The organism is Thermalbibacter longus, from assembly GCF_023806485.1.
Classification (GTDB): domain Bacteria; phylum Chloroflexota; class Chloroflexia; order Thermomicrobiales; family Thermomicrobiaceae; genus Thermalbibacter; species Thermalbibacter longus.
Map to the genome: position 1 here is coordinate 1 of NZ_JAMSLR010000001.1, position 57,275 is coordinate 57,275.

Here is a 57,275-nt window from a genome sequence, read left to right on the forward strand (position 1 = left end):
GGCGTCGTCACCAAGATCCTGAAGTAGTCCCGGCGGACGGCACCCTCGCAGACAACCGGGTGGGTGTGGTATCATGGCAAAGAAGGGAAAGGCCGACCGGATCGTCATCACGCTCGAGTGCACGGAGTGCCGCGAGCGGAATTACACGACGGAGAAGAACCGGCGGAACGATCCGGGCCGGCTGGAACTGAAGAAGTACTGCCCACGCTGTCGGAGACACCGGCTGCACCGGGAGACCCGATAGCGGCAGGTGTCGGTCGGGGCGGTAGAGGGTCGTAGCTCAATTGGCAGAGCAGCGGTCTCCAAAACCGCAGGTTGGGGGTTCGAGTCCCTCCGGCCCTGCCGGAAACGAGTGAGAGGGTTCCGCCTCGACGGGCACTTTGCGGGATGGGGCAGAGCCGTTCGGCTCGCCCCATTTCAGTGTGGGGCCGGTGCTACACTTCGCGTGACGGGTGTCGCTAGGCCGGCTCAGGTAAGGACGGTCTCATGGCGACCAAGACACAACCCCAGGCTCGTGCCAAACCCCGGGCGACCGAGCGCGTGCGGGCACGGCGCTCGCGGCTTGCCGGGCTGCGGCAGTTCATCGCTGATGTGCGGGCTGAGGTGAAGAAGATTACCTGGCCTGACCGCGAGACGACCCGCAAGCTCACCATTCTGGTGATCGGGCTCTCCGCAGCGCTCGGCGTCTTGCTCGGCGCGATCGACGCCATCTTCGTCCGGCTCTGGGATCTGCTACAGGCGCTCTAAGGGGGAAGCATGGCTCGCACACTCCGCGAACGGCTCGCCCAGAAGCGGGCCAGCGAGATGGAGGCTGAAAAGCCGGGACAGTGGTACGTAATCCACACCTACTCCGGCTACGAGAACAAGGTGCGGCAGAACCTGCTACACCGCATCGAAACCATGGACGTGGCCGATAAGGTGTTCGAGGTGGTCGTGCCCACGCATGAAGAGGTCGAGATCCGCGGGGGGCAACGGCACACCGTGCAGCGGAAGGTGTTTCCCGGCTACGTGCTGGTCCGCATGATCCTCGACGACGAGTCCTGGCACGTCGTCCGCAACACGCCGGGGGTCACCGGCTTCGTAGGCGTCGGCACGCGCCCGGTCCCGCTGGACGAGAAGGAGGCCGAGGCCATCCTGAAGGGCGTGCAGGCGGAAGCGCCGAAGGTCAAGGTTTCCCTGGTGCCCGGCGATGTGGTGCGAATCATCGATGGCCCGTTCACCGATTTTCGCGGTGTCATCGACGAGGTCGACTACGAGAAGGGGAAGGTCAAGGTCCTCGTCTCGTTCTTCGGCCGGGAGACACCGGTCACGCTCGACTTCCTCCAGGTCGAGCGCGAGACGTAGTCTCGCCGGGTGTGCTCCAGAGGCCGACGCGCGTGATGGAACGGCACCGGGTGCAGCGAGAGGTGTGAGGGAGTGGCGAAGAAGGTTCGCGCGATCGTCAAGCTCCAACTGCCTGCCGGGAAGGCCACGCCGGCCCCGCCGGTCGGCCCCGCGCTCGGCCAGCACGGCGTGGCGATCATGAACTTCTGCAAGGAATACAACGAGAAGACCGCTCACCTGGCCGGTCAGATCATCCCGGTCGTCATCACGGTCTTCGAGGACCGGTCGTTTACCTTCGTGTTGAAGACGCCGCCGGCCGCAGACCTCCTGCGACGCGCGGCGGGGATCGAGAAGGGCGCCGCCGACCCGAAGCGGCAGAAGGTGGGCCGGGTCACCCGAGACCAGATCCGGGAGATCGCGCAGGTGAAGATGCCCGATCTCAATGCGTCCGATCTGGAGGCGGCGATGCGCCAGATCGAGGGAACGGCCCGCAGCATGGGGATCGAGGTCGTCGGCTAGGTCGCAGCCGGAAGACCGTGCGATCGATGTGGGAGGAGCCTGGGCTCCGCATGAACCACGGGAGGAGACGATGCCGAAGCATGGCAAGCGCTATCTCGAGGCGCTGAAGCTCGTCGATCTGACAAAGCGGTACTCGCCGAGAGAGGCGATCGAGCTCGTCAAGAAGACCGCCTACGCGAATTTCGACGAGAGCATCGAGGTCCACATCAACCTGGGAATCGATCCACGCCAGGCCGACCAGAACGTCCGCAGTTCAGTCGCGCTGCCTCACGGAACCGGGAAGACGCCGCGCGTGCTCGTCTTCGCCGTCGGCGAGGCTGCCCGCATTGCCCAGGAGGCTGGCGCCGACTACGTCGGCAGCGACGATCTGGTCCGGCAGATCGAGTCTGGCTGGCTGGAGTTCGATGCGGCCATCGCGATGGCGGATCAGATGGGGAAAGTCGGCCCGCTCGGCCGGATCCTCGGACGGCGCGGCCTGATGCCCAACCCGCGCAGCGGGACTGTCATCCGCTCACCCGAGGATCTGCCCCAGGTCATCAAGGAAGTCAAGGGAGGGCGCGTCGAGTTCCGGAACGACCGCACCGGCAATATTCACGTCGCCATTGGCCGCAAGAGCTTCGATACGCAGAAGCTGCTGGAAAACCTGTACGTCCTGGTCGACGCGGTGAACCGCGCGCGACCCAGCGCGGTCAAAGGCACCTTCATCCGCTCGATTACGGTCACCAGCACGATGGGCCCGCCGATCGCGCTCGATGTGGCGCAGACGCTCGAGGAGGCGCAGGCGTTCGTTCAGTAGTGGAGGCTGGAGGCTCGAGCGCGGGGCGAGCGCAGCCGAATCACGCTCGGTGGATCGAGCCGGCAAGGAGTGAATTGCGACTAGAGGTCGTGTAGAATTCGTGGGTACGTCACCGCGCCGGTGACCGCTGGGGCGTCGTGTGAGGCGCTTAATCATCCAGCCGAGGCGCACTGGGACAGCGACGCTGGAGAACTCCAGAGAGCTTCGCGTGCTGCCCCTGCGCTGGGTACCGGCGCAGGGGTTCGTTGCGTCAGAAGGGAGGGAGCGTGTGCCGACGCCGGAGAAGGCGCAGCAGATCGAAGAGATCAGCGAGCTGCTCCGTAACTCCACCTTGACGATCCTGACCGACTACCGGGGCCTGACGGTAACCGATCTGCAAGGCTTCCGCACGCAGCTCCGCGAGAAGGAGGCGCGTCTCAAGGTGGTCAAAAATACCTTGACGCGCATCGCGGCGGAACGGGTCGGGCTCGAGGCGGTTACACCGCTCCTGGAAGGGCCGACGGCGATCGTCTGCACGGCGGCGGATCCCGTGGCCGCGGCGAAAGTCGTCACCGACTTCGCGCGCACCTCGCGGGTCCTGGTGGTCAAGGGGGCGCTGCTCGAAGGGAAGCTGCTTCCGCCCGCCGAGGTGGAGCGGCTGGCGACGCTGCCGCCGCGCGAGGAGTTGCTCGCGAAGGTGGTCGGCGGGTTGCAGGCCCCGCTGTACGGTCTCGTCTCGGTGCTCTCCGGGCCCATTCGCTCGCTCGCCTACGTGCTGCAGGCGCGGGCGCAGCAGCTCGAGGGCGGCGAGCAGAGTCAGGCTGCGGCGTAGGTCGCGTACGAGCTGAGCGTTCGGTATCGAGTATGGAGGGAGCGTGAGTCATGGCTGTTGGACAGGAGAAGCTCGAGGAAGTCATCAGCGTCATCGAGCAGATGACCGTGCTGGAGCTGTCGCAGCTCGTCAAAGCGCTGGAGGAGCGCTTCGGCGTGACCGCCGCGGCGCCGGTCGCGGTCGCCGCTGCGCCCGCTGCCGCGCCGGGAGCAGCGCCTGCGGCGGCGCCGGAGGAGGAGAAGACCGAGTTCGATGTGGTGCTCTCCGAGGTCGGCCCGAACAAGATCCAGGTGATCAAGGTCGTCCGCGAGCTGACGCAGCTCGGTCTGAAGGAAGCGAAGGATCTGGTCGAGGCCGCGCCCAAGCCGGTGAAGGAGGGCGTGAGCAAAGAGGAGGCCGAAGCGGCCAAGGCGAAGCTCGAGGCAGCCGGCGCGAAGGTGGAGATCAAGTAGACGATGGGCCGGAGCGGGTAGTGACCGTGATGAGCGTCACTACCCGCTCTCCCCAGTACTATGCTATACTGACGGTCGATCTCGGGGCGTGGCGCAGCCCGGTAGCGCACCGGTATGGGGTACCGGAGGTCGGAGGTTCAAATCCTCTCGCCCCGACCGTTTTGCACCCTCGTATCTGCAAGGGCGGCGAATAGCCCGTAATCCGAAGGCGGGTAGCTCGCGTGGCGGGGCGTTCACCGCAGACCGTTCGAATCGTCATCGCTGATGACGAGCCGATCATTCGGCTCGACCTCCGCGAGCTGCTCACCTCGCTGGGGTACGATGTGGTGGGCGAAGCGGCCGACGGCCGCACGGCGATCGAGCTGGCCCGCAAGCTGAAGCCGGATCTGATTATCCTCGACATCAAGATGCCCGAGATGGACGGCATCGACGCGGCTGAGGAGCTGAGCCGCGACGGGCTGGCCCCGGTTGTGTTGCTGACCGCCTACAGCGAGCGCGAGCTGGTCGATCGTGCCAAGGCGGCCGGCGTTGCCGGCTATCTGGTGAAGCCCTTCCGCGAGAGCGAGCTGATGCCAGTGATCGAGCTGGCGCTCGCGCGCTTTCGTGACCTCCAGCGACTGGAGCGCCAGGTGGTGGAGCTGCAAGAGGCCTTGGAGGCGCGCAAGTTGATCGAGCGCGCCAAGGGCATCCTCATGCAGGTGCACGGCCTGAGCGAGTCGGAAGCGTTCCAGCGCATGCGCCGGATCAGCATGGACAACCGCAAGTCGATGCGCGAGGTGGCCGAGGCGATCCTGCTGGCCCACCAGCTCGAGAGCCGCTCGTCGTAGCGGCACTGCACGGGTCACCAGGCATCTGGCGGGGGGCGGATCGATCCGCCCCCCGCGTCGCGTGTGGTTCAGGCTCGAGCTCAGGCGCTCATGGCCGGAGCGATGTTCTGGTTGAACCGGAACATGTTGTGCGGGTCATAGGTGCGCTTGACCTCCGCCAGCCGGGCCAGAGTCGGCAACGGGTAGGCCTGGCGTATCCGCTCGTGTCCCTCTTCCTCCAGGAAGTTGACGTATACTCCCGTACCCGTTGCCCGGATCGCTGGCCAGACCGCCTCTATCCAGGCGCGATGTGGCGTCGCATCCTCGTTCTCATCCATCCAGAGTGCCAGAAGCGTGACCATGTAGCGCGCGTCGCGATGAGCGAAGGCCGTCGCCTCGCGACCCACACGTGCCATGGCGCCGCCAAGCCCCCGAAACTGTACCAGGCTGAACGGCGAGTTCGCGCGCTCCACCGCCTCGAGTGCGGCATCGACAACTTCATCGCTCACCTCATGGGTAAGCACGGAACGGATGGCATGACAAATGGGCACTGCCTGGTGAGCGGTGAAGTTGAATATCGCAGGGTAGGGCATCCAGGCAATCGTGTCCGCGACCGGCTCGGCGAGCGCCCGCAGCGGCGCAACCGCTCGCTGGCCTTCTGACTCGTCGCCTACCCAGGTCACGAGAATCGAGAGCACGACTTCGCCGACGCGTGCTTCCGGGATATAGGGTGCCGGCGGCGCGTGCATGAGGTGGGCGATGGTGGTGAGTCCCTCGGGAGCATCTGCCACATAGTCCAGATAGCCGCGGATCACCTCTCGGCTGGCCGGCAGCACCAAGTCGCCCCCGAGGATCTGCCGGACCTCGGCCAGACGGACGATGAACTCGGTGATGATGCCGAAATTGCCACCGCCGCCGCGTATGGCCCAGAAGAGATCGGGATGCTCCTGCTCGCTGGCCGTCACCAGCTTGCCAGAGGCGGTGACGACCTGGGCTGCGATTAGGTTGTCGATGGTGAGGCCGTATTTGCGCACCATGAAGCCGATACCGCCACCGGTCGCCAGGCCGCCGAAGCCGACGGACGAGGTATCGCCGGTGGAGATCGCCAGCCCGTGCGGCTGGGCGAAGGCAGCGAGCTCGCCCGAGGTCACGCCTGCCTCGACGCGAGCGAGGCGAGCGTCAGGGTCGATGGTGACGCGCTTCATGCCCGAGAGGTCGACAACCAGAGCGTCGTCGACCATCCCGTAGCCGGCCGGGCTGTGACCGCCGCTACGCACTCCCAGCGGCAGGCCACGGTCGCGCGCGAAGCGAACCACCTCGACGACGTCCTGCGAGTCGGCTACCTGTGCGATCGCTGCCGGCCGGCGCGTCACCGCGCGGTTCATAAGCTGTCGCGCGGAGTCGTAGGTAGCCATGCCAGGCCGCAGGAGCGTTCCGCGCAGCCGCTGCTCGAGCGGGCGCAGGTCCAGTCCGGTCAGGCTGGAGAGCGTAGCATCGTGCGTCATCGTTGCTTGCATCCTCTCTCGCACGTTGTCGCATCGCGGGTCGAACAGTTTGCCCGCGGCGGGTATCCGGTCAGTCGCTGTCCGGGCAATGCACGTTCGGGTTCCACATGGAGAAGATCCCGTCCGTATTCGCCTTCCACAGCCAGACGTGAAGGTCGTAGTGCCAGGGCATCCCTGGCTCGTGACCCGCCATCGGCCCGTCGAACCGCTGGCCGAAGAGTGATGGCGCCGGCGCGAACGTCGAGCCAGCCGGAGGTGGGTCCTCGTCGAACCATAGTGTCCAGCCGTCCGATCCCGGTAGCTGTACGAGCGCGAACTGGAGGTACTCCACCCCAACGAGTCGAGGGCCGCTCGGTGTTGGCTCGTAGAGGAGCACGTCCGGGCGCCGCGGGTCGAGCGCGCCGACGCGATCAGGGTTCACGTAGTGCATGCCCATACCGCCATCAGGGGAGGCAACGCAGACATCGGTGGGCAGGTAGCCGTCGGCGAGCGCCGCGGCGGGATCGTGATACTTCGCTGTTGCGGCACGCACCGCAGCGAGCTGGCGGTTGACCGTCGGGTCCGTCGAGCCAGGGGCAGCGAGCGCTGGCACCGATGCCAGGCTGAAGCCGAGTATCGCCAGGATGAGCGCCATCCGTTTCCGCACGTTATCACCATCCTCTCTGTGCTTACTCCGTGTGGTCCTGTGTTCCTCCGGAACTCCACTGGGGCGCTACGGCATCGGGTCACCTCCAGCTCTCATCTCGCCGCCAGCGACCGGCTTTCGCCGGTTAGTCCCAGCGTAAGACGGTGAGCTGGACAGAACATCCGGAGGGATACCCAATTCTGGCTCCTCCTCTTCCCACGCCGCGTGAGGGCCATGGGGAGAATCCCCTACAGCTAGTGCAGTCGTGCCATGGCTGGTACCTAGGAGGGCACGGCGCCGTGAGGATGACTCGCTAGGGGGCAGGAGGCGGGTAAGCGCCGTTCATTCGTGGTCCATTGCCACTGCGGCTGAGCAGAGGTTCCGGCCTGTAAGGTATCCAGAGTAGGACGACGGGGAAAGCGGGCGGTTACTCTTGAGCGATGAGTCCGCAAGGGGTGGCGTCAGGCCTCCGGCTCCGGGCCGAGACCGTTCTGTACTGCCCAGACCGCGATCTGGGCTCGGGAACGGAGGTTGAGCTTGGTCATGATGTGGTCGATGTGGTTCGCTGCCGTCTTCTCGGTAATAAAGAGCTGGGTTGCGATCTGCCGGTTGGACAACCCGCGCGCGACTAATCCGGCCACCTCTCGCTCCCGGGGGGTCAGTGGCCCATGACGAGCGCCCGGGCGGTGCGACCGCTCAATCTGCTCGGCGGGCAGGTCCGGCCCGGGCGCCGGTATCGCTAGGGCCTCCTCGATCGCCAGGTCCAGCGGCAGCGAGTGCCCTTCCTGCGACGCCTCGGACCATGCGCTGGCGAGCAGGCGGGAGGAGACCTGTGCGATGAGCCGGTCCCGGTCGACTCGATCCGCTGGTTCAAGCTTGGCGCCGAGGCGCTCGAGGAGAGCGTCGGCGGCGCCGAACAGCCGTGCCGCTCGGAGCGCGTCCCCGCACATTCCGGCGAGGCCAGCCAGGCCGCAGAGGCACGCCGCCAGCGAGGGCGTAGCACCCAGTTCTCGCTCCAGCAGCAGGCTCTCGCGCAGGAAGTCGCGTGCCTGCAGATGATCTCCCTTGCTCAACGCGACATAGCCGAGGCCGCGCAGTGGCCAGGCAAGGTTGTGCGTGCGGCCGAGAGCACGGTAAATGGTCAATCCCTCCAGGAAGTACGTCTCGGCGAGCGAGTAATTCCCTTCACACCGGGCCACCTCACCCAGGCCGCACAGCGAGATCGCGAGCCACCACGTGTTGTCGACAGCACGACGCAGTGCCAATCCCTCCTCGAAGAGCGCGCGCGCTTCCTCGTAGCGGCCAGCGTCCAGAGCCTGTCGGCCGAGGCTGGTCAACGGCAGGGCGAGCCCCCAGGAGGCCCCGACGGAGCGGAAGAGTTCCTCGCTCTCCCGGTAGAGCGCGCTTGCGGCCTGTGGGTCTTCCGGCCAGGTTGCCTCCGCCAACGCGAAGATCGCCGTCGCCAGGTACCAGGGCTGGCCGATCGATCGCGCGACCGCGACGCTCTCCCGGAGGAGCGTACGTGCATCCTCGTACCGGCTGCGGTAGAGCGCCGAGAGCCCGTGGTAGTGCAACGCGAGGCAGAGTGTGTGCCTATCGCCGTGCTCACCGGCCAGCCGGGCGCTCTCGGCTAGTCTTGCTTCGGCGGTGTCGTAGTCGCCTTGCTCATAGTCCAGCATGCCGAGATCCAGCAGCGCGACAGCGTGGGAGTGACTGTCGAGGACTCCCAGCAACTGGACCTGGCTGAGCGCCTCCGTGAGGCGAGCGCGTCCTTCTTCCCAGTGCCCGCGGTAGATCCAGAACCACCAGAGCGCGAGAGAGAGCCGAAACGCGAAGAGTGCTGCTTCGACCGGATTCTCCGTAGCCGCGGCGCGGAGCCAGACGAACACGGCACGGTAGTTGTCGTGTTCGCGCTCGAGTGCCTCGAGCCCCGCCCGATCCTCGACCTGGTGCAGGGCGTACGCGCCCTGCTCGGCCAGCTCGAGGAAGTACGTCGCGTGCTGGCGGCGGACGAGCGACTCCTCGCCGCTATCGATGAGCTGCTCGACGGCGAACTCCCGAATCGTCTCCAGGAGCCGGAAGCGCGGCCTCTGCTCTGTTCCCGGAACGCGATGCACCAGGTTGAGGTCGAGCAAGCTCGTGAGCGCGTCCAGTACCTCAGGGCCGAGCGAGTCGTCGAAGTCGCATACCGCCTCGATCGTCTCGATGGTAAACCCGCCGGCGAAGGGGGCCAGCCGGCGGAAGAGGATTCGCTCGCGATCGTCGAGCAGGTCATGGCTCCAGGCGATCGTCTGGCGGAGCGTGCGTTGCCGGTCTGGGAGATCGCGAGCCCCGCCGGTGAGGACGTCGAGACTCCGCTCCAGGCGACTCAGGAGCGCCGGGAGCGGGAGAAGCCTCGTGCGCGCCGCGGCCAGCTCGAGCGCCAGCGGCAGCCCATCGAGCCGAGCGCAAATTCTCGCCGCGATCGGCGCGATGTCGGGGATGAGCGCTACCGCCGGGTCGCTGGCGCGGGCACGCTCGAGGAAGAGCTGAACGGCCGGTGACGCCATGACTTCCTCGGCTGGAGCGTCGAGGTCGGTGGGGAAGGGCAGGGGCGAGACATGACAGACGCGCTCACCGCCGATGCGCAGCGGCAACCGGCTGGTTACCAGAATCTGGAGTCTAGGGCAGGCCAGCAAGAGATCCCCGATGTCCGTTGCAGCCGAGACCAGGTGCTCAACATTGTCGAGCAGGAGCAGGAGGTGTCGATTCCGCAGCGACAGGACTAACCGCTCTCCCAGGGGGATGGACCCCAGATCTTGCAGGCCCATCGCCTCAGCGATGGCAGTCAGGACGAGCGTAGGGTCACGGAGGGATGCCAGTCCGACGAAGACGACCCCATGCTCCAGCGAGCAACGCAGCCGCTCGGCGACCGCAACGGCGAGGCGCGTCTTGCCGACGCCGCCTGGCCCGGTCAAGGTGAGCAGCCTCGTATCTGGGTGCTGCAGCAGATCGACGACCTCAGCGATCTCTTGCTGGCGCCCGACGAGCGTGGTCAAGTAGCCTGGCAGCGACACTTCGTTGTCCTATGCGAGCCCTGCACGGTAGAGGCATTATACCGCTCCTGGAGAAGCTCTCACGGGGAGCTTCACGGTCAGCGAAGCAGTTCGCACAAGGCGATCGACCCATAGCTAGGGCGGTTGAGCATTCATGGCACGGTGGCCAGGCGGACAGCTAGGATCGCTGCGCTTGCTGGTGCCAGCAGGATTTCGGTCGCCGCGAGGCGCGGGTCATTCAGCCAGAACGACCGAACCGGGTCGGGGTTCCAGCGTTGCCGCTGTTCCGGCGTCCAGTGGCTTTCCGGCGTCAGGTCGTCGAGGATCAGCAGACCACCTGGTTCCAGAGCGTCCAGTAGCACCTCCGGCTCGCGCTCCTTGGCCTTTCCGCCGTCGGCGAAGAGCATGGTGAAGGGAGCGTAGTCGAGGATCTCGTGCCAGTCCCCGTGGAGCACCAGCACGTTGGGGTAACCGCTGAAGAGCGACCTCGCAGCGGCCGCCCGCGCTTCATCGATCTCGACGGTGACGAGCGAAACCGGTGGCCGCAAACCGCTGGCGATCCAGGCAGCGCCGACACCGTAGCCAGTGCCGATCTCCGCGACCGTTCCACGGTCGCAGCGCGCGGCTAGGGTGTAGAGGAGGCGGCCCACTTCCGGCGTACAGGAATCAGTGAAGGCCGCGGTTTGAGCGAGCTGCAGGGCGCGCTCCACGAGCGGCGGGAGCCAGGACACGGCGCGGTACGCGGTCATCGGTCTCTCTCAGCGGCCTTTCTCTCTACGCCTGTGCCACCTGGCAACGAGGCGATCCGCGGTGTGGCAGAGCAACGTCTGATCCGGGGCGCGACGCACAGCGCACCGCGTGATGTCAGGGACCAGGCGCGGGGGTAGGTGTCGGATTTGTCGCCTGGACCGAGACTTGAACCACCTCCGGCGCCACGCTCTGGTACTGCACGCCGGGTGGCAGGCTCACCCTGAGCGGGAGCTGGTAGATTCCCGCTTCCGCATATCCGACATCGACGTAGACCGAGATGTCGGCGGCCGTCAACGCGGTCACCAGTGCCTGCGGGCCCTCGACTCGCACGTCGGCGACCGTCGGGTTGACCTGCACCTGGGTGCCTGGGAGGACGTTGATGGTCTGGATGGGCACGCCCTGGAGAGTGCGCCCCTCCGTCGAGCGCCGTATCTGCACCGAAATGTGGACGGTCTGCCGATCGACCGTCACGCCCGCGGGGAGCCGGCTGAGATCGAGCGGGACATCCCAGAAGATGCGCGACTCGGTTAGCCCAGAGACGTCGATCGGCACGGTCGAGATGAACGGGATCTGGCTAATGGCATCTGGGGGTCCCTCGACGACGACCTCGTCGGTTGGGATCACCGTTGGCGGGCCGGCTAGTTCGTAGCCCGGCGGGAGCTGATCCGTCCCGACGACGTTGGGAACGACCCGGCGCACCTGGCCGCGGACCTCGAGCTCGACGATGACTGTGACCGTCGGTGGCTCGATTCGAATTCCGGGTACCTGGGCACCGTTCTCGTTGAGCACCACCGGCGTGACGGTCTCCTGGAAGCTGCCGGCTCTTCCCTCTACCCGGACCGGTGCCTGGACACGCGCGACCTGCGCGAGCGTTTCCTGTGGCCCGGTCAATGTGACCGTATTCGGCTGTACGGTAACCGATTTGATGACGAGATTCGGGGGGACGTCCGTCGGCTCGGCTGGCTCCACGGGGACATTCTCCCGCACTGCCAGGCGGTCGATCTGGACGGTAATTTCGGGAGGCGTCACCTCGCGCACGCGCACGTAGCGCGGTGTGCGCACCTCGACCGGCCTCGTATAGATGCCAGGTTCCTGGATCGCCGAGAGATCTACCGTGGCCTGGAGAGATCCGCTCTCCAGCGTCTCGATGCGGCTGCGAGGCCCCTGCACACGAACCTGGACCGGTGGGAGCTGGTTGATGACGACCAGTGACGGGTCCAGCCCGGAGGGAATAACCTGGACCGGTGAGAACGTGCGAGCGGTCTCGGGGTCGTTGCGCGCGGTGACCCAGGCCCACAGCGCAAAGGCGAGGACGAGCGCGATGACCATGCGGGCCAGGTTATCCGCGCCGAAATAGCGTGGAAGATTACCCAACCTGCGTCGGAGTTCTGGCGCTATCCTCTGCCACCTGTTCACCCTGACCGCCCTCGGCTAGCCGTGGCCGCTGCCTGGCTCGCTCGCGCAGCCGCATCCCGGTTGCCTGCCGTTCCAGGCGCAGGAGCGAGCGGAGAATCCGGCGCAGGCGCTCGGGGTCGAGGTTGCGGTAGAGTCGACCGTTCGCGGCAACCGAGATCTGGCCTGTCTCCTCGGAGACGATGACCGCGACAGCGTCCGATTCCTCGGTGATCCCGATCCCCGCACGATGCCGTGTGCCGAGCTGGCTCTCGATGGCGACGTTGTCGCTCAGCGGCAGCACGCATCCAGCCGCGATGATGCGGTTGCCGCGAACGATAACCGCGCCATCGTGCAGCGGCGAATTGGGAAAGAATACGTTGATCAAGAGCTGGCGCGTGAGCGTGGCATCGAGCGGGATGCCCCGGTCGGCGTAGTCCTGCAACCCCGTCTCTCGCTCGATGACGATGAGCGCGCCGTAGCGGAGCCGCGCGAGCTGGGCGGAGGCGCGGGTGATCTCCTCGATCGCGTGCGACAGCTCGGCCTCCTGGTTCGAGGTCGACAGCGGCGAGCGGAGCCAGGCGCCAGTGTGGCCCAGCCGCTCCAGCGCCCGGCGCAGTTCCGGCTGGAAGACGATCGGGATCGCGACGATGAGCGCCGGGAGGGTGACGCTGAGGAGCCAGTTCAACGCCACGAGTTGAAACAGGTTGGCCGCGCCGATGACCGCGCCCAGGAGGATGACCAGACCACGGATAAGCTGAGCTGCCCGGGTACCCTGCGCCACCCAGAGCAACCAGTAGAAGATAAGGGCAACTGAAAGGATATCGACGAGAGCCCGGAGATCCAGGCGAGTGAAGATCCACGGCAGTTCGGGCATGGCCTCGTTCCAGGCTGTGGCACGACTGGCATGCTCTAGAAATTCTAGCACGTAGATGGGCTGTCGGCGGGCGGGATCCGCGCCCCGCCTACTGCGGGTTCCCGTCCTCGGGCTTCAGGAGAGCCGCCAGGGCAGCCTGCTTTGCCCTGGCGACCTGGTCATCCGGGTAGAGCGCGAGCAGCCGCCGATAGACTCGCTCGGCCTGCTCGAGTTCCCCCAGGGACACGAGGAGTTCGGCCAGCCGGTGATAGGCATCGGGGTTGCGCGGATCCAGCGCGACGACTTGATGCAGCGCTGCTAGCGCCTCCTCCGGCTCGCCCCGCGCTAGCGCTACCCGAACGATCTCACGCAACTGCTCGATTGCCTGCCGGAGCTGGCCCGTCTGGATGTAGGCCGTGACCGCAGCGTGCCGGTGATCCAGGTTGTCCGGATCGAGGCCGATCAACTGCTCATAGATGCGCGGGATGGCTCCCCATTGCTGCCCCAGCATGGCCAGCTCGGCAGCCCGCCGCAGCAACTCGACGGCGGCGTCGCGACGCCGCGGCGCGGCAGCAGCAGCCAGTTGCTCGAGCAAGGCGATCGCCTGCTCCATCATCCCGATGCGGGTATAGCCGGTGATCAGCTCTTCCAGCGCCGTCGGGCCCTCAGGCGTGAGCTGCACCAGATGTCGCAACGTCTCGAGCCGGCCGCGGAAGTCACGCTTTGCCTGCTGCTCCTGAGCGAACGCCTGGAGCATCTCGCGTGCTTCCTCGATTCTCCCGGCCTGCGCCATGAGCTCGGCGAGTTGGTAGCGCAGATCAGCCCGGGTGGGGTTGAGATCGACCAGGCGCCGAAGGGTCTCGATGGCCTCGTCGACTTGCCCGCGCTGTTGAAGCAGGGCCGCCAAATGCTTGCCGACGGTTTGGACGTTCACCAGTGGTGAGAGGAGTTCGGCGAGCTCGTCAGTCAGGTTCGGGGTCTCGGCGAGGAGCTGGAATGCCGCTTGCAGGTGCGGCAACGCCTGTTCCGGACGAGGACTGGCCAACCCGGCCCAAGCGGCTACGGCATGGCCGAGCAGGCGCGTCGAGGCCGACTCGCTGCCCTCGAGAGGTAGTGCCAGGTCGATGGCGCGCTGCGGTTCACCGGCCGCCAGCCAGATCAAAGCCCGGTACAGTTCGACCGGCCTCGACCAGGCCCCGGCTCCGGACAGCCTTTCGAGCTCGCGATCGAGGTCGAGTGCTGCCAGCCGCCCACTGCGTACCTCGTTCAGTGCCTGGCGCAGCACGCTGAGCTCGTGTTGATCGCCGACGAGCGAGCTCAATCCGAGCAGGATAGCCCACTGGTGTGCATCGACCGGGGCACGGGGAAGGGCGGTCAGCAGTTCCTGTGCCGGGGATGTTTCCCCGGCTTCCAGGACCTGGCGTGCATAGGTCCACCAGGCGGTGACGCTCGCGCCGCTGGTCGTATGCCAGGATCGGGCTAACTCCAGCGCCTCGCCGATCCGCCCGCTCTGCTGGAGGATTCTGATGATCGGTGGGAGGTAGGCTGTCCACAGATCGCTCCGCCCGGTGGCCAGAATCTCCTTGCCGAATGCCAGCAGCTCGTCGACTGTACTCCCCAGATGCAGTCGCAGCCTCCGCAAGTCGAGCGCGTCGAGCAGCCCTGGATTGAGACTTGCCAGGCGCTCAAGGCGGCCGAGCAGCGCTTCGGCGAGATCGTGCTTGCCGAGGGCCAGCGCGAGCTCGGCGTGGGTGACATACGTCTCGATCCGGTCAGGATTCAGCGCTTCCGTGAGCAGCAGCGTGTCCAGCGCGAGGGCAGTTGCCCCTCGAATCAGAGCTTGCCTGGTCTGCGTGACCAGGAGGTCGGTCTGGCCGGTCGCCCGCGCGCTGGTTTGGCACCAGAGGGCATGGAGGACATCGACGGGATCCAGGGCGATAGACTGCCCGTGGGAGGAGTGCCCGCTGGTTGTTCCTGATACCGGGCTCGAACTCGGCTGTCTTCCCGCGTGTGGCGCCGGTGTCGCGTCCATGATCGCCTCTCATCGCCTACGCTGTCTGGATTCCATGTACCCCAGCTTCCAGTCCCGCGCTATCCTGCTTAGGTCCTGGATCGCGACATCGCCCGGGGTCGGCGCGCTTGCCTCAGGGGACGAGCCGCGAGCGCCTCAAGCGGTAGTCGCCGGCCTTGATAAAGATTGGCCGGCAGATCCAGCGGTCGCAGAGGCGCGAGCGGATGCGCTCGTCGAGCTGGTCGAGGTCGCGGTTCGACGTGACGATGGTCGGTTTGCGCTGGTTATACCGGTAGTTGATGATCTGGAAGAGTTTCTCGGTTGCCCAGGAGGTGGCGTGCTCGGTGCCCAGGTCGTCGAGCACGAGCAGGCCGGCGTTGCGCACCTGCTCGAAGCGGGCGTCGTAGCTAGCGCCGCGCTCGGGCGCGAAGGCGGCGCGCAGGTGATCGAGCAGATCCGGCACGACGGTGAAGAGCGGGAACATGCGCTGGTGCTGCAGGACGTAGTTCGCGACCGCCGCGGCCAGATGCGTCTTGCCGCAGCCATAGCCACCGAGCAGGAACAGCCAGCCGTCGGGGTTGCGCGCGTACTCTAAGCAGGCGGCATACGCCTCGGCCACGCCGGGCACGTGAGGGTCGAAGGTCTCGAACGTCCAATTCTCGAGCTGATCGAGGCCGCTCATCTCCAGGTACTGGCGCAGGAGCCGCGACTCCCGCTCGCGCACCTTGCACTCGCAGGGAATGAGTCGCCCGAAGTTCGGATGGCCGACCGGCACGTCGAGCCGGACGAAGCCGGCTCCCTTGCAGATCGGGCACTCATCCCCGCTGGCGGAAGAGCGGGGCATATTTACCGCGGATGTACTTATCGGGGTCGAGCGGCCGGGCAGGGCCGTGACGTCCCTGATCGGTTTCATGCTGGCGCCCCTCCAGTGCCCAGCGTTCCAGGATGCGCTGAATGTATCGCCAATTGCGTCGTCCGTAGCTTACCGCTTCTGCGATGGCGTCTTCAATCCACTCCTGTGGATACAGCTCCAGCGCCTCGATCAGCCGCTCGGCGAGCAGCGGGGTCAACATCCCGATGTTCTGCTCATAGAGCCGGAAGACGTTGGGGCGCTCGATCTCGATGACAGCGGCGCCGCCGAGGCTCGGCTCCAGCCGGCCTGCTGGCTGCTGCCTGGCTGCCCGCACGAACGCCTGGGCCTCCGGGGTCGCCAGCAGAAGCCAGCGGGTGCCAGCGTCATGCTGGTTCTGCCCGGCCCGGACGCGCAGCAGCAGGCCGCGGGCCACCGCGAGCTCGATACCGCGACCGATCTCCTCCAACGGAGCGCGGTCGGTTCCGGCTGGCCGAAGTCCCCGCAGCAGCTCAGGATCCTGAAAGAGTGCCAGCTCCGGTACCGCCGGCAGGCGCGAGCCCTGGTGCGCGTGGAGGCGTGCCACTGCCAGCACGACCTTGAGCTCTGCCGGGTCACGCACCTCGGCGAGCAACCGCCTGAGCAGCGCCTCGGGCAAGGTGATCTGCTCCGGTCCGGGCGCGGCTGGCTCCGGCATCGGCTGGCCTCCCTACCGAACCCGATCTCGTCTACTGACCGGGTTCTCGATACAGCTCCAGATCGGCGAACCGTGCAGTTCGCTCGAAGAAGCGCAGGTGAATCGTGTCGGTCGGCCCGTTTCGGTGCTTGGCCACGATGATCTCGGCGATGCCGCGACGATCGGTGTCGGGGTTATAGATCTCGTCGCGGTAGATGAAGATTACGAGGTCAGCGTCCTGCTCCAGGCTACCCGACTCGCGGAGATCGGAGAGCAGCGGCCGGTGATCGGTTCGCGTCTCGACCGCGCGCGAGAGCTGCGAGAGGGCCAGGACGGGCACGTTCAACTCGCGGGCGAGCCCCTTGAGCCCGCGGGAGATCTCCGAGATCTCCTGCACGCGGTTCTCCGAGCGTCTGGCCTGCATAAGCTGGAGATAGTCAACGATGACCAGGTCGAGGCCCTGCTCCGCCATCAAGCGACGCGCCTTGCTGCGAAGCTCCATCACGCTGATGCTCGGCGTGTCGTCGATGAAGATCTTCGCTTCCGAGAGCCGCCCGAAGGCCCGCGAGATCCGATCCCACTCGCTGTCGTCGATGAAGCCGAGACGCAGGCGATGGGTATCCACGCCGGTCTCCATCGAGAGCAGGCGCTGCACGAGCTGCTCGGCGGACATCTCCAGGCTGAAGATCGCGACGGTCTTGCCAGCCCGGACAGCGGCGTGGTGGGCGATACCGAGCTGAAACGAAGTCTTGCCGACCGAGGGCCGCGCGGCGAGGATAATGAGATCCGAGCGCTGCAAGCCGCCGGTCAGCTTGTCCAGGTCGGCGAAGCCGGTCGGAACGCCGATGACGTCGCCACGGTGCTGCTGGATATAGTCGAGCTTGTCGAAGTACTGCTCGAGCACCTGGCTGATCGCGACGAAGTCGCGCACGGTGCGGCGCTGGGACACCTCGAAGATGACCCGCTCGGCCTGCTCCAGCGCCTCTTCGGCGTCCGCATGGTCCTCGTAGCCGATACGGACGATCTCGGTGCCGGCGTCGATGAGACGGCGTAGCGTGGCGGTGCGCTCGACGATGCGGCCGTAGTACTCGACATGGACGGCGCTGGGCACCGCGCTCAGCAGCTCGGTGAGGTAGCTCACGCCGCCGATGTCGTCGAGGCGGCCATTGCGCTCGAGCTCGTCGACGACGGTAACGAAGTCGGCGGGCACCCGGCGGTTGTACAGGTCGAGGATCGCCTGGTAGATCAGCGCATGGCTGCCCCTGTAGAAGTCGTCTGGCTTGAGGAACGAGGCGACACGAATGATGGCGTCGCGGTCGATCAGCAGACTTCCGAGGACGGCCTGCTCCGCTTCGATGTTGTGCGGTGGCAATCGCTCGACGGTCTCGACCGCGGTGCCGGTCATGCCGTTACTCCTCGGCTCCGGGCTCGCTGCTCTGGCTCTCAGTCTCGCCGGTCGCGTCAGATTCCGAAGCTGCCGGAGCTGCCTGAGCCCCGGCAGTGGCCTCTTCTGGCGAGGTCACGATGACGGTGATTACCGGCCGCAACTGCCCAACCAGGTGCACTGGAACCTGGTGCTCCCCGATGGTGCGGATCGGCTCGTCCAGCTCGATCTTCCGGCGGTCGATCTCCTCGCCGATCGTCTCTCGGAGCTTCTCAGCGATGTCCTGGGCCGTGATCGACCCGTACAGCCGGCCGCTTTCGCCCACATGGGCCGCGATGACCAGCCGGAGGCCGTCGAGCCGCTCGGCAAGCGAGCGCATAGCCTCTTCTTCGCGGGCGATGCGGCGGCGCTCGGCCGCGAGGCGCTGCTCAGCCACCTTCAGCCGGCTGGGAGTGGCCGGCTCGGCCAGGCCCTTGGGAATGAGGTAATTGCGAGCGTAGCCGTCGGACACCGTTGCAATCGACCCGGCGGTGCCGAGCTTGGGAACATCCTGGAGGAGGATCACCTTCATGCTGTGTTGCCTTCCCTCTCCCTGCTTCGCGGCACAGCCTCACCGGACGAGCCGGTGGGCGAGCTCCGTCTAGGATCGCTTCCTGCTGCCGCTTCTCATCCTGAACGACGCCACGAACAACCGCACTGGGTGTACGGACACCCAGTATGCCATGGATCAACTATACAGACCAGCGTGCTCGCCTGCAATTTTGACTCCACGGCACCAGCCGCACCAACAGATCGGGGACTTGCCTACCGTTCGGCGTCGCTGGTCTCCCGGCGGAACAGCTCGTAGAGGGCAATAGAGCCGGCGACGGCCGCGTTCAGCGATGTGACGCGCCCGCGCATCGGCAACGCGACCTGAAGATCGGCCCGCTTGAGCAGGACAGGGGACATCCCGCGTCCTTCGGAGCCGACGACCAGGAGCACCGGTGTGGGGATGTCGGCCTCGAACAGGCTCTGCGCGCCCGGTCCAGGCTCCAGCGCGAGCACCCAGTAGCCGCAGTCGCGCGCCTCATCGAGCGCCCGCGCCAGGTTAACTACCTGCGCGATCCGGAGGTGCTCCACCGCGCCCGCCGAGGCGTTGACGACGGCTGGCGTCACGCCAGCAGCCCGGCGCTCCGGCAAGAGCACGCCCGCTACCCCGACCGCTTCGGCTGTGCGCAGCAGCGTGGCCAGGTTCTGCGGATCTTGGAGGTGATCGAGCGCCAGGATCGGTCTACCGCCTGCCTGGCTCAGGATCTGGTCGAGGCGGGCGTAGGGGTACGAGCTGGTCTCCAGCGCGATCCCCTGGTGGTTGACCGGGCCGAGCAGCCGATCCAGCTCACGACGCGGCACCAGGCGCACCTCGACGCGCCGGGCCTGGGCCTGCGCGATCAGCTCCTGGACGCGCCCGTGCCGCTCCGTACCCTCAGCCACCAGCAGAAGCCGATGGCGCCGGCGACCGTGCAACGCCTCGTGGACGGCGTTTCGCCCGTAGAGGTATTCGGACCCGCTCACACCCAGCGCCAGTTCGTGCCGCTCGGCGTATCCTCGAGCGCAACGCCGAGCTCTGCCAGCCGCTCGCGGATCCGGTCGGCCAGCGCCCACTCCCGCTGCTGGCGGAGCTCTGATCTGACCTCGATCAAGAGCTGGATGAAGGGCTCGACGGCCCGGCCGATGGGGACCTCGGGCTCGTCCAGCCGCAGGCCAAGCACGCCGCTCAGCTCGGCGAGCACCGCCTGCCCGTAACGGATCGCCGCGCGGTCAGCCCCGGCTGCCTGGGCCCGGTTGATCGAGCGCGCCAGCTCGAAGAGGTGGGCCAGCGCGACGGGCGTGTTGAAGTCGTCGTCCATCGCCTGCCGGAAACCGGCACGTGTCGCGTCGGCCAGGTCGGCCAGCTCGGATGCTGGGCGCTCCGGTGGCGCGGCCTCGGGTTCGTACCCCCGTACCGCGGCGCGCAGGCGCGCCAGGCCTCGTCGCGCCGCCTCGAAGGCCTCGTCGGTAAAGGTGAGCGGGCTGCGGTAATGGGAGCTGAGCACCAGCAAGCGGAACGGGCCCCCACCTCCCTGTTCCAGTAGCTCGCGGATCGTGATCAGGTTGCCGATCGACTTGCTCATCTTCTCGCCGCCGAGCTGGAGCAGCCCGTTGTGAACCCAGTAGCGGACGAACGGCTTCTTGCCGGTAAAGGCTTCCGACTGCGCGATCTCGTTCTCGTGGTGCGGGAAGATGAGATCGGCGCCGCCGCCGTGGATGTCGATCTGCTCGCCGAGATGCCGATAGATCATGGCGCTGCACTCGATGTGCCAGCCAGGTCGTCCGGGCCCCCAGGGGCTGTCCCAGGCCGGCTCGCCGGGCTTGGCTCCCTTCCACAGCGCGAAGTCCATCGGGTGTTCCTTGCGCGGGTCGACCTCGACGCGGGCGCCGGCCAGCATCTCGTCGAGCGAGCGGCGCGAGAGCTTGCCGTAGTCGGGGAAGGAGGTCACCCGGAAGAACACGTCGCCCCCGTCGACCGGGTAGGCGTATCCCCTCGCGATCAGGCCGGTGACCATCTCGATGATCGTCGGGATCTCCTCGGTCGCGCGGGGATACAGCGTCGCGGGCTTGATATTGAGCGCAGCCGTCTCGTCCAACCACGCATCGATAAGCTGCTCGGCCAGCGCGCCGGGCTCCAGCCCGAGCGTCGCGGCGCGCTGGATGATCTTGTCGTCGACGTCGGTGAAGTTCATGGCGAAGGTGACCTGGTAGCCTGAATACTCCAGGTAACGACGGATCATGTCGAACACGATCGCCGACATGGCGTGCCCGATGTGGGCATCGGCGTAAACCGTCGGGCCGCAGACGTACATCCGTACCCGGCCGGGTTCGAGTGGCTGAAACGGTTCTTTCTCTCTCGTCATCGTGTTGGTGATCTGTAGCGCCATAATCGCCGTCTCGCTTCCTCACTGATCCGGCCGCCGAATCGCGGCCGTGCTGAGATCTGAGATCCAACGAGGTTCGAAGCCTCGACTGGAGAGAGGGTCGCCGCCGTGCGGCAGGCACTGCTCGCATCGGGACCACGACCCCGTCGAGTCGGGCGGTACGGGCTCGCCTGCGCGAGCGCGGAGCGCGTCGCTGGTTCAGTTTATCCGGTCAGCGTGAGGATCGCATAGCACAAGCGGGGTACCGGCACCGGCCGGTACCCCGCCGGACAGAGGCATGTGAAGGAGGAGAGGCCGAATCTCGCGGAATAAGAATGTCCGCTCTCAGTCCTCGTCGAGCGAGCTTCCTGCTTTGCTCGTCGCGCTCGTCTTAGCACCCTCGTGACCGTTCGTCGACTCGGAAGACGGCTTGCGATTGTCGGTAATGTAGAAGCCAGAACCCTTGAAGATGATGCCCGCCGGGAAGAGCAGTCGCCGTACAGCTCCACCGCACTCCGGGCAGCTCGTGATCGGCTCGTCGCTGAACCGCTGCCGCACTTCGAAGTTGTGATGACAGGAGGTGCACACATATTCGTAGATCGGCATCCGTTCACCCCTCCTCGACCCGAACGATCGAGAGCTCTCACCTCGTGAAATTCTACGCAATCAGCTCCAGTTGAGCAAGAGTCAGCGAGCAAGCTTGACCTGGATCGGCTCAAGGTCGTTCCAGTTCTGCCCAACCTTGGCATCGACGACCAGCGGTACGTCCAACTCGACCACCCCCTCCATCAGCGATACGGCGAGGGCAGCCAGCTCCTGTACTTCGGACTCCGGGGCCTCGAACAGGAGCTCGTCGTGTACCTGGAGCAGCATGCGGCTGCGCAGGCCACGCTCGGCGATGGCTCGGTGAACCTGGATCATGGCCAGCTTCATGATATCCGCCGCTGTGCCCTGGAGCGGCATGTTCACGGCCATGCGCTCGGCGGCCAGCCGGCGGTTGGGGTTACTGGAGGTAATATCGGGCACGTAGCGCCGCCGTCCGAACAGGCTCTCGACGTACCCTTGCTCGGCGGCGCGACGCCTCGTCTCTTCGAGGTAGCGCGAGACGCCCGGGAAACGGGAGAAGTAGGCTTCGATGAAACGCTGGGCGTCCTGCCTGCTCATGCCGGTGTCTCTCGCCAGGCCGAAGGCCTGCATGCCGTACATGATCCCGAAGTTGACGACCTTCGCGATGCGCCGCATCTCGGGGGTCACGGCGTCGAGCGAGACGCCGAAGACCTCGGCAGCGGTGGCGGCGTGGATGTCTTTCCCCTCCCAGAAGGCACGGGTGAGAGCCTCATCGCCGCTGAAGTGCGCCATCAGACGGAGCTCGATCTGAGAGTAATCCGCTGAGAGGAAAACGACTGGCTCATCGAAGGGCCGGTATCCGGGGCGGTTATCGGCGATGAAAGCGCGGCGCACTTGCTGCCCCAGTTCGCTGCGGGCCGGGATGTTCTGCAGGTTGGGATCGGAGGAGCTGAGCCGGCCGGTTGCGGCCACCGTCTGGTGGAAGATCGTATGCACCCGCCCGGTCTGCGGATGCACCTGGCGGGGTAGCGCGTCGACGTAGGTCGACTTGAGCTTGAGGAGCTGACGATACTCGAGGATCGCGTTGACGATCGGGTGCGCGTCGCGCAGCGACTCGAGAACTTCCTGGCTGACGGAGTAGCCGGTCTTCGTGCGCGGGCCACGCGGCAAGTGAAGCTCGTCGAAGAGCACTCTGGCGAGCTGCTGCGTCGAGTTGATGTTGAAGGGATGCCCGGACAGGCGATAGATCTCGCGCTCGAGCTGGCGGATCTGTCCATCGAGCTGGGTCGAGAGCTCGGAGAGGAAATCGGTGTCGATCGCGATCCCGACCTCTTCCATGTCGATCAGCACATCGATGAGTGGCAGCTCGATCTCGTGGAACAGTCGCTCCTGCCGCTGCTCGGCGAGCGCTGGGCGCAGCACGTCGACGAGGCGATAGGTTGCCTCCACGTCGGCGCAGGCATAGTCCATCGCCTGGGCAATCTGGGTCTGGTCCATCGTGATCTGCTTGCGCCCCCGCCCGATCAGCTCCTCGATCTGCTGCATCTCCAGCCCGAGCTTGGTGAAGGCGAGCTCTTTGAGCCCGATCGAGGTCTCGCCGAGCAGGTAGGCCGCGATCATGGTGTCGAAGGCGATGCGCGGGCGGGGAAAGCCGGCCCGCTCCAGTACCAGGGCATCGTACTTGCCATGGTGGGCAAAGACGGCGAGGTCGGCCCGGCGCAGATGAGGGGCAAGGGCTTCACGCACGCGATCGGCTGGGAGCTGGTCGTCTCCGGTCGTGTGTGCCAGCGGGATGTAGTAGCTTCTGTCCGGCGCGGTGGCCAGCGCGATGCCGACGAGGTCGGCGTACATCGGGTGCAAGGCCGTCGTCTCGACGTCGAGGGCGATCGCCTTGGCCTGGGCAAGGTCATCGAGGAGGCGGGCCAGATCAGCAGGGGTCAGGACAGCCATTCGCTGGGAGCTTGGCTGCAGGCGTGGCGTTGCGGGGGCGCTCCGTTGGATCGGCTCCGGCAACTTCGGCACGAGACTGCGGAACTCCAGCTCGCGAAAGAGCGCCAGGGCCCGGTCACGGTCATAGGAGCCGACGCGGCAGGCTTCCGGATCGAAATCGAGATCGAGATCCGCGACGATGGTCGCGAGCTCGCGGCTCTGGAACGCTTGCTCGGCGTTGGCTCGCAGGGCCTCGCGGATACGCGGCGGCGTGATCTCCTCCAGGCGTTCGACCATGGCCTCGAGGGAGGGATAGGCCTGGATCAGTTTGGTCGCGGTCTTCTCTCCGATCCCCGGAACGCCCGGGATGTTGTCGGAAGTGTCGCCGACCAGCGCCTTGAACTCCGGAATCCGCTCCGGAGCGAACCCGTAGCGCTCGATCACTGCCTGGCGGTCGAAGACGCGAAACTCGCCGAAGCGCTGGCGGCCAGGGAGCACGACCCGAACACCACCGTCGACGAGCTGCAGGAGGTCGCTGTCTCCCGTCACGATCACGACCTCGAGCCCGCGCCGGCGCGCGATGGCTGCGAGCGAGCCGATCAGGTCGTCTGCCTCGTAGCCTTCCTTGACCATGATCGGGACGTTCAGCACCTCGAGGATCTGCCGGATCCGCTCCATCTGGTGGCGAAGGTCGTCAGCCATCTCCGGCCGGTGTGCCTTGTACTCGGCGTACACGTCGTGGCGGAAGGTGCGGCCGGAGTCGAAGCAGACGATGGCGTAGTCCGGCTTGAGCGCGCGCAGCACCTCGAGGAGCATCGAGGTAAAGCCGAACACGGCGTTGGTCGGCTCGCCGGAACTCGTGGCCAGCGTATCAGGCAAGGCGTGAAACGCGCGATATGCTAGCCCATGCCCATCGACGAGCATGAGCGTGCGCGGCTGTTCTCCTGGCCGATCTGCTTCTCCCATGGGTTGCCTCCTCCGCCAGGGCGATTATACGGGAGTGGCCCTTCTGAGCGCAGCCGGAGGCTCCGCAACCGGATGAGCCGGTCGTACGTTGACATAGGTGCACTGGCTCTGCAGACTCCGTGCTCCTCCTCACGCGGCTAGCGGCGGGCCTCTCTTCACCTACTCGAGGCCCGCCGCTAGTGACGACGGGCGAGTTCCGATTCTACGGTGCGCTGATCCTTCGACCGGTCGGACGGCGGTGACCTGGCACCGCCTCGACCGGATCGATGTAGCCGTTACCACTCCTGGTGATCTGACCGGACGCAGTGGTGACTTCCAGCGCCCGAGGCAAGCTGGCCCTGATGCGGAACGACGATCTCCCCTGCGGCTTTCTTATCGAATTCTTACCGTATTCTAAACAATCGCTCAGCCTCCACTGCTCCTGGCCTGCTATCCTCTCTTGCTGTGGAGTGATGCGAGGGCGGCTGCAAGTGGGCCCTTATCTCTCGAGTACTACTCACTGTTGAGATGGCTCTTGGGATACGGTACTCCCGGGTAATCCAGATGAGGACATCCAGCGCTCTGCCCAATCCGAACCCCCTGGGAGAGCCGTACCATGGTCGAGTATGCCGCTGGGGTGGGAGATGGGCGTTCGTTCATTCTTCGCGAGCCAGCTCTTCGCTCGATCAGTGAATTGCCGCTGAGGCACAGTCTGCAATGTGCTTCGCTCAGCAGAATCTTCGAAGTGGCTTAAGATTGACCGATTGCTATAATTCGCGGTGTCTCGGGTGGGGGAAGCACAGGCGAGGCGTTGGGAAGGGCTGGGTTCGAGATACCGGCGCGAGGCATGCGCGACGGGAGCGACGCAGGCTCCTTCGCAGGCGGACGACTTTCCGATGTGCGTATTGCCTGAAACGATTGCGGTAACCGCAGAAGAGGACAGGCTATGAGCGTTGACGTGCGGGCACTCGCCGAGGTGATCAGTGAGAACGTCGAGCGAGTGATCGTCGGAAAATCGCGAGAGGTGCGACTGGTACTGGTGGCCCTGCTCTGCCGGGGCCATGTGTTGATCGAGGATGTGCCAGGGGTCGGCAAGACGGTGCTCGCCAAGGCGATCGCGCGGAGCATCGGGTCCAGCTTCAAGCGTATCCAGTTCACCCCAGATCTCCTGCCTTCAGATGTCACTGGCGTGAGCATCTTCAACCAGCAGACAGGGAGATTCGAGTATCGACCCGGCCCGGTGGTTGCCCAGATCGTGCTGGCCGACGAGATCAACCGCGCGACGCCCAAGACGCAGTCGGCGCTCCTCGAAGCCATGGAGGAGCGGCAGGTTACCGTCGACGGCGTGACCTACGAGCTGCCGGTGCCCTTTATCGTGCTGGCGACCGAGAACCCGATCGAGTACGAGGGCACGTTTCCGCTCCCGGAAGCCCAGCTCGATCGCTTCCTGATCCGGATCTCTCTTGGCTACCCGAACCATCGGAGCGAGATCGAAATCCTGAACCGCCAGCACTTCCAGCACCCGCTGGAGCGCCTGGGCCAGGTCGTCTCCGTCGACGAGCTGGTGGCAGCGCAGGAGGCCGTACGGCACGTGCACGTCGACGACCTGCTCAAGGAGTACATCGTCTCGGTCGTCGAGGCGACGCGGCAACACGAGGAGGTCTACCTCGGAGCGGGGCCGCGCGGCTCGCTGGCGCTCTACAACACCTCTCGCGCCTGGGCCGCGATGCAGGGCCGCGATTACGTGATCCCCGATGACATCAAGGAACTGGCGGAGGCCACGCTGGCGCACCGGATCATCGTGAGCCCGGCCGCCCGGATGCGCAGCGTGGATAGTCGTGCCGTGGTACGCGATGTGCTGGCGCGCATCCCGGTGCCCGGCGCCCGTCCCACCGTCACGCGACCGGCCGAGGCGCCGCGGCGTCGCCTGCCGTTTGGTGCGGAGTGATGAACTGGCTCAAGCTGGGCGCGCTCGCGCTGCTGATCCTCGTCCTCTCCCAGCTCAACCGCTGGCAGGTCTTCGATAAACTCTTCTTCATCCTGCTCGGCCTGCTGCTGCTCTCCTACGTGTGGAGTCGCCTCAGCCTCCGTGGCCTTACGGTCACGCGCCGGACCGCGACCGACCGGGCGCAGGTGGGTGACCTCCTGATCGAGCGAATTCGGGTCGAGAATTCCAGCCGGTTCGCGAAGTTGTGGGTCGAACTGATCGATCACTCCGACCTGCCGGGGCACCGGCTCAGCCGGGTGATCCACCTCGGGCCGCGGGATGCCGCGAACTGGAAGGCACAGACCTGGTGCGCGCGCCGCGGTCGCTTCCGGCTCGGCCCGATGACGCTGTCGTCCGGGGATCCCTTCGGCCTCTTCCCTACCCGCCAGATCGTGCCGTACGTGCAGGAGTTAGTTGTCTACCCGGCAACCGTTGACCTAAGCGGATTCCGTCTCCCCCACGGCGAACTAGCCGGCGGGAGCTCCCTCCAGCGACGCACTCCGTTCGTGACGCCCAATGCTGCCGGGGTACGACAATATCTACCGGGCGATAGCTTCAACCGGATTGCCTGGTCAGCCACCGCCAGGACCGGGCAGCTCATGGTGAAAGAGTTCGAGCTGGATCCCTCGACCGACGTCTGGTTGATCCTCGACATGGAGGCCCGCCATCACGTGCGCGCCACGTTCTGGGGCGGTGGACAACGTCCCAGCCCCGGTGAGCCGCTCCCGCTCAGCTTCTGGTTGGACTCGACCGAGGAGTATGCCGTCACGATCGCGGCGTCGCTGGCTCGCCACTTCCTGGATCTGAACCGTACTGTCGGGTTGATCGCCAATGCCCGGCAGCCGGTCATGATCCCTGCCGATCGTGGCGCGCGGCAGATGGTCAAGATCCTCGAGCTGCTGGCGATCCTCACTGCCGATGGTGAGCGGCCGTTGGCCGAGGTTCTGATCTCGGAGGCCGGCTATCTGACCCGGCACAGCACGGCGATCGTGATTTCTCCCTCGACGGACGAGAGCTGGGTGCGCGGGCTGGTCGAGCTCGCGGCGCGTCATGTGCGTAGCATGGCGGTCATCGTCGAGCCGAGCACGTTCGGCAGCGCCGAGAGTAGCCTGCTGGTCGTGAGCGACCTGGCAGCCATCGGCGTGCCGACCTATCTCGTCAAGTACGGAGACGACATCGCGCGGGCGCTAGCCGGGCAGGGACGCGCAGCGGGCGTATCGGTGATGACCAGCGCGTGAGTTGAACCCGAGCGCGCTGGGATGGCGGAGCGATCGAGATGATGAAGGCCTGGTGGAAGCGACTGGGCCCAGAGGCCGGCTGGTCCAGCTTCTGGCTGGTGGTGATCGTCGTCATGGCGGCAACCTGGTCCACCCTCCGGGCGGACTGGGCTGATGGGCTCGACATCTTACCAGGGATTGCCGCTACCGGACTCTTTGTCGGGCTCGTGCTGTCGGAATGGCGGCGCTTGCCCATCTGGCTATCGCACTTTGCGATGGTGCTCGCTGGGATCGTGGTTATCCTGTGGCGGATGAGCCGGCAACTCAGCGACGACCTGGGTGGCTGGAGCGATAAGCTGTTGTTCCTCTGGACTCGCTGGGTGCAGTGGTTCTCGGCGATCCGCCAGGGGGAGCGCGCTGAGGACCTCTACCTCTTCATCCTATTGATGGCCGCGATTCACTACCTGATCGCCTACTGCGCGACGTGGCTGGTGCTGCGGCGACGGCATCCGTGGTTGAGCGTGTTGCTGCCTGGGATCGTCCTGCTGACGAACCTGGGCTACTCCCGCAAGGTATCGATCGCCTACCTGCTCCTCTACCTGTTCGCCGCCATGGTGCTGGTGGGCAGGGTGAACCTGGCGGCGCGCGAGTGGTCATGGCGGCGCCTGGGGGTGCCCTACTCCGGAGCGATTGCCTGGCAGGCGATGTGGGTGCTCACCTACCTGGCGATCGCGGTGATGATCGGCGGATGGTTGGTGCCGTTGACCCTCCACAGCGAGCGCGTCGCCGCGGCCTGGCGGCAGGTAGATCAGCCGTGGGAGCGCGCGCGCGACACACTCGCCCAGTGGTTCCCATCGGTGCGAGGGCCGGGCGGACGCGCGGTGGGCGGCTTCGCCAGCTTCGGCAGCTCCTTCCAGCTCGGTGGCCCGCTCAGGCTCAGTGACGAGCCGGTCCTGCTAGTGACCGGAGAGAGCGCGCCCTACCTCGTCGCCCACCGGTACAACATCTTCACGGGGCAGGGTTGGCAGACGGACCTGGACCCTGCCAACCAGAGCAATCCCTCATCGCCCGCCCAGAGCCCAGGCCTCGTGGATGGACCACTGGTGGAGCTGCGCGCCGACGAGCCACTGCCGGCCGTGGCCTGGGCATCGGAATCGCGAGTGGAGCAGCGGTTCGCCGTGGAAGTTATCCAGCCGCGCAGCGCTGTGATCTTCACCACCGGCCAGCCGGTGTCGGTAAGCCGGCCGGTGCGGGTTCAGATGAGCTGGTTCGATAGTAACGGCACGATGATCGATGTCCAGCGGGTCGAACTCGATGCCGCTCCCCCTGAGCTGCGGCCGCTGATCGAGCTGCTGAAGAAGGCGGATTTCACCCCGCCGCAACCGACACCGACGCCGGTGCCGGAATCGACCGGGCCAACGCCGGAACCCACCCCGCAAGACTCCCAGCAGGCGACGCCCTCTCCGGGGGCGGAGCCCTCCCCAGCTTCCGCGGAAGAGCAGCCGGAGTACGGGTCTCCTCCCGAGTTGCCGCAGATTCAGGCGCTGCTCCGCCAGCTCCGGCAGCGGGGTATCGAGGCGTCCTACTACATCGACAAACAAGGTGGCTACCGGGTCACCTACCTGTGGTACAGCGGACCGCTGCCAGTCTATGACGATATCGAGGCGCTCTTCGCCCAGGATGCCGTGCGCCAGGGCTTCCGATACGAGGTGACCTCCAGCGTCAGCGTGGCGACGCCGGACCAGCTCCGCCAAGCCGCTGAGCGGGCGATGCAGCTCGTACCGGCAGACGGCGACCCGTTCATGGCCTGGCAAGAGGTGACGGCAACCGACTACGGGTTCTATCCGGAACCGATCTACGCGCGTTACACGCAGCTTCCTCCCGTCGTCTCTGCCCGCACGGTCGAGCTCGCTCACTCGCTCGCTTCCGGCAAGACCAACGCGTACGACGTGGCGGAGGCGATCGAGAGCTACCTGCGCACGCACATCACCTACAACGAGAACGTCGCGCAACCGCGCGTTCCCGACGTGGTCGACTACATCCTCTTCGAGCGCCCTGAAGGCTATTGCACGTACTATGCGACCACGATGGTGGTCCTGCTACGGATTCTCGGGATCCCGAGCCGGATGGTGGTGGGCTACTACCCGGCGGATTACGATCAGCAGGCCGGCGGCTACCTCTACCGTGATCGCAACGCGCACGCCTGGGTCGAGGTCTACTTTCCCGGTTACGGCTGGATTCCCTTCGAGCCGACCGCGGCGCGTTCGCCGATCCAGCGCGGGATCGTGCCGGGCGTTGAGGGGCTCAGCGGCTCCACCGAGCCCGGCAGCCTGCAGCCACCCTTCCCGACCGATGGTCGCCAGTTTGGCTTCCCTGAGGACTTCATGCCGCCCGAAGGGAGCGGCGGAGTAGGCGCGTTAGGAGCGACCCCGGAGCAGGCTACGCCACGCTGGATGATTGCCCTGCGTGGCCTCGTCCTCGTGCTCGCGCTGGCGGTCACGGCTGCGCTGGTCGCCTGGTTCTGGGGCACGAGAGGGTTGTCACCAGTCGGCCAGCTTATGCTCAAAGTGCAGCGGGCGTCTCGCCTCGCTGGGCTCCCGCACGAGCCGACGATGACGCCGTACGAACTCGCGTCCGTCGTCGGCCGGGCGTTTCCGGGTACGCGCCATTACGCATGGCTGCTCGCTGACCTGTACACGCGCGAGCGGTACGGCGGGCGCGCACCGACACCCGAGGAGGTGGAACAAGCCCGGCGGGCCTGGCGGCAGCTTCGTGGGCGCTTCGTGCGCCAGTTCCTCCGCGCGCGCTTGCGGGTCGGGCCGCCGGAGGTCGCATCGGCACAGTGAGGGCCGCGCATCCGATGGGTAGCGTCTACGTCGTCGGCAGCGTGAATACCGACCTGGTCGTGAGGACGCCCCGGTTCCCGGTGGCAGGCGAGACCGTGGTGGGCGAGGCGTTCGCGACGTATGGCGGAGGCAAAGGAGCGAACCAGGCGATCGCCGCTGCGCGGATGGGCGCGCGCGTCGGGCTGGTCGGGGCCGTCGGAGACGACCCGTATAGCGAGCAGCGCCTGGCCGATCTCGTGGGTGACCAGGTGGACATAGCGACCGTCGCTCGTCGTCCCAGGGTCGCAGGTGGTGTCGCGCTGATCCTCGTCACGCAGTCAGGGGAGAATGCGATCACGATCGTCCCTGGAGCGAACGGAACCGTGACGTCCGATGAGGTAGAGGCGGCTCTGCGCGGTCGTCTCGGGCCGGGAGACGTTGTCTGCGCTCAGCTCGAGGTACCGACGCCCGCCGTCCATGCCGCGATGCAAATCGGCCGGGAGGCGAAGGCGACGACAGTCCTCAACGCGGCGCCGTACAGGCCCGATGCGCGGGAGATGCTCGATCTGGTGGACGTCCTGGTGGTCAACGATCTGGAAGCTCGCCAGCTCGTCGGGGTAGAGAGCGAAGACATATCGGCGATGCAGGTTGTGGAGCGCCTGCAGCGGCTGGGCACGCGCAACGTGATCGTGACTCGCGGCTCGCATGGCGCGCTGTTCGCTCTGCGCGAGGCGCGCTTCGGGGTGCCGGCGCCAGAAGTGCAGGTCGTCGATACGACCGCCGCCGGTGATGCCTTCATCGGCGCGCTGGTGGCGTTGCTAGCCGAAGGACGAGACTGGGAAGTTCTCGCTCCCAGGGCCGTGTGGGCCGGTGCGCTGGCGGTCCAGCGCGCTGGCGCCCAGCCTTCGCTGCCGCGCCGGGTCGAGGTCGAGGAGGCCGTGCGCAAGGTGCCCTTGACGGTTCTACCGGCCGCAGCGTTCTAACGAGCCCCTCGCGTAGCCGGAGTACAGATGATGCCCGCCCCCGGTAGAGCCAGGGGCGGGCAGTCGATCTGGGTCGACCCGGCTATCGGGCGGCAGGGTGCTACCAGTTGAGCGCGGCGACCAGCAGCAGCGCGACGATGTTCACCACTTTGATCATCGGGTTGATAGCGGGGCCGGCCGTATCCTTGTACGGGTCGCCGACCGTATCGCCGGTCACCGCGGCCTGGTGCGCGAAGCTGCCCTTGCCGCCGTGTGCCCCGGCCTCGATCGCCTTCTTCGCATTGTCCCATGCCGCACCACCGGTGGTCATCGAGATAGCGACGAACAAGCCGGTCGTGATGGAGCCGATCAGCAGGCCACCGACCGCTTCCTTCCCGAGCGTCACGCCGACGACGATCGGTCCCAGCACCGGGAGCAGCGCCGGGATCATCATCTCGCGGAGGGCACGGCGGGTGACGATGTCCACCGCGCGGCCGTACTCTGGACGGGCGCGGCCCTCGAGCAAACCGGGGATCTCGCGGAACTGGCGGCGCACCTCCTGCACCACCGCGCCGCCGGCCTTGCCGACCGCGTCCATCAGCATGCTGGCGAACAGGTACGGGAGGGCAGCGCCGACGAGCAGGCCGATCACCACGCGGGGATTGGAGAGCTCGAACTCGACTGCGCCGCTGATCTCCAGGAAGTAGGAGGCGAACAGCACGAGCGCGGCCAGGCCGGCCGAACCGATCGCGTAGGCCTTGGTCACCGCCTTGGTCGTGTTGCCCACGGCGTCCAGCGGGTCGGTCACCGCGCGCACGCTATCAGGCAGCTCCGCCATCTCGGCGATCCCGCCGGCGTTATCGGTAATCGGCCCGAAGGAGTCGATGGCAACGATCATGCCAGTCATCGAGAGCATGGCCATCGCGGCGACAGCCAGGCCGTAGAGGCCGGCGAACGGCGCGTCGGGGGAAACCGTGAGGTTGTACGCCGCATAGATAGCCAGGGCGATCAGGACGATCGGGAGCGCCGTAGCGCGCATCGACACAGCGAGTCCGGAGATGATGTTGGTCGCATGGCCCGTCTCCGAGGCCATCGCGATCTGCTTGACCGGCCCGTACTTCTCCGAGGTGTAGTATTCGGTGAAAATGACGATGCCGATGGTCACGATCAAGCCGATGAGCGCGCAGATCCAGAGCTTGGCCGTCGCCGAGAGCGCGAGCGTGATGCCGAACAGCGTGACCGGGGAGTCGGTGATGACCGGGTTGTCGCCCATCAGCCAGGCTGTCAGGGGCAGGAACAGGATCGCGGCCAGTACCATGCTGGCGACCAGACCCTTGTACAACGCGCGCATGATCGAGCGGCTGCGGTCGAGCCGGACGAAGAAGGTGCCGACGATCGAGGTGAGGATCGAGGCTGCGCCCAAAACGAGCGGGTAGACGATCGCCGTCTCGTCGCCCTGGAAGACCAGGCTGCCGAGGAGCATCGCGGCGATAGCGGTCACCGCGTAGGTCTCGAAGAGGTCGGCGGCCATGCCGGCGCAGTCGCCCACGTTGTCGCCGACGTTGTCGGCGATGACCGCGGGGTTGCGCGGGTCGTCCTCGGGGATACCGGCCTCGACCTTCCCGACCAGGTCAGCGCCGACGTCCGCCGCCTTGGTGTAGATGCCACCCCCGATCCGAGCGAAGACGGAGATCAGGCTGCCGCCGAAGCCCAGGCCGACCAGCGCCCCGACGTCGCGCGTCACCGCGTAGAAGCCACTGACGGCCAGCAGGCCGAGGCCGGCGACGAGGAGCCCGGTCACGGAGCCGCCCCGGAAGGCGACGTTGAGCGCCGACTCCAGGTCACGCTTGCCCGCCTCGGCCGTACGAACATTCGCCCGGACGGCCACGCTCATCCCGATGAAGCCGGCCAGGGCCGAAGCGATCGCTCCGATGAGAAACCCGACCGCAGTCGTCAGGTCGAGAAAGAGCCAGAGCAGCAGCGCGATGACGACCGCGACGATGGCGACGAGCGAGTACTGCCGTCGCATATACGCCTCTGCGCCCTCCTGGATCGCCGAGGCGATTTCCCGCATGCGGTCGTCCCCTGCTGGCAGGGCGAGTACCCAGCGAACCAGCGCGGCGCCGTAGAGGACGGCTGCCACAGCAGCGACGATCGCGATTGTGAGAGCAGTGCCGATCATCCCCCGATGTCCTCCTCCAAATCCCTCTCGGTTCAACCGACTCTCGAGTGTTCGAAGACAGCGGTACCGCCTAGTGAGAACCGGTGGATTGCAGTTCCCAGCGCTGCCCACGGTCGTCTGGAAGACCAGCTCGCGTGGTGGGCCGGGCGGCGGACGATCCGCCGCGAGCAACCACTGGGCAAGGAAACGCCGGCCTCGCAGAGCGTGCATGCCGAAGGCCGGGCGCCCGGTCTAGAAGTATGCCTTGGAGCGAGCTCTCTGTCGTGTGTCCTCTCCCAAGGTCACCGCGATGCGCGAGCGACACTCAAAGCTTGTACAGCGCCAGCATCGCGAGCGTAATGCCGATCGCAACCGTCATGCCCCATGCGAACATGCCGCGCAGGAGCGGTGCATCGAACTTGAGGTGCATATAGAACCCGACGACGAGCACGAACTTGGCTGCCGAGAGCACGAGCAGGATCGGCACGAGCGCGGCGCCGAAGAACGACTCGAGATAGTACGTGGCGACTTCGATGATCGTCACGATGGCGAGAATGACCGCAATCTTGACGTAGGTTACCGGTCCTGGATGAGCCCGTTCCACGACTGGCTGTCCCTGCTGCACAGTTCAACTCCTCTCGCTCGCGGCCCGCACGTGCGCCTGTCGGTTCAGTACGGGATCAGGTAGACGAGCGTGAAGATGACGATCCACACGATGTCGACGAAGTGCCAGTAGAGCCCGGCGATCTCGACGCGCTCGGCGTCGGCTGGACTCAACCGGCCGAACAGCGACATCAGGATGAGCGTCACCAGCCAGATGATGCCGATACCGACGTGCGTGCCGTGGAAACCGGTCAGCACGAAGAAAGTCGTCCCGAACAGGTTCTGCTCCAGAGACAGCCCGTGGTGATAGAACTCGGTGAACTCGAAATACTGGCCTCCGAGGAAGAGGGCGCCCAGCGCCGCGGTGGCGCCGAGCCACACGCGGAACCGGCGCATGTTGCCGTGCTGGATCCCGTGCAGCGCGAGCACCATCGCGAGACTGCTCAGCAACAGAACGGCCGCGCTGACCGAGGTATAGGGAATGTTCAGGATCTCCTGAGGATACGGCCCCTCGAGGCTCCGGCCCCGGTAGACCATGTAGACCCAGATCAGCGAGCCGAAGAACATGCAGTCCGAGGCCAGGAAGGCCCACATCAGCATCTTGTTGTGCGAGATGCCGGTAGTGGTGTGATGCGCTTGCGGTGCGTGGCCGACTGCCGTGCCGTCGCTCAACGTTCCTGCTCCTCCCTACCTACGACTTCGGGGTCCCCAGGCTGCTAGCCAGCGAAACGTTCCTCGGATTCCTATGCGTGTGACTCCTCATGGATCGGCTCGAACGTCCAGCCCAGCAGGCTCACGACCACCATCGCGATGCCGAGCCCAACGATGGGGAAGCCGAGAGATGCGAGCGACTCAGTTGCGTGCACCACCATGCCCGCGCCCATGAGCGTGAGCCCGGCCGCTGTCGTGAGCGGGAACCACGAGGGCGGTGGGAGGTGGATGTGCGCGGACTGACCGTGACCAGCGCTCGAGCCGTGCCCTGCTTCGTCGCCAGAGCCAGCGTTGTGCGGATTGTGCGGGTTGTGCCCTGACTCCGCGCCGTGCCGTTCCGGAGCTGGCCCGACGACTTCTTCGGCGCCGTACTTCTCGATCCAGAACGCATCGCGCCCGCGTACCACCGGCACCACATCGAAGTTATGGGCCGGCGGTGGCGAGGGGATCGCCCATTCGAGAGTGCGGCCGTCCCAGGGGTCGGCTGGCGCGTCAGCCGGCTTCCGCAGCGTCGTCAGCATGTTCACGAAGAGCAAGAGCGTGGAAGCCCCGAGCAGGTAGGCGCCGATCGATGCGACGAGGTTCCACAGATCCCAGCCCATATCCGCGCTGTAGGTGAAGACCCGGCGCGGCATGCCGTCGACCCCGAGGAAGTGCATCGGGAAGAAGGTGAGGTTGAAGCCGATGAGCGTGAGCCAGAAGTGCAGCTTGCCCAGCCGCTCGTCCAGCATTCGTCCGAACATCTTGGGGAACCAGTAGTAGATGGCGGCCATGATCGCCAGCAGCGACCCGCCGAACAGCACGTAGTGGAAGTGCGCCACCACGAAGTAGGAGTCCGTCTGCCAGTAGTCTACGGGCACGCTGGCGTGCATGACACCCGAGATGCCGCCGATCGTGAACATGGCGATGAAGGAGGCGGCGAAGAGGAGCGCCGTCTTCATCTCGATAGCGCCGCCCCAGAGCGTGCCGAGCCAGTTGAAGATCTTCACCCCGGTGGGGATCGCAATCAGCATGGTCGTGGTTGCGAAGACGGCATTCGGCACTGGCCCTAGACCGACGGCAAACATATGGTGCGCCCACACGCCGAAGGAGAGGAAGGCGATGACGATGCCGGCGAACACGACGAAGGTATAGCCGAAGAGTGGCTTGCGCGAGAAGGTCGGGAGGATCTCGGAGATCATACCCATCGGGGGTAGGATCAGGATGTAGACCTCCGGGTGACCGAAGATCCAGAACAGGTGCTGCCAGATCACAGGGTCACCACCGGCAGCCGGGTTGAAGAAGTTCGTCCCGAAGTAGCGGTCGAACATGATCATGACCAAGCCGACGGTCAGCGAGGGGAAGGCGAGCAGGATAAGAACGGCGGTGACGAGCGTCATCCAGACGAACACGGGCATGCGCATCAGGCTCATACCTGGCGCCCGCATGTTGACGATGGTCACGAAGAAGTTGAGCGCCGAGGCCAGGGTAGCGACGCCGAGCACCTGGAGGCCCATGACCCAGAAGTCGATGTTCAGCCCGGGCGAATAGAGGCGGCTACTGGTCAAGTTCGCGTAGCCGAACCAGCCACCGTCTGGCGCCGCGCCGAACAGGAAGCTGCTGAGCAGCAGCAGGCTACCGAACAGGAAGGCCCAGTAGCTGAACGCGTTCAGCCGCGGGAAGGCCACGTCGCGGGCGCCGATCATGAGCGGGACGAAGAAGTTGAAGAAGGCAGCGTTGAGTGGCATCACGACCAGGAAGATCATGATCGTGCCGTGCATCGTGAAGACTTCGTTGTAAGTCTGTGGCCCCAGGAAGGTGTTGTCCGGCACGATCAACTGCGTGCGGATGAGTAGTGCCAGCAAGCCGCCGATCAACAGGAAGGCGAGCGACGACCAGAAGTAGAGGATGCCGATCTTCTTGTGGTCGACGGTCGTCAGCCACTCGACGAGCGCCGAGCGCTCGTAGCGTGCTCGTTCCAGCTTGAGTGCGGACTCGACCATCTGCTCGAACTCCTCTAGCTCAGTATCGGCGTGCGGGCTACTGCAAGCTCATCAGGTACGCGACAAGCGCTTCGATCTCTTCATCGGTGAGCTGTCGCGGAAGGACCATCTTGTTGCCGGGCTTGACGGCTTGCGGGTTTCTAAGCCATTGCGCGAGGTTCTCCGGGGTGTTTTCGAGCACCCCACCGGCGATAATACCACGACTCCCGACGTGGGTGAGATTGGGGCCGACCTGCCCCTTGGCGTCGGTTCCGGCAACAGCGTGGCAGCCGATGCAGGCATTGGCCGGCGTCAGGAACAGCTCGCGCCCCCGCGCGGCGAGCGGGTCGGCTGGCACCTCGGCTGCGGGTTGCTGCTGCTGGCGGATCCAGGCGTCGAACTCCTCCTGTGTCTGCACGATGACCTGGAACTTCATATTCGCGTGCTGGATCCCGCAGAACTCCGCGCACTGGCCCGGAAAGGTCCCTACCTCCTCCGGCGTGAACGACAGGACATTGTTCCAGCCAGGGATCACGTCGCGCTTGCCGGCGAGCCTGGGGATCCAGAAGCTGTGAATGACATCCTCCGAATCCATCTCGAGGCGAACCGGTCGATCGACCACCACGTGGAGCTCGTTTGCCGTCACCACGTTGTACTCGGGATACTGGAACTCCCACCACCACTGGTGGCCGATGACGCGGACAGTGAGGGCGTCCGGACCCGGGTCCCGATCCAGCTCGAACATCAGCGAGAGCGTGGGCACGGCGATGATCGCCAGGATGATGGCCGGAACCATCGTCCAGGCGATCTCTAATCTGGTGTTCCCGTGCAGTTGCTCGGGGCGCCGGTCCTCTCCCGGACGGCGGCGGAAGCGCCAGAGGGCGAAAAGCAGGATCGCGGTGACCAGGACAAAAACGAGGACGGAGAGCCAGAAGATCGGGACGAAGAGGTCCCAGATCTTGCGCATACTGTCCCCAGCCGGGCGATTGACCGACTGCGGACTTCCGCCGATTACCGCGCAGCCGCTCGCGATCACCGGCAACAGCGAGAGCAGGGCAACGACCAGGGACCGCTTCCAGAGCCTCCCTCTCGTCATACAGCTCCTCACTTCACGCCAACAGGCGCCCGGGCCAACGCGTGCCCGAGCAGCTCCCCTTCTCTGGAAGCTATCCTACACCAGTGCGAGGAACCTGTCATGATCGGGATTTTCCCGACAAGTACGGGTGCTGCTTCCGTTATGCTCTGATCCAGGACGTCTAGATTCCGGAGATGGGGAATCTGGAGGTATCGCGGTCCACCTGCGGAGGGGTCAGCTATCGGATGAATCGTGCGACTCTGGTCCGCGCTGCTCTGTGGGGTCTGCTCAAGCGCTGCCCGAAGTGTGGCGAAGGGAAGATTTTCCAGGGATGGTTCGCGCTCGTCCCACGCTGCCCGCGATGCGGCCTGGTTTTCGAACGGGAGGAAGGCTACTGGACAGGAGCTATGGCCATCAACATCGGGGTAACCGAGCTGGTCTTCGTGATCGCCCTGGTGGCCGGGCTCGTTCTCACGTGGCCTGCACCTCCGGTTGCCTGGCTGCTCGCGGTTACGATCGCCATCAATGCGCTGTTCCCGGTAGTGTTTTACCCCTTCTCGAAGACGATCTGGATCAGTATCGACCTCGCCCTCCACGCCCTCGATGAGCGCGAGTCGGCGCCGGGAGCCTGAGGCGTTTACATGCCAGCGCGTCGACCTCAGTCTCTCTGATGCACGTCGCTGTGAAAGCGAGGAAACGACGCTGCTGGACGACCCGCGGCGCACTGCGCATCGTGGACGCCGCACGACCGGGAAGCGACGATCTCCCAGCAGGCAGCGGCATCACCGCCGGTGCCGGGCAGAGACCGAGCAGACCGGCGCAGCAGGTCAGCGGTTCGGTGTCCGGGCCGGGGCTTCAGCGTGCTTGCGCAGCGCGTGATGGTCTTCGGGGTTCTCCACGCGGTGCGGGCGGCTGTCCGATCCAGGTGGCGCTGTGACACCGATCTGCGCGTGGCGGTCGAACGCTGCCAGCCGCGCGCGGTTGCAGCGCACCCGCACCCTGGTTCCCGGAGGGATATCGACGTACGAGGGCTGGCTGGTCTGGAGCTGCACCCCGCAGGGGAGCTGCACCAGATAGACCGTCTCCGGGCCCTGGAACTGCCGGGAGAGCACGACTGCGATCCCCTGAGGATCCGCTTCCAGCGACACGTCGCGGGGGCGGACCAGCAGCTCCACGAGGTCGGGAGAACTGGCTCTCGGTTCGAAGGCGAACCGGCCGAGATCCGACTCGGCGAGAACGCCGTTCAGGCGAGCCGGCACGAAGGTCGCCTGGCCGACGAACTGCGCGACTGCCCGGTTGACCGGGTAGTGGTAGACCTTCTCCGGCGTATCGACCTGCTCGATGTGGCCTGCGAGCATCACGGCCATCCGATCGGCGATCGCCATCGCCTCTTGCTGATCGTGGGTGACTAGGACCGCGGTGATGCCGAGTTGCTCCAACAGGCGGCGGAGCTCCACGCGCATCTGCAAGCGAAGCTCCGTGTCCAGGTTGGAGAACGGCTCGTCGAGGAGGAGTACCTGTGGGTTCGGCCCGAGCGCTCGGGCGATTGCGACCCGTTGCTGCTGCCCGCCAGAGAGCTGGTGTGGGTAGCGGTCATGCACGTCCTCGAGCCCGGTGAGCCGGAGGAGATCGCGGATTCGTTCACGCCGTGCAGACCGGGTTAGCCTGCCGAGACCGAATGCGATGTTCTCGGCAACAGTCAGGTGCGGGAAGAGGGCGTAGTCCTGGAAGACCATCCCCACCCCGCGCCGTTCCGGCGGCACGAACCGGTCTTCGCTCGCGACCACCTCCCCGTTCAGCGCCACTGTACCGGCATCCGGACGCTCGAACCCGGCGATGAGCCGCAGCGTCGTCGTCTTGCCGCAGCCGCTGGGGCCGAGCAGCGCAAGGATCTCGCCCCGGTAGACGGTGAGATCAAGGTCGCGGACGGCTGGCTCCTCGTTGCCAGGATACCGCTTCCAGACGCCGGAAAGCTGGATGGCCGGTTGCATGTTCCGCATGGTCCTCCCGCCCTGCTGCGATCGGCAGCGCTGCAAGTCTACCAGGTCGACGTTTCCGGCTCTCCGGTGTGCTTCCTGTCGCTCGCTGCTGCCGAGCGCCTCTGCTCAGCCGGCTGCTGGCGCCAGGTGAGGATTCCCATCGGGAGCGCGGCCACCAGGAAGAGCACCAGTGCCGGCAGCGCGGCGTGCGACCAGAACAGCTCGCGCGTCGCGTTCCACACCTCGGTGGCCAGGGTATCGTAGCCGATCGGGCTCAGAAGCAAGGTTACCGGGAGTTCCTTGATCGTCGTCAAGAAGACCAGCGTGCCGCCGCTCGCGATGCCAGGCCAGAGCAGCGGCGCGGTTACTCGCAGCCAGACCCGGAGCGGTGGGTGGCCCAGGCTGCGCCCGGCCTCCTCAAGGTGCGGGCTGACCTGGAGCAGCGAGGCGCGCAGGCTGCCGACCGCTTCGGGAAGGAAACGGATCAGGTAGGCTAGCAGGAGCATAGCGAGCGTCTGGTAGAGCGGCGTCAGGTATCGGGCGCCGAACGACACTAGCGCCAGGGCAGTGACGATGCCGGGGAGGGCATAGCCGATCCACAGTGGCACTTCTACGGTTCGGCTGAGCCAACCCGTGTACCGGACCAGGAGGACGGCGATGGGGAAGGCCGCCACGACCGCAAGCGCCGCGGCGAGCAACGACACCGATGCTGAGTGCCAGGCTGCTCGCCAGGTCAAGGCCAGCGGGTTTCCAGTCCGTAGTGCCTGGAAGAGCCAGTAGCCGATGACGGCGAGCGGCGTGCCGAGCGTCAAGAGCGTCAATCCACCACAGTAGGCTAGCCCGACCAGCTTCCACCGGCCCAGCCTGACCTGGCGACGGGGCCGGGCGGTTCCGGCGCTGCTCCGGTGGTACCGCTGCGGCCCGCGCGAGACGCGCTCGGCGGTGACGATGACGATCGTCAAGCCAGCCAGGATGAGTGCCAGCCCGGCGGCGGCGCTGCGGTCGAAAGCGAGCCGGTACTGGTTGTAGATGACCCGCGTGAAGGCGTCGAAGTTGAGCAGTGAGACCGCGCCGAAGTCGCTCAGGACATACAGAGCGGTGAGCAGCGCGCCGGAGGTCATGGCCGGGCGGAGCTGCGGGAGCGTGATCCGGAAAAAGGTGCTCCACGGCCCGTGACCGAGGGAGCGCGCCGCCTCCTCGAGCGCCGGGTCGAGCGATCCGATCACCCCGCGGAGTGAGAGATAGATGTAGGGGTAGGTGTAGAGGGTGAGAACCAGCCAGGCGCCGGAGAAGCCGTAGATCTCGGGTAGTCGCTCGATGCCGAACAGGGGCTGGAGCAGGCTCTGGAGAGCGCCGCGTGGCCCGAAGGCAGCGACGGCGGTGAACGCCCCAACATAGCTCGGTATCGCGATCGGCAGCGCAGCCAGCACTGACCACAACCGGCGACCGGGGAGATCGGTGCTCATGGTCAGCCAGGCGAGCGGGAGCGAAAGGACCGCGGCGCTGGCAGTAACTGCGAGGGCGAGCAGCATCGTGTTCTGAATCAGGACAAGAGTCCGGTCGCGCCAGAGGGTGGCGAGCGTGTCCTCGCCACCCCCGAGCGCGCGGACGACCAGGTAGAGCAACGGAATCAGCGAGACAACGGTCAGCGTGGCAGCCGGGATCCAGACCAGCGCGGGCACGCCCACCCGGGCGTACCGTATGCGCCGATCTCGTAGTTGCCGAGCTCTCGCCGGTGTCTCACCGATCCCGATCGTCATCTCGAAGCCTGGTTTTGCCTCAGAGCAGCCCGACCTCTTGCAGGAGCGCCAGGGTCCCCTGGAGGTCGTCGAGATCCGAGAGGTCGATATCCGGTGTCTGGATCTCTTCCAGCGGGATCAGCTTCGGGCTCGCCGGAACACCCTCGATCAGCGGGTACTCGAACGTCTGCTCAGCGAAGTATTGCTGCGCCTCCGCTGACAACAAGTAGTCGACGAGTGCCTTTGCCTGCTCCTGGTTTCGACCGGAAGCCAGGATACCCACGCCCGCGACGTTGATGAGGGCGCCGGGGTCGCCGTTGCGATAGAAGTAGTTCTCGGCCGGCAAGTCCTGTCCCGCCTGGGCTTCCTCGCGCACGAGGTAGTAGTGGTTCACGAACCCGGCCTGGATCTCGCCAGCGATCGTCGCCTTGACGATGGCGGTGTTGTTCTCGTACCTCCGTGTCCCGAGCGCCTTCAACCCCTCGAGCCAGGATCGGGCCGCGTCGTCGCCGCGGAGCACGCGCAGCGCGGTGACGAACGCCTGGAACGATCCGTTGGTCGGCGCCCAGCCCAGCCGGTCTCGCCACCGCTCGACGTTGGGGAAATCGAGGATGGAGGCGGGGATGTCGGCCTCGGAGAGCTGGTCGGTGTTGTACACGACCGTTCGGGCACGCCCGCTGATACCTACCCACAGCCCGTCAGGGGAGCGAAAACGGGGCTCGACGCGCTCCAGGACGTCGGCGTCGAGCTGGATGAAGCGTCCTTCGCGCGCGACCGCGCCGAGGGCGCCAGCATCCTGGGCGAAAAAGAGGTCTGCCGGGCTTCGCTCGCCCTCCTCCAGGATCGCGGCCGCCAGCTCGGCGGTATCACCGTAGCGGACGCGGACGTCGATCCCGAGGGCGCTCTGAACCTGATCCATGAGTGGCCCGATCAAGCTCTCGCTCCGTCCCGAGTAGACGGTGAGCGAACCACCGATCGTCCCCCTGGCCGTCGGGGTGGCGGTTGTGGCTGCTGGTGACGGTGAGGCCTGTGTCGCCGGCGTCACCGCGGCCGTGGCAGTCGGCTCGGCTGTAGCTCCTGTGCCGCCAGCCGCTGTCGGCGTCGGGCTCTCTTCCCGGCCGCCGCATGCCTGCAGCAGTGGTAGAGTGGTGCCGGCGGCCAGCGCGGCAACTGCCGTGCGCAGGAACGCCCTTCGATTTACACGGGGCTGCACCGAGTTCCCTCCCTCTCTCGCATTGTGAGCGGTGACGTCACGACCCGGGACGGTGACGCCATCGCACTCGCTCTCGTCGACCGCAGCCGGCGCGCGTCGAATCCCGACCAAGTTTGTCGGGATTATCGTAATCGAGCTGGTGGTGGTTGTCAAGCGGCTTACCCTGCTTCTGTGGCTCCTCCGGGTAGCGAAACCAAGGCGGTACGCGAGGTGAGGTCTGGGTGCGCCCGTTTCGCGTACCGTCGGGGCTTCAATATCACGAGTTGTAAAAACTCACTTGACACGGATCGTATCAATACGATATAGTGTCGCTAGACGGAAGGTCATCACCGTTCGAAAGCGGTGACGGTCGACACAGTTGACGAAGGGAGGGTCGAGCCATGCTGGAGCGGTGGAGCCCATTGACCGAGCTGGATCGGATCGTGAACGAGATGAACCGGTTGCTCGGGGAGACGATCGAGCGCGGGCGAATGCTGCCGCGGGCCTTGGTCTCGAGGCCGGCGACCGATGTCTACGACACGCCGGAGGCGATCGTGATCAAGCTCGCGGTACCCGGCGCGCGTCCCGATGACCTCGAGGTGACGCTGGAGCAGAACACTGTGACGGTTCGGGGTCGCTACGGGTACGCGCTGAGCGAGGAGGAGGCGAAGAGGGCCACCTGGTACCGCCGGGAGATCGGCACGGGCCAGTTCGCCGAGAGCATCGTGCTGCCGGCTCCGGTCGACGCCGAGCATGCTCAGGCGACGGTGGAGAACGGCATCGTCACGCTGACCTTCCCGAAGGCCGAGCAGGCTCGGGTCAAGCGGATCGCCGTGCAGGCCGGGCAGCCACGATCCTCGTAATCGGGAGCACCATTCACGAGTCACAGGGGAGGTGAGCTGATGGCGCCGCGGGTCAAGACCGACGAGGAGATCCAGCAGGACGTACTCGACGAGCTGGACTGGGACCCGGAAGTCGAGGTCACCGACGTCGGCGTCGAAGTGGACGACGGCGTGGTGACGTTGACGGGGACGGTCGATAGCTTCCTCAAGAAGTGGGCCGCCGAGCGGGCGGCGCTCCGGGTCGAGGGCGTGCGAGCCGTCGTGAACCACATCGAGGTGATCCCGAGAGGCGTAGGCGTGCGGACCGACACCGACATCGCTCGCGCGGTCGCCCTGGCCCTGGAGGAGAACCCCTCGGTCCCGGCGGACAAGATCAAGGTGCGGGTCGAGGAAGGCCGGGTCACGCTCGAAGGTGAGGTCGACTGGCACTACCAGCGGCGGGAGGCGGAGGAATCGGCCCGCCGCGTAGCCGGCGTCAAGTCGGTGATCAACCTGATCACCGTCAAGCAGCCGTCGGTCTCGGCGGAGAGTATCAAGGAGCGGATCGAGCAGGCCTTCGTGCGGCACGCGGAGCTGGATGCCGAGAACATCCAGGTTCGAGTGGAGAATGGCGGCCACGTGGTCCTGACTGGCACCGTCCGCTCCTGGGCCGAGCGCAAGGAGGCCGAGGAGGCGGCCTGGCGGTCTCCGGGCGTCACCAAGGTGACCAACATGATCCGGGTCCAGGTCCCGTAGGCGGAGACTGCGACAGCACCGAGCCAGGGAGCCGGGCAATTCCGGCTCCCTGGCGCTTTTGCTCAGCCATCGGTGGAAGGTGTTCCCCCTCGCCTCGCCCGGTATCTCGTCTTCCGGCCGCGGATGCGCGGTTGGAGGTCAGGTTGCGGGCTCGAGCACCAGCCTGTCCGGCCCGAATTGGCTGTGCGTGCGACGCCCACAGAGGAGAAGCATCAGCGCGCAGGGAGCGATCGGCTATGGGAACACATTCCTGATCCCTGTTATCCGCTGGATAGTGCATCGAGGTGGATAACTGGATCGCGCGTGCCTCAGGCGTGCTGGCATAGCCATGCCAGGAGAAGCATTGCGATCACGACGGGGAGCGGCGGAGTGGTCCCGCACGCCGTGAGCGCGAGGAGCGCGACGGCGTTGATTCCGAGCGTCGCGCGGAGGTGGGTGCCGACGGCCTGGCGTGCCGTCGATGTCCCCTGCGACTTTATCGCGATCATCTCGTCGGATGGGCTCATCGGCCCTTGCCCACGCTCCCGTTACCCAGTGGGATGAAGTAGACCCAAATCCCCATGTCGCGGTCCAGCTCTTCCAATCCCAGCGCTGCCGTCGGTACGAGTACCAGCCCTGCCTCGACCTGGGTGCCCACCGGCGGCAGGCGGTCTGGGTCGGCCAGGCCGCTGTAGGCGCACCAATCCCGGCCCGGTGCCTGGTGGATACAGACCATGGTGAAGGCCTGGTCGCACTGCGCGATGGGTGTGCCGTCGCGGGCGCAGAACGCGGTCGCGTTCTCGTCGGGGCCGTAGGCGGTTATCTCGCCGCGGACGATCTGGACGGCCTGCTCCGGCCGGCCGAGCAGGGAGAAGACGAAGGCCGGCCGGAGGAGCGTCGCGCTGAGCGCCGCAACGGCCAGCAGGGCCGCCAGTAGGCTCAGGATCGCGACGATTCGGCAGCGTCCACCGGCCATTGCGGCGACATCTCCTTCCTCCATCTGCCCGGGTGGCAGGCGCGGAAAGCCGATGTGCACTCAGCGGTGGCGCTGATGGCCCGCTCGACCGACCAACTTTAACGAGACAGCCAGCGCGATCGCCACCAGCGCGAACCAGATGCCGAGCTCGATCTGACCAACAGCTGGGCCCAGCGCAAGCAGCGATCCGAACGCAACGATCAAGATCAGTATCACGACTCCGAGTCTCGTCAGCAACTCCTAATAACTCCCTTCGTATGTATAACGTCCGTCACCGTACACATAGATCTTGCTCCACGGATATGCATTGGCATAACAGCCGTAGCGCACGACGCAGTACTCTAAATGGCGTTGCATGTGAGACCAAGCCTGCCATGATCCAGGGCTGCTAGCTTGGTTGACCACCAGTTCCCGGACGTAGATCACTGAGTTCACGTCAGTGACGTAATCATACCGGTTCTGCCATCCAGTAACTACGGAGCCGTTGCCACACCATGCCACATAGTGATGCCACTTGTACAGGCTAAAGCCAAGCAGACTGAACCGTTGGAACCAGACGTCAGCCCACCAGCATCCGGCAGCGCCGACCGCCATGGGTTGAATCAGTACTCCATCGCGCGCTCCGATCTCGACGGGCCGCGTCGGGTCGGGAACCTGCGAGGCTATACCCGGACGGCTGCGGATCAGCTGCAAATCCTCGGCGGTATATGTGCCGCGAGCGATACGATCCAAGGCGGCTGCAATCTCGGGATCTCTACCATTTGACGCGGCTGACGCCGGCACGACGCCGTTCATCGACAACGCTGTCGAGATGAGGACAGCAACTATGAGGACACGTATGCCACGTTTTACTGGTGCCCAGTCCATTTTAAACGAGAGGGGCAGTCGCCGGCGCCGATTGCGCAAATGGCGAATCATTGCTATCTCCTTCGGATAATAGCCTAACTCCCGCCTATGTTGAAACGGATGTCTACCTCCCTTCTATCGAGCATCGCCACACGTCTCGGACAACGTCTTGTTCCCAGCCTAGCTCGCATGCTTGGTGATGTTCTCTCCCCAGGGCTGGGCAATTTTCTCCCCAGGCTGCAAGCGAAGCCCTCGCCGGGCAGTCGTCCTCACAGACAGCTCGTCGCGTTGTCGGCAATCGGATCGCGGACGAGAAGTCGAACGAACCGACATGTCGAACGGCACAGGCGTGATCCAGAACACGGCGATGCTATAGGCAATCGCCAAGATGAGGACGATTAGCACCACCAAAAACCACCTCGGCCGCGCCAGTCGATTCTTCAGCCGTGCTCCTTTGTGCCCCGGTAGCTGCCATCCCCGTTTCCATCGCGCATTAGCCCCCGTCCGGGCGTGGTGATCCCGGATCGAGGGGCACCGCAAGCTCGAGTCCGATCGCCTTCGCGAGCTGGTCGGACAAGAACTGAGCATCGTGGACTTCGCGAGGGCTGAGGTAGAGGCCGGTGGTGACCTCAGCGCAGGAGTCTCCTTCGCAGAACATCTCCTGGGGTGCTCGCCGGATGGATGTATCCCCGAAAATCCTGGCGAGTTCAGGTTCGGGCAGGATGTAGACGAAGACTCGGAACCGGCTAGGGACGTCTACCCGCTGCACTACCGGGTCGCCGGTCGGCTTCCCACCTTTGACAGAGACACCCGGTTCCAGCAGGTACGGTTTCCCGGGACAGCCGATCTCCACGACCGGCGCATTCTGGGCTAATCCGGCCGGCCGCCAGTGCGGATGCTGCGTGAGCGTGGCCAGCGCAGCATCCATCCGCTGGCGAGCGACCTCCAGGTCAACGGTAGCCGCGGCAACCGGCTCGACACACAGCGCCAGGCGATCTCGGTTCGTCGTAAGCAGCAGTCCATCGGTGAAGTGGACGCTCTGAGCCCGAAGCATGCGAGGAACGAGCTCGCGGGCGAGTACCCCGATTGCCAGGATGAGCACGAGCAATATGCCGGTGCGTAGTTGCCACGGAAGACAGCGCATTCCGATTCTTTTCATGGCCTATCCTCCTGTTCAACCATGATCGCTCACTGAACCAGGTTCTCTGCGATCTTGGTGACCTTGTCCCTATCCGACCAGCTCGGCCACTCGCGATCGGTGCAACCATATACCCCCGAGTGCATGACGCTGTCGGCGCACTGTCCCCACCAGTCGGGGTCTTTCAGCCCTAGCACGTGACCGGTTTCGTGGTTGATGGTGTGGTGATACCAGAACGTTCCGCTGGTGAGGTGCGAGGTCTTGAAGCGCACGTAGGCCCACCGATAGTCCGTGTGACCGGTGTTCGGATTGTAAGCCGGTTGTTCTTTCCAGGAGCAACTCAAGCCGTCGCATCCGGAACTGCGCGCCCAGTATTCCACTTCGATATCACGCGGCAGCAGGCCGCGCGCGTAGGCCGCCGCTACCACGTCCGCGCGGCGTTCCGCCACTCCCAGCCTGCGGGCGATGGCCCGCAGGTGCGTCCGCACCGTCTCCGGGCTCACACAGAGGACGGCGCCGATCTCCCGGTACGTCGGCAGGTCCGCCCGCGCCAGGAGCATTAACACCTCCCGCTCCCGCCGCGAGAAGCCGAGCTCGGCGCACCGCAGCGCTGCCTCCGCCTGCGCCTGTGTCGTGATATCCACCGCCACGCCGATCGCCCCGCTCACCCTGCCCCGCGCGTCGCGCAGCGGCGCATAGTGGACCTCGAAGACCGCCTCGCGATAGCACACGCGAGCGGTGAACGCCTCGCCGGCCAGCACCCGGCGCAGGTGATCGGCCAGCTCGGGGATCGCCGTCACCCCGGCCCACAGCGACTGCCCGCCCAGCCGCTCCGGGTGCTCGGCGAGGGTGGCCAGACCGGAACCTTCCACGAATGTGATCGTCCCAACCCGGTCGACGGCGAAGAGGATGAGCGGCGCATGCTCGAGCACCAGCCGCAGCCGGTCTTCCGGCGCCGGGGTTGCGGGGCCGGCCGCTCGCGGAATGGTCTGCTGTACCCGGTGGGTAAAGCCGGCGGCCAGCTCGGCGAGCAGGACCACGAGCCGCGGCTGGAGGGGGAGGACTGCTTCAGCAGGGAGACCGGCCAGGAGCTCCTGGCCGAGCGTCGTTACGGTCTGCCCGAGCGCCTCCGGCTCGCCGAACCCCAGCTCGACCAGGGCCGCCCCGATCGCCTGCGCCGCCTCGCGATCGAGCGGCTCGGCGAGCAACAGGGCGATCGCCCGCTCGGTGAGTTCGGCGAGTCGACGGCGCGCTGCCGTCGAATCCGGCATGTCGCTACCCGACCGGAGCGCGCGATGCCAGCGCTCCGCGATCTCCTGCTGCCGGCGGACGAGGCTCCCCTGCAGGCGCTCCCAGCACGCGTCCTCCGGCTCCATCCGCCGATTCCTCCGTACAGAGGCGGTCCAGGTCTGTTTTCAGTTGCCGCGCGAAGTGGGAGGTCACCCAGGTGAATGATAGTCAGAGATGGCCGGTTCGTCAAACTGCTTTACGGGTAACTCCGTAAGACCCGGCGCTGGTGCCAGGCCAGGAGGAACATCCCGAGCACGGCCAGCGCGCCGGCCGCCGCCGTGGCCAGGCCGGGCACGAGGTACGGCGGCCGGTAGGTGAAGACCACCTCGTGGCGACCAGCCGGTACCCAGACCGCCCGGTAGATGCCGTTGGCCAGCGCGACCGGCGCCGGCCGGCCGTCGACCGTCGCTCGCCAGCCGGGATCGAAGGTGTCGGCCAGCACCAGGTAGGCCGGGGCGGTCGCCTCGGCCGCGATCTCCACCCGGTTTGGCCGGTAGGCGGTGATCTCGACACGACCGCCGGCGGCCCGGTCGGCCGGCGGCAGCTCGCCGGTCAGGTAGAGCTCCCGGCGCGGGTCGAAGCCCGGCTCACGGATGCGCTGCAGCGCGGTCTCGCGGTCGGCGATCTCGGCGCTGCCGGCCAGCCAGGCGCGCGGCATGGCCCGCGGGTTCTCCCAGAGCGTCAATCCTTCCGGGGTGGTCAGCAGCAGCCGGAAGCGCGCGCCTGACGACCCGGCGTCGGCCCGGCTGATCAGGTAGCGCGCGCTCAGGAGGTCGAAGGCGCCGTGATCGCGGTTGTTGCGGGCGAAGTCGAGCACGCCGGCGTAGCCGGCCGGCTGCATCGGATCGTAGAGCCCGCCGACGTCGTCGAGCCCGACCACGGCGGCCGCGCTCGGCTGCCAGCGAATGGTCAGCGAGATCATGCGGATCGGCCCCTCGGCCTCGGCGCGCTCCCGGAGGTAGGCGACGATCTCCGGGTGGCGGAAGTCGACGTTCAGGTCGTCGAGCGTCGGGTTGAAGGTGGCGTTGGCGCTGAAGAGGTCGACCACGACCAGCCCGAGCGCCAGCAGGCCGGCTGCCGGGCGCGGCAGCCGCGCGCGCTCGACCGCCCAGAGCCAGAGGAGCGCCAGGCCGAGCAGCAGCGCCAGCAGGTTCAGCCCGTCGAGCGCGATCACCGCCCGCTCGGGCAGCTCCGGCCCGCCGAGGACGACCCGGTAGAAGAGGGGGATGATCAAGAGGATCAGCGCTCCCAGCGCGATCGCGAGCAGCCGCCGGGCCGACCGCAGGGCGAGGCGCGCGAGGCGGGTCTGCTCGGTTCGCGTGGCCGCCAGCACGTCGTGCAGGCCGGTGGCGGCCAGCAGCGCGACCGCGAGGTCGACGTACAGCAGCGAGCGGGCCGGGACGCGGAGCAGGTCGGCGAAGGGGAGGAAGCGGTAGGCCCAGCCGTGTACTGGCGTGTACGGCCCCATCGCGTGCAACAGCGCGACCAGCCCGAGCGTCGCCAGGAACCAGCGCACGGGCTCGCGGCGGAGCGCCAGGCCCAGCCCGGCCAGGAGCAGCGGGATCACCCCGGCGTAGAACCAGACCTCGCCGCTGGAGAACGGTCCCCAGTAGTCGGTCGGGTTGCTGCCGAACAGCTTGGGCAGGAGGAAGTGGACGAGCATGATCGGCTGGAGACTGAACTCGGTCGCCTGCTCGTAGGTCAGCCGGCCGGCCCGCACCGAGCGCCGGGCCAGCTCCAGCGAGGGCAGGAGCACCGGCATCGCCAGCGCCAGCCCGCTCCCCACCGCCAGACCGGCCCGCAGCGCGTCGGCCAGCGGTGGCCGGAGCGCGCGCCAGAGCGACGCGACCGAGGAGCGTTGTCCTGGCGCGAGCCCGCCCCGCAGCTCGCGGAAGGCCGCCAGGTGGCGGAGGACCATCCAGAAGAGCCACCAGGCCGCCGAGGCGGCCAGCGCGTAGAGCACTGTCTGCTGGTGCCCGCCGGTGGCCAGCAGGAAGACGAAGCCAGCGGTGACGGCCGCCCAGAGCCAGGAGGCGCGCCGCACTGCCTGCGCCAGCCCCAGCCAGATCCAGGGCACCCAAACAGCGGCCGAGAACATCGAGTAGTGGCCCAGGTGGGCTACTAGGAAGCCGCTGTAGGGGAAGACGATGCCGGCCACCAGTGCCGGGATCCGGCCGGCGCCGAGCGTGGCCCGCGCCAGCGCGTAGGCGCCGAGGCTGGCGATCACATAGTGGCTGAGAGCCATCAACTCCAACGTGCTGTACGTGAAGGGGCGGGCCAGGAGGTACGCGATCCAGTTGGGCGGGTAGAGCAGGCCAGCCTGGTAGTTTGCGAAGTGGGGCATGCCGCTGAAGAGGTGGGGGTTCCAGAGCGGCAGCTCCCCCTCCTGCACCGTGCGGGCGCTGAGAGCGTGCAGGGGGAAGAAGAAGGAGTTGAGGTCGCCGCCGCCCTTCGGGACTTGCGCTGGAGTGAGCAGGGGGCGCCAGAAGAATAGGACGTGCGCTAGCAGGAGCCCGCCGAGCGCGGCCAGCTCGCCGGCCAGCCACGGCCAGCGCCGCCGGAGCGGGCCAGCGGCGAGCAGCAACCCCACAGCCCACAGCCCGGCCAGTGCCGGCAGGGCCCAGAGCGGGATCAGCCCGCTCGTCCGAACCGCCAGCTCCGGGGGCAAGGCACGCTCTCCCTGACCTCACACGTTGAACAGGATGTGCAGCACGTCGCCGTCCTGCACGACGTACTGCTTCCCCTCGAGCCGGAGCACGCCAGCTCGCCGGGCCTCGGCTAGGCTCCCAGTCCGCACCAGGTCGTCGTAGGAGACTACCTCCGCGCGGATGAAGCCCTGCTGCAGGTCGCTGTGGATGGTACCTGCTGCCTCCACCGCCGTCGTGCCCCGCCGGATCGTCCAGGCTCGCACCTCGTCGGGGCCGACCGTGAAGAACGAGATCAAACCGAGCAGCGCGTAGGAGAGGCGGATCACCCGGTCGCGTCCAGGCTCCTCGATTCCCAGCTCGTCCATGAAGTCCCGGGCGTCGTCGTCCTGGAGCTGCGCGATCTCCTCTTCCAGCTTGCCCGGGAGCGCATCGACAGCGACTCCTGGCCGCCGGTAGCGGCTGCTCACCTCTGCCAGCAGGCGCTCGGCTGGCTCGCCGAGCAGCTCTTCACCGAAGTTCAGCAGGATCAACAGTGGTTTGGCGGTCAGAAACCCGAAGCCGCGGAGCGCCTTCGCTTCCTCGGCCGAGAGCTCGACCTCGCGGATCGGAGTCCCTTCGGTCAAGGCATCCTGGAGCCGGCCCAACAGCTCGGCCTCTCGCTCCTGTGCCTCCCGCTCGGCCGCGCGTAGCTTGCCCAGCATCGACTGGATGCGTGCCAGCCGTTTCTCGATGATGCTCAGGTCGGAAAAGGCGAGCTCGAGGTCGATGGTTTCGACGTCTCGCAGAGGGTCGACCGACCCTTCAGGGTGAGGAACGGCCGGGTCGTCGAAGGCGCGCACCACATGGACGAGCGCGTCGGCCTGGCTGAGATAGCCGAGCAGGCGCCCACTCAGCCCGCGCTCGTGGACCCCTTTGGCCAGCCCGGCCACATCGTAGTACTGCACCTCAGCGGGGACGGTGCGGCGAGGGTTGAACATGCGGGTAAGCACGTCCAGCCGCGGGTCGGGCACCTTGACGGTGGCCAGGTTGGGCTCATCCCCAGCGCCGCTGAAGCCGCCGGTGACGGCCTTGGCGCGGGTGAGCGCGTTGAAGACGGTCGTCTTGCCGCTCTGTGGCAGGCCGATGAGCACGAGCTGCACTGGCATAGCGCCTCCGGATGCGGTGATCCCGGCCAACTCCCACTCGCGTACGAGGCCGGGCCAGGCCCTGTTGTACCACGTGCAGGCGCGCCCGCTATGCCGCTGCGATGGAGCGCTTCGACGGCTCGCTCCGACTGGAGCGGCCGGATGGAGCCGGCCGCTAGGGTCGAGCGCTGCTGAGGAGCGGGTCGGGCACGCCGGCCTCCGCGAAGGCCCTGGCGCGCAGCCGGCACGAGTCGCACGCGCCGCATGGGCGATCGCCCCCCTGGTAGCACGACCAGGTGAGGCTGTAGTCCACGCCGAGCGCCAGCCCAAGGCGGACGATACCTGCCTTGGGCAGGTAGAGGAACGGTGCCAGCACCAGGATCCGCTTACCCTCCTCGACGAACTGCTTGCTGGCCAGGTCGGCGGCGCGCTGGTACGCCTCTAGGAACTCCCCCCGACAATCGGGGTAGCCCGAGTAGTCGACCTGGCTGACGCCGATGAAGATCGCGCTGGCTCCGATCACCTCAGCGTAGGCGGAGGCCACGGCCAGGAAGATCAGGTTGCGGGCTGGTACCCAGGTCGACGGGATGCCCGTGGTCGGCTCGGTGGGGATCGGCCCGGCCCCGGTCAGCGACGAGCCGCCCCACTGGGCCAGATCGATCGTGACGACCCGGTGCTCCACGGCACCGACCGCGCGAGCGACGGTCGCCGCCGATTCCAGCTCGCGCCGGTGGCGCTGCCCGTAGTCGAACGAGAGCGCGTAGAGCTCGTACCCCTCGGCACGGGCGAGGTAGGCGGCCGTGGTGCTGTCCAGCCCGCCGGAGAGCAAGACCACGGCGCGTCCGATGGGCGTCCTCGCTGCGCTCACCGTTTGCCTCCATCGCGCTCGGTGTGCCGGCCTCCAGACCATCATCTCACTACACTACCACAGCGGTAGGCGGGCGCGAGTTCCGGCTCGCGGAGTGTTCGGTCGTTCTCGTTGCCCGGCTTGCCGCCAGGGAGGGCTGCTAGGCTAGCCGGGATGGCAGCCTCTCCGTATCCTTAGCCGTACGCCGCTCTACCGCGGGGATGGGTGGAGTTGCCTCGGAGGGCGAGGGATGCGCCGCGGTCGCCATCTATTCAGAGGTCGCCAGACGGGTCTGCCGGCCTGGAGCCGGCCCTACGGTCTCCCTCTCCTCGGTGCTGGCGTCGCGGCTACCCTGCACCTCGCCTGTCACCGCGCCTGGGCGAGGGCCGAGAACGGCACCGTGCGGCGAGCACTGCTCGATGGGCTGAGCCACAGCAGCGCGGCGCTCGCGGTGACACTCCCGGCTGCGCCGCTCGTGCCGGAACCTGGATGGTTCGTTGCGGCCGGGCTGGCCGGTAGCCTGGCTCTCGACCTCGACCACATCGTCGCCGCGCAGTCGGTGCGGCTGGATCGGTGCATGACTATGCCCGGGCGGCCGCCGACCCACTCCTTCCTGTTCGTCTTGTTCGCCTCCGTGGTGCTGGCGGGGTTACGCCCGTGGCGGGGTCTCGGGCTGGGGCTGTTCCTCGGGCTGGGCTCTCACGTGCTGCGCGACCTAGGCACTGGCGGCGCGCCAGCGATCCATCCCCGCAGGGTGTACGAGCTGGCCTACCCAGTGTGTTTCCTGCTCACTGCCGGCCTCGCGGTGTTCGGCCGTCTCCTGGCGGCCACCTCGCCGCTACCCTCCAGGCAACGCGCCACCGGACGCGCGCCCGTGGCCCAACGAGCCGTCGCGCTCGAGCAATGATCGAGTAGTGTTCGGCGTCGTATTGGCTATACTGGGGCGGGTTTGCTGGCCCGAGTCACTTGACTCTCGGGGAAGGGGTTCCAATGGGTGCGATCCACGGGATGCTGGGAGAGTCGCTGGCAGTGCTCTACCTTCTGGTCGCTGCGGGCTCCTACCTGCGACGGCGGCAGGGTGGGCTGCCGGCGTGGCTAACCGGGATCGCCCACGCGTTCCTCGCGATCCAGGTGGTCATCGGCGTGGCGCTCTTCGTCCGGGCGCCGAATATCATCACCTGGTGGCATCCAGTCGTCGGGTTGCTCGCCCTGGCAGCGCTCGGGCTGGCGGTCCCGCTCCGCTCCCGCCTGGGCCGGGCGAACGCGACCGCAGTCACCGCGCTGCTCGTCGCTGTCCTCGTCCTGATTGCCGTCGTCATCGCGCGCGCTCGTTGAACGCGCGCTCCCGTCTTCCGGATGCGAGGCTCGTACGGGCCGTCTACAGCTCGCTGATGATCGGCAGGATGAGTGGGCGGGTCTTGGCCCGGCGGTAGAGCTGCCGCCCCAGCACGTTCTTGGTGCGGCTCACGAGGTAGCCGTGGCTGAAGCCGCCTTTCTGGCGCTTCTCCAGGAAGCGGCGGAACTCGTCTGTCACCTTCTCCAGCACCTCGTCGCTGATTTGCCCGTTGAGCCCCTGCGCGCTCACCTCTGGCCCAGCGATCAGCCCGCCGGTCTCCCGGTCGATCACGAAGGTCGCGATGATGACACCGCTGGTCGCGATCTCGTCACGCCGGCGGAGGATGGCCTGCTGGCTGGTGACGAAGTCCACCAGGATCGGCCCGGTATCGACCGTCCCTTCACGCCGGGCATCCTCGCGGCCGAAGCTGAGGATGCTGCCGAGTTCGGGGATCAGCACGCGCTCCGGCGGGTAGCCGAGCTCACCGGCCAGCTCGCGGTAGAGCGCGAGGTGCCGGTACTCGCCGTGGATCGGCACGCAGAATCGCGGGCGCACGAGCCGGAGCATCAGCTTGAGCTCGTCGCGGCTGGCATGACCCGAGACGTGCACCGTCGGCTCGATCTCGGGATAGATCACGCGCACACCCTGGCGGAAGAGCTGGTCGATCGTCTGGCTGACCGTCTCCTCGTTTCCCGGGATCGGCGTGGCGGAGAAGATGACGGTATCGCCTTCTGCGAGCTTGATGTGCGGGTGGTCGCCAACGGCGATGCGAGCGAGCGCGGCGGTGGCCTCTCCCTGGCTCCCAGTGGTGAGGATCATCGACTGCTTGCGCGGCAGCGCCGTAGCGACTTCCAGTGGAACGATGACACCGTCGGGCGGGCGCAGGTAGCCCAGTTCCATCGCTACCCGGGTGCTCTGCTCCATGCTGCGACCGGAGATCGCTACTTTGCGCCCGTGGCGGTGAGCCGCGCGAATCGCCTGATCCAGCCGCGTAATGTTGGACGCGAAGGTGGTCAGGATCACGCGCCCCCGTGCTGAGCCGATGATCCGGTTGAGCGTCTCGCTGACGACCGCCTCGGAAGGAGTGTGGCCTGGTCGCTCGACCCGGACGGCATCGGAGAGAAGCACCAGTACGCCTTCGCGGCCGATGGCGCGCAGCCGCTCCTGGTCGGTCGTCGGCCCGAGGGGCGGAGTGGGGTCGAACTTGTAATCCCCGGTGTGGACGACCCAGCCGAGCGGCGTCTTGAGCGCGATCGCGTAGCTTCCGGGGATACTGTGGGTTACCGGGATGAATTCAGCTTCGAAGTTGTGGCCGAGCCGGTAACGCGTATGCGGCTTCACGACCTGGAAGTCGGCCAGCTTGGGATTACCCAACTCTTCGACCTTGGTTCGCGCGTAGGCCACGGCCAGCTCGGAGCCGTAGACGGGGATGGGGGCGATCGGGCGAAGCTCGGAGAGCAGGAAGGGGATCCCGCCGATGTGATCCTCATGCCCGTGGGTGAGCAAGATCGCGCGGAGTTTGGATAACCGCTCCTTAACGTACCGCACGTCCGGGATGATCAGGTCGACACCGCGCAGATCTTCTCCAGGAAACTTGGCGCCGGCATCGACGATGACCATGTCCCCGCGGTACTCGTAGAGGGTCATACTCTTGCCGATCTCGCCGACCCCCCCGAGGGGGATGATGCGCAGCCGCGGTTTTGCCATCGATGTTCAACTCCCTCGAACGGCGGCGCCAGCTCCCCGGGCCGCCTCACAGTTGTGTCAATCATAGCGTACGGCTCTCCCTCTTTCGGCGATATCGAACGGCTTGATGGCGCCAGGCTGGGGTAGAATAGACACAGTATCCCGTACGCCTTATCGAGCGCGCGAATACCCGCACGAGAACCTCCGCCGCCGGCCGGGCGCCTGCATGGCAGACTCGACGAGGTGACCGATGTGGCGAGAGCGCTTCGACGAGATGGCCGGGATCCGCTTTAAGGACCGGTTCGAGGCTGGTCGGCTGCTGGCCGAGCGGCTACGGGAGCAGCCTGTCGAGCAGGGGATCGTGCTGGCACTGCCGCGCGGTGGCGTGCTGGTCGGCTACGAGATAGCCTGCGCGCTCCATCTGCCGCTCGACGTCATCCTCACGCGCAAGATCGGCGCGCCCTTCAACCCCGAGTACGCCATCGGCGTCGTTGCCGAGAATGGCTTCGTCTCGATCAACCGGCGGGAGATCGAGCTCGGCGTTGCGCCTGAGGACTACCTGCAGCAGGCGATCAGGGAGAACTTGCACGAACTGGCTCGGCGTCGCCAGCTCTATCGCGGGGGACGCCCGCTCCCCTCGCTGAGCGGGCGGACGGTCATCCTGGTCGACGACGGCGTCGCGACCGGCTTTACCATGCTCGGCGCTATCGCTGCGGTCAAGGACCAGCAGCCGGGCGCCATCATCGTGGCGCTGCCGGTGGCACCCCCGCAGGCAGTACGCCGCCTGGAGGAAGAAGTCGACCACGTCGAAGTCCTCCTCGCGCCCGAGCACCTCGATGGCGTCGGGGCCTGGTACGAGGATTTCCACCAGGTGAGCGATGAAGAGGTGCTGGATCTGCTTCGCAGAGCCCAGGAGACGGTAGCCCGCTCGACCACTCCGGATGAGACGTCGGCGACCTGGTGAACTGGTGCCCGGGTTGCCGGCGCGCGGGCCTTCATCGTCCCGGATCTCTGTCTCAGCAGGCCCCAACAAGGGCCATTTCGTGCTTTAATCAGATGACGCCGGGCATCCGTCCACTGCCGGCAGCCCGTACGAGCGACGAGAGGACCACAGACGACTATGGCTAAGCGGATCGGCATCTTCGTTGCCTGGCCTTACGCCAATGGCGACCTCCATCTCGGCCACGTGGCCGGGGTTTACCTGCCGGCGGATATCTTCGCTCGCTACCACCGCCTGCGCGGCAACCAGGTGTT

52 protein-coding genes and 2 tRNA genes (1 of these 54 running past the window's edge) are annotated in these 57,275 nt (G+C 66.4%); 21 read left to right on the forward strand and 33 right to left on the reverse strand.

Translation table 11 applies throughout. The features are described from left to right. Positions 1-73 precede the first annotated feature (73 nt). The 10 genes from rpmG to NET02_RS00050 all read left to right on the forward strand — a co-directional run bounded on the left by rpmG (position 74) and on the right by NET02_RS00050 (position 4,728). Positions 74-244, forward strand: a complete 171-nt coding sequence (gene rpmG, locus NET02_RS00005; RefSeq protein ID WP_284055306.1) for a 50S ribosomal protein L33 — start codon at positions 74-76, stop codon at positions 242-244. A gap of 25 nt (positions 245-269) precedes the next feature. Beyond that, positions 270-342: transfer RNA gene (locus NET02_RS00010), tRNA-Trp, on the forward strand. A gap of 144 nt (positions 343-486) precedes the next feature. Then, positions 487-747: a preprotein translocase subunit SecE gene (secE, locus tag NET02_RS00015; RefSeq protein WP_284055307.1), complete on the forward strand. Its 261-nt coding sequence runs from the start codon at positions 487-489 to the stop codon at positions 745-747. Positions 748-756: 9 nt separating this feature from the next. After that, positions 757-1,344 (forward strand): transcription termination/antitermination protein NusG, encoded by a 588-nt coding sequence (nusG, locus tag NET02_RS00020; RefSeq protein WP_284055308.1) that lies wholly within the window; start codon positions 757-759, stop codon positions 1,342-1,344. Between the two features lie 72 nt (positions 1,345-1,416). Further along, positions 1,417-1,842: a 50S ribosomal protein L11 gene (gene rplK / locus NET02_RS00025; protein WP_284055309.1), complete on the forward strand. Its 426-nt coding sequence runs from the start codon at positions 1,417-1,419 to the stop codon at positions 1,840-1,842. Between the two features lie 70 nt (positions 1,843-1,912). Continuing rightward, entirely contained in the window at positions 1,913-2,638 is a 726-nt protein-coding gene (gene rplA, locus NET02_RS00030; protein ID WP_284055310.1) for a 50S ribosomal protein L1, read from the forward strand. A gap of 268 nt (positions 2,639-2,906) precedes the next feature. Next, positions 2,907-3,449, forward strand: coding sequence for a 50S ribosomal protein L10 (rplJ, locus tag NET02_RS00035; protein ID WP_284055311.1), 543 nt, complete (start codon positions 2,907-2,909; stop codon positions 3,447-3,449). A 50-nt stretch (positions 3,450-3,499) separates the two neighbouring features. Continuing rightward, a complete protein-coding gene (rplL, locus tag NET02_RS00040) occupies positions 3,500-3,901 on the forward strand; it encodes a 50S ribosomal protein L7/L12 (protein WP_284055312.1) in 402 nt (133 codons plus the stop codon). Between the two features lie 82 nt (positions 3,902-3,983). After that, positions 3,984-4,057, forward strand: a tRNA-Pro gene (locus NET02_RS00045). Between the two features lie 65 nt (positions 4,058-4,122). Then, entirely contained in the window at positions 4,123-4,728 is a 606-nt protein-coding gene (locus NET02_RS00050) for an ANTAR domain-containing response regulator (RefSeq protein ID WP_284055313.1), read from the forward strand. 80 nt (positions 4,729-4,808) lie between these two features. Here NET02_RS00050 and NET02_RS00055 read toward each other — a convergent pair whose 3' ends face one another. From NET02_RS00055 to polA, 15 genes are all read right to left on the reverse strand, one after another. Continuing rightward, positions 4,809-6,212 (reverse strand): FAD-binding oxidoreductase, encoded by a 1,404-nt coding sequence (locus NET02_RS00055; RefSeq protein WP_284055314.1) that lies wholly within the window; start codon positions 6,210-6,212, stop codon positions 4,809-4,811. 70 nt (positions 6,213-6,282) lie between these two features. Then, a complete protein-coding gene (locus tag NET02_RS00060) occupies positions 6,283-6,858 on the reverse strand; it encodes a hypothetical protein (protein ID WP_284055315.1) in 576 nt (191 codons plus the stop codon). 440 nt (positions 6,859-7,298) lie between these two features. Continuing rightward, positions 7,299-9,893 carry a tetratricopeptide repeat protein gene (locus tag NET02_RS00065; RefSeq protein ID WP_284055316.1) on the reverse strand — a complete coding sequence of 865 codons (2,595 nt, stop codon included), beginning with the start codon at positions 9,891-9,893 and terminating at the stop codon, positions 7,299-7,301. 131 nt (positions 9,894-10,024) lie between these two features. Beyond that, positions 10,025-10,621, reverse strand: a complete 597-nt coding sequence (locus NET02_RS00070) for an O-methyltransferase (protein ID WP_284055317.1) — start codon at positions 10,619-10,621, stop codon at positions 10,025-10,027. A gap of 115 nt (positions 10,622-10,736) precedes the next feature. Then, positions 10,737-11,996: a CdaR family protein gene (locus NET02_RS00075; RefSeq protein ID WP_284055318.1), complete on the reverse strand. Its 1,260-nt coding sequence runs from the start codon at positions 11,994-11,996 to the stop codon at positions 10,737-10,739. Continuing rightward, positions 11,989-12,891 (reverse strand): diadenylate cyclase CdaA, encoded by a 903-nt coding sequence (cdaA, locus tag NET02_RS00080; protein WP_284055319.1) that lies wholly within the window; start codon positions 12,889-12,891, stop codon positions 11,989-11,991. Before cdaA ends, NET02_RS00075 begins: the two co-directional genes overlap by 8 nt. Before the next feature lie 88 nt (positions 12,892-12,979). Further along, complete coding sequence (locus tag NET02_RS00085) at positions 12,980-14,902, reverse strand: tetratricopeptide repeat protein (protein WP_284055320.1); 1,923 nt, start codon at positions 14,900-14,902, stop codon at positions 12,980-12,982. Positions 14,903-15,014: 112 nt separating this feature from the next. Then, positions 15,015-15,725, reverse strand: coding sequence for an ATP-binding protein (locus NET02_RS00090; protein ID WP_284055321.1), 711 nt, complete (start codon positions 15,723-15,725; stop codon positions 15,015-15,017). Further along, complete coding sequence (locus NET02_RS00095; protein WP_284055322.1) at positions 15,697-16,428, reverse strand: DnaD domain-containing protein; 732 nt, start codon at positions 16,426-16,428, stop codon at positions 15,697-15,699. The genes NET02_RS00090 and NET02_RS00095 overlap by 29 nt, the downstream gene beginning before the upstream one ends. A 31-nt stretch (positions 16,429-16,459) precedes the next feature. Beyond that, on the reverse strand, positions 16,460-17,812 hold the full coding sequence (gene dnaB / locus NET02_RS00100; RefSeq protein ID WP_284055323.1) for a replicative DNA helicase: 1,353 nt from the start codon (positions 17,810-17,812) through the stop codon (positions 16,460-16,462). 4 nt (positions 17,813-17,816) lie between these two features. Beyond that, positions 17,817-18,362, reverse strand: a complete 546-nt coding sequence (rplI, locus tag NET02_RS00105; RefSeq protein ID WP_284055324.1) for a 50S ribosomal protein L9 — start codon at positions 18,360-18,362, stop codon at positions 17,817-17,819. A gap of 233 nt (positions 18,363-18,595) precedes the next feature. Further along, on the reverse strand, positions 18,596-19,342 hold the full coding sequence (rlmB, locus tag NET02_RS00110; protein ID WP_284055325.1) for a 23S rRNA (guanosine(2251)-2'-O)-methyltransferase RlmB: 747 nt from the start codon (positions 19,340-19,342) through the stop codon (positions 18,596-18,598). Continuing rightward, the gene (cysS, locus tag NET02_RS00115; RefSeq protein ID WP_284055326.1) at positions 19,339-20,745 is read right to left on the reverse strand and encodes a cysteine--tRNA ligase; all 1,407 of its coding nucleotides are present in this window, start codon (positions 20,743-20,745) and stop codon (positions 19,339-19,341) included. The genes rlmB and cysS overlap by 4 nt, the downstream gene beginning before the upstream one ends. 321 nt (positions 20,746-21,066) lie before the next feature. Continuing rightward, positions 21,067-21,327: an FmdB family zinc ribbon protein gene (locus tag NET02_RS00120; protein ID WP_284055327.1), complete on the reverse strand. Its 261-nt coding sequence runs from the start codon at positions 21,325-21,327 to the stop codon at positions 21,067-21,069. Positions 21,328-21,408: 81 nt separating this feature from the next. Beyond that, entirely contained in the window at positions 21,409-24,183 is a 2,775-nt protein-coding gene (gene polA / locus NET02_RS00125) for a DNA polymerase I (protein ID WP_284055328.1), read from the reverse strand. A gap of 925 nt (positions 24,184-25,108) precedes the next feature. On the opposite strand from polA, the gene NET02_RS00130 reads away from it, so the two are divergent. The 4 genes from NET02_RS00130 to NET02_RS00145 are packed head-to-tail and all read left to right on the forward strand — an operon-like array spanning position 25,109 to position 31,174. Further along, complete coding sequence (locus NET02_RS00130; RefSeq protein WP_284055329.1) at positions 25,109-26,110, forward strand: AAA family ATPase; 1,002 nt, start codon at positions 25,109-25,111, stop codon at positions 26,108-26,110. Then, entirely contained in the window at positions 26,110-27,387 is a 1,278-nt protein-coding gene (locus NET02_RS00135; protein ID WP_284055330.1) for a DUF58 domain-containing protein, read from the forward strand. Before NET02_RS00130 ends, NET02_RS00135 begins: the two co-directional genes overlap by 1 nt. Positions 27,388-27,425: 38 nt before the next feature. Further along, positions 27,426-30,212 (forward strand): transglutaminase domain-containing protein, encoded by a 2,787-nt coding sequence (locus tag NET02_RS00140; RefSeq protein ID WP_284055331.1) that lies wholly within the window; start codon positions 27,426-27,428, stop codon positions 30,210-30,212. 14 nt (positions 30,213-30,226) lie between these two features. Beyond that, positions 30,227-31,174, forward strand: coding sequence for a ribokinase (locus NET02_RS00145; protein WP_284055332.1), 948 nt, complete (start codon positions 30,227-30,229; stop codon positions 31,172-31,174). Between the two features lie 100 nt (positions 31,175-31,274). On the opposite strand, the gene NET02_RS00150 is transcribed toward NET02_RS00145, so the two are convergent. From NET02_RS00150 to coxB, 5 genes are all read right to left on the reverse strand, one after another. Beyond that, positions 31,275-33,335, reverse strand: a complete 2,061-nt coding sequence (locus NET02_RS00150; RefSeq protein ID WP_284055333.1) for a sodium-translocating pyrophosphatase — start codon at positions 33,333-33,335, stop codon at positions 31,275-31,277. 304 nt (positions 33,336-33,639) lie between these two features. After that, positions 33,640-33,939: a cytochrome C oxidase subunit IV family protein gene (locus tag NET02_RS00155; protein ID WP_284055334.1), complete on the reverse strand. Its 300-nt coding sequence runs from the start codon at positions 33,937-33,939 to the stop codon at positions 33,640-33,642. 44 nt (positions 33,940-33,983) lie between these two features. Beyond that, entirely contained in the window at positions 33,984-34,589 is a 606-nt protein-coding gene (locus NET02_RS00160; RefSeq protein ID WP_284055335.1) for a cytochrome c oxidase subunit 3, read from the reverse strand. Between the two features lie 71 nt (positions 34,590-34,660). Continuing rightward, a complete protein-coding gene (gene ctaD, locus NET02_RS00165; protein ID WP_284055336.1) occupies positions 34,661-36,610 on the reverse strand; it encodes a cytochrome c oxidase subunit I in 1,950 nt (649 codons plus the stop codon). A 37-nt stretch (positions 36,611-36,647) separates the two neighbouring features. Further along, positions 36,648-37,685 carry a cytochrome c oxidase subunit II gene (gene coxB / locus NET02_RS00170; protein WP_284055337.1) on the reverse strand — a complete coding sequence of 346 codons (1,038 nt, stop codon included), beginning with the start codon at positions 37,683-37,685 and terminating at the stop codon, positions 36,648-36,650. A gap of 224 nt (positions 37,686-37,909) precedes the next feature. On the opposite strand from coxB, the gene NET02_RS00175 reads away from it, so the two are divergent. Then, positions 37,910-38,296 (forward strand): DUF983 domain-containing protein, encoded by a 387-nt coding sequence (locus NET02_RS00175; protein WP_284055338.1) that lies wholly within the window; start codon positions 37,910-37,912, stop codon positions 38,294-38,296. Between the two features lie 195 nt (positions 38,297-38,491). Here NET02_RS00175 and NET02_RS00180 read toward each other — a convergent pair whose 3' ends face one another. From NET02_RS00180 to NET02_RS00190, 3 genes are read right to left on the reverse strand one after another with little or no spacing between them, the layout of a single operon-like run. After that, positions 38,492-39,664: an ABC transporter ATP-binding protein gene (locus tag NET02_RS00180; RefSeq protein ID WP_284055339.1), complete on the reverse strand. Its 1,173-nt coding sequence runs from the start codon at positions 39,662-39,664 to the stop codon at positions 38,492-38,494. Positions 39,665-39,702: 38 nt separating this feature from the next. Then, a complete protein-coding gene (locus tag NET02_RS00185; protein ID WP_284055340.1) occupies positions 39,703-41,403 on the reverse strand; it encodes an ABC transporter permease in 1,701 nt (566 codons plus the stop codon). Positions 41,404-41,422: 19 nt separating this feature from the next. Beyond that, positions 41,423-42,595 carry an iron ABC transporter substrate-binding protein gene (locus tag NET02_RS00190; protein WP_284055341.1) on the reverse strand — a complete coding sequence of 391 codons (1,173 nt, stop codon included), beginning with the start codon at positions 42,593-42,595 and terminating at the stop codon, positions 41,423-41,425. 380 nt (positions 42,596-42,975) lie between these two features. Between NET02_RS00190 and NET02_RS00195 the strand changes: the two genes are divergently transcribed. Together NET02_RS00195 and NET02_RS00200 are read left to right on the forward strand one after the other, a co-directional pair. After that, a complete protein-coding gene (locus NET02_RS00195) occupies positions 42,976-43,437 on the forward strand; it encodes an Hsp20/alpha crystallin family protein (RefSeq protein WP_284055342.1) in 462 nt (153 codons plus the stop codon). 39 nt (positions 43,438-43,476) lie between these two features. Next, complete coding sequence (locus NET02_RS00200; RefSeq protein WP_284055343.1) at positions 43,477-44,151, forward strand: BON domain-containing protein; 675 nt, start codon at positions 43,477-43,479, stop codon at positions 44,149-44,151. Between the two features lie 308 nt (positions 44,152-44,459). Here the strand turns inward: NET02_RS00200 and NET02_RS00205 are convergent, their stop codons facing one another. The 9 genes from NET02_RS00205 to queC form a co-directional block, all read right to left on the reverse strand. Then, on the reverse strand, positions 44,460-44,657 hold the full coding sequence (locus NET02_RS00205; protein ID WP_284055344.1) for a hypothetical protein: 198 nt from the start codon (positions 44,655-44,657) through the stop codon (positions 44,460-44,462). Next, a complete protein-coding gene (locus tag NET02_RS00210) occupies positions 44,654-45,106 on the reverse strand; it encodes a hypothetical protein (protein WP_284055345.1) in 453 nt (150 codons plus the stop codon). Before NET02_RS00210 ends, NET02_RS00205 begins: the two co-directional genes overlap by 4 nt. A gap of 60 nt (positions 45,107-45,166) precedes the next feature. Next, positions 45,167-45,343: a hypothetical protein gene (locus tag NET02_RS00215; RefSeq protein WP_284055346.1), complete on the reverse strand. Its 177-nt coding sequence runs from the start codon at positions 45,341-45,343 to the stop codon at positions 45,167-45,169. 3 nt (positions 45,344-45,346) lie between these two features. Beyond that, complete coding sequence (locus NET02_RS00220) at positions 45,347-46,024, reverse strand: hypothetical protein (RefSeq protein ID WP_284055347.1); 678 nt, start codon at positions 46,022-46,024, stop codon at positions 45,347-45,349. 421 nt (positions 46,025-46,445) lie between these two features. Further along, positions 46,446-47,111: a hypothetical protein gene (locus NET02_RS00225; RefSeq protein WP_284055348.1), complete on the reverse strand. Its 666-nt coding sequence runs from the start codon at positions 47,109-47,111 to the stop codon at positions 46,446-46,448. 29 nt (positions 47,112-47,140) lie between these two features. Continuing rightward, positions 47,141-48,466, reverse strand: coding sequence for a PAS domain-containing protein (locus tag NET02_RS00230; protein ID WP_284055349.1), 1,326 nt, complete (start codon positions 48,464-48,466; stop codon positions 47,141-47,143). Between the two features lie 110 nt (positions 48,467-48,576). Further along, positions 48,577-51,048 carry a YfhO family protein gene (locus NET02_RS00235; protein ID WP_284055350.1) on the reverse strand — a complete coding sequence of 824 codons (2,472 nt, stop codon included), beginning with the start codon at positions 51,046-51,048 and terminating at the stop codon, positions 48,577-48,579. Positions 51,049-51,066: 18 nt separating this feature from the next. Then, positions 51,067-52,173 (reverse strand): redox-regulated ATPase YchF, encoded by a 1,107-nt coding sequence (gene ychF, locus NET02_RS00240; protein WP_284055351.1) that lies wholly within the window; start codon positions 52,171-52,173, stop codon positions 51,067-51,069. Between the two features lie 154 nt (positions 52,174-52,327). Continuing rightward, the gene (queC, locus tag NET02_RS00245; RefSeq protein WP_284055352.1) at positions 52,328-53,020 is read right to left on the reverse strand and encodes a 7-cyano-7-deazaguanine synthase QueC; all 693 of its coding nucleotides are present in this window, start codon (positions 53,018-53,020) and stop codon (positions 52,328-52,330) included. Positions 53,021-53,249: 229 nt separating this feature from the next. Between queC and NET02_RS00250 the strand changes: the two genes are divergently transcribed. Next, positions 53,250-53,906, forward strand: coding sequence for a metal-dependent hydrolase (locus NET02_RS00250; protein WP_284055353.1), 657 nt, complete (start codon positions 53,250-53,252; stop codon positions 53,904-53,906). 83 nt (positions 53,907-53,989) lie between these two features. Next, on the forward strand, positions 53,990-54,334 hold the full coding sequence (locus NET02_RS00255; protein ID WP_284055354.1) for a hypothetical protein: 345 nt from the start codon (positions 53,990-53,992) through the stop codon (positions 54,332-54,334). A 43-nt stretch (positions 54,335-54,377) separates the two neighbouring features. Here NET02_RS00255 and NET02_RS00260 read toward each other — a convergent pair whose 3' ends face one another. Beyond that, positions 54,378-56,042, reverse strand: a complete 1,665-nt coding sequence (locus NET02_RS00260; RefSeq protein WP_284055355.1) for a ribonuclease J — start codon at positions 56,040-56,042, stop codon at positions 54,378-54,380. 229 nt (positions 56,043-56,271) lie between these two features. Between NET02_RS00260 and NET02_RS00265 the strand changes: the two genes are divergently transcribed. Together NET02_RS00265 and metG are read left to right on the forward strand one after the other, a co-directional pair. Beyond that, entirely contained in the window at positions 56,272-56,985 is a 714-nt protein-coding gene (locus tag NET02_RS00265) for a phosphoribosyltransferase (protein WP_284055356.1), read from the forward strand. 156 nt (positions 56,986-57,141) lie between these two features. Continuing rightward, positions 57,142-57,275, forward strand: partial view of a methionine--tRNA ligase gene (gene metG, locus NET02_RS00270; RefSeq protein WP_284055357.1) — the 5' portion only. Its footprint extends 1,624 nt past the window's final position; the window shows 134 of its 1,758 coding nt (coding positions 1-134); it begins with the start codon at positions 57,142-57,144; its stop codon lies off the right edge, out of view.

What these genes read in the sequence shown, in the direction of transcription:
- rpmG (WP_284055306.1), top strand. Translation starts at nt 74, where the DNA reads ATGGCAAAGAAGGGAAAGGCCGACCGGATCGTCATCACGCTCGAGTGC.
- secE (WP_284055307.1), top strand. Translation starts at nt 487, where the DNA reads ATGGCGACCAAGACACAACCCCAGGCTCGTGCCAAACCCCGGGCGACC.
- nusG (WP_284055308.1), top strand. Translation starts at nt 757, where the DNA reads ATGGCTCGCACACTCCGCGAACGGCTCGCCCAGAAGCGGGCCAGCGAG.
- rplA (WP_284055310.1), top strand. Translation starts at nt 1,913, where the DNA reads ATGCCGAAGCATGGCAAGCGCTATCTCGAGGCGCTGAAGCTCGTCGAT.
- rplL (WP_284055312.1), top strand. Translation starts at nt 3,500, where the DNA reads ATGGCTGTTGGACAGGAGAAGCTCGAGGAAGTCATCAGCGTCATCGAG.
- NET02_RS00055 (WP_284055314.1), bottom strand. Translation starts at nt 6,212, where the DNA reads ATGACGCACGATGCTACGCTCTCCAGCCTGACCGGACTGGACCTGCGC.
- NET02_RS00070 (WP_284055317.1), bottom strand. Translation starts at nt 10,621, where the DNA reads ATGACCGCGTACCGCGCCGTGTCCTGGCTCCCGCCGCTCGTGGAGCGC.
- cdaA (WP_284055319.1), bottom strand. Translation starts at nt 12,891, where the DNA reads ATGCCCGAACTGCCGTGGATCTTCACTCGCCTGGATCTCCGGGCTCTC.
- NET02_RS00085 (WP_284055320.1), bottom strand. Translation starts at nt 14,902, where the DNA reads ATGGACGCGACACCGGCGCCACACGCGGGAAGACAGCCGAGTTCGAGC.
- NET02_RS00090 (WP_284055321.1), bottom strand. Translation starts at nt 15,725, where the DNA reads ATGCCCCGCTCTTCCGCCAGCGGGGATGAGTGCCCGATCTGCAAGGGA.
- NET02_RS00095 (WP_284055322.1), bottom strand. Translation starts at nt 16,428, where the DNA reads ATGCCGGAGCCAGCCGCGCCCGGACCGGAGCAGATCACCTTGCCCGAG.
- dnaB (WP_284055323.1), bottom strand. Translation starts at nt 17,812, where the DNA reads ATGACCGGCACCGCGGTCGAGACCGTCGAGCGATTGCCACCGCACAAC.
- rplI (WP_284055324.1), bottom strand. Translation starts at nt 18,362, where the DNA reads ATGAAGGTGATCCTCCTCCAGGATGTTCCCAAGCTCGGCACCGCCGGG.
- cysS (WP_284055326.1), bottom strand. Translation starts at nt 20,745, where the DNA reads ATGGCGCTACAGATCACCAACACGATGACGAGAGAGAAAGAACCGTTT.
- NET02_RS00120 (WP_284055327.1), bottom strand. Translation starts at nt 21,327, where the DNA reads ATGCCGATCTACGAATATGTGTGCACCTCCTGTCATCACAACTTCGAA.
- polA (WP_284055328.1), bottom strand. Translation starts at nt 24,183, where the DNA reads ATGGGAGAAGCAGATCGGCCAGGAGAACAGCCGCGCACGCTCATGCTC.
- NET02_RS00130 (WP_284055329.1), top strand. Translation starts at nt 25,109, where the DNA reads ATGAGCGTTGACGTGCGGGCACTCGCCGAGGTGATCAGTGAGAACGTC.
- NET02_RS00135 (WP_284055330.1), top strand. Translation starts at nt 26,110, where the DNA reads ATGAACTGGCTCAAGCTGGGCGCGCTCGCGCTGCTGATCCTCGTCCTC.
- NET02_RS00140 (WP_284055331.1), top strand. Translation starts at nt 27,426, where the DNA reads ATGATGAAGGCCTGGTGGAAGCGACTGGGCCCAGAGGCCGGCTGGTCC.
- NET02_RS00145 (WP_284055332.1), top strand. Translation starts at nt 30,227, where the DNA reads ATGGGTAGCGTCTACGTCGTCGGCAGCGTGAATACCGACCTGGTCGTG.
- NET02_RS00150 (WP_284055333.1), bottom strand. Translation starts at nt 33,335, where the DNA reads ATGATCGGCACTGCTCTCACAATCGCGATCGTCGCTGCTGTGGCAGCC.
- ctaD (WP_284055336.1), bottom strand. Translation starts at nt 36,610, where the DNA reads ATGGTCGAGTCCGCACTCAAGCTGGAACGAGCACGCTACGAGCGCTCG.
- coxB (WP_284055337.1), bottom strand. Translation starts at nt 37,685, where the DNA reads ATGACGAGAGGGAGGCTCTGGAAGCGGTCCCTGGTCGTTGCCCTGCTC.
- NET02_RS00175 (WP_284055338.1), top strand. Translation starts at nt 37,910, where the DNA reads ATGAATCGTGCGACTCTGGTCCGCGCTGCTCTGTGGGGTCTGCTCAAG.
- NET02_RS00180 (WP_284055339.1), bottom strand. Translation starts at nt 39,664, where the DNA reads ATGCGGAACATGCAACCGGCCATCCAGCTTTCCGGCGTCTGGAAGCGG.
- NET02_RS00185 (WP_284055340.1), bottom strand. Translation starts at nt 41,403, where the DNA reads ATGACGATCGGGATCGGTGAGACACCGGCGAGAGCTCGGCAACTACGA.
- NET02_RS00195 (WP_284055342.1), top strand. Translation starts at nt 42,976, where the DNA reads ATGCTGGAGCGGTGGAGCCCATTGACCGAGCTGGATCGGATCGTGAAC.
- NET02_RS00200 (WP_284055343.1), top strand. Translation starts at nt 43,477, where the DNA reads ATGGCGCCGCGGGTCAAGACCGACGAGGAGATCCAGCAGGACGTACTC.
- NET02_RS00205 (WP_284055344.1), bottom strand. Translation starts at nt 44,657, where the DNA reads ATGAGCCCATCCGACGAGATGATCGCGATAAAGTCGCAGGGGACATCG.
- NET02_RS00210 (WP_284055345.1), bottom strand. Translation starts at nt 45,106, where the DNA reads ATGGCCGGTGGACGCTGCCGAATCGTCGCGATCCTGAGCCTACTGGCG.
- NET02_RS00220 (WP_284055347.1), bottom strand. Translation starts at nt 46,024, where the DNA reads ATGATTCGCCATTTGCGCAATCGGCGCCGGCGACTGCCCCTCTCGTTT.
- NET02_RS00225 (WP_284055348.1), bottom strand. Translation starts at nt 47,111, where the DNA reads ATGAAAAGAATCGGAATGCGCTGTCTTCCGTGGCAACTACGCACCGGC.
- NET02_RS00230 (WP_284055349.1), bottom strand. Translation starts at nt 48,466, where the DNA reads ATGGAGCCGGAGGACGCGTGCTGGGAGCGCCTGCAGGGGAGCCTCGTC.
- ychF (WP_284055351.1), bottom strand. Translation starts at nt 52,173, where the DNA reads ATGCCAGTGCAGCTCGTGCTCATCGGCCTGCCACAGAGCGGCAAGACG.
- NET02_RS00250 (WP_284055353.1), top strand. Translation starts at nt 53,250, where the DNA reads ATGCGCCGCGGTCGCCATCTATTCAGAGGTCGCCAGACGGGTCTGCCG.
- NET02_RS00255 (WP_284055354.1), top strand. Translation starts at nt 53,990, where the DNA reads ATGGGTGCGATCCACGGGATGCTGGGAGAGTCGCTGGCAGTGCTCTAC.
- NET02_RS00260 (WP_284055355.1), bottom strand. Translation starts at nt 56,042, where the DNA reads ATGGCAAAACCGCGGCTGCGCATCATCCCCCTCGGGGGGGTCGGCGAG.
- NET02_RS00265 (WP_284055356.1), top strand. Translation starts at nt 56,272, where the DNA reads ATGTGGCGAGAGCGCTTCGACGAGATGGCCGGGATCCGCTTTAAGGAC.